General features: G+C 59.2%; 52 protein-coding genes (1 of these 52 running past the window's edge). 20 read left to right on the plus strand and 32 right to left on the minus strand.

What is annotated here, in order from left to right:
- Positions 1-202: 202 nt before the first annotated feature.
- From DY251_RS10970 to DY251_RS10980, 3 genes are all read right to left on the minus strand, one after another.
- On the minus strand, positions 203-517 hold the full coding sequence (locus DY251_RS10970; protein ID WP_116623944.1) for an accessory factor UbiK family protein: 315 nt from the start codon (positions 515-517) through the stop codon (positions 203-205).
- 165 nt (positions 518-682) lie between these two features.
- The gene (locus DY251_RS10975) at positions 683-895 is read right to left on the minus strand and encodes a cold-shock protein (protein ID WP_116623945.1); all 213 of its coding nucleotides are present in this window, start codon (positions 893-895) and stop codon (positions 683-685) included.
- A gap of 356 nt (positions 896-1,251) precedes the next feature.
- Complete coding sequence (locus DY251_RS10980) at positions 1,252-1,464, minus strand: cold-shock protein (protein WP_116623946.1); 213 nt, start codon at positions 1,462-1,464, stop codon at positions 1,252-1,254.
- A gap of 400 nt (positions 1,465-1,864) precedes the next feature.
- Between DY251_RS10980 and DY251_RS10990 the strand changes: the two genes are divergently transcribed.
- Positions 1,865-2,293, plus strand: coding sequence for a Kazal-type serine protease inhibitor domain-containing protein (locus DY251_RS10990; protein WP_116623948.1), 429 nt, complete (start codon positions 1,865-1,867; stop codon positions 2,291-2,293).
- Positions 2,294-2,616: 323 nt separating this feature from the next.
- Here the strand turns inward: DY251_RS10990 and DY251_RS21280 are convergent, their stop codons facing one another.
- Positions 2,617-3,012, minus strand: coding sequence for a hypothetical protein (locus tag DY251_RS21280; protein ID WP_137113558.1), 396 nt, complete (start codon positions 3,010-3,012; stop codon positions 2,617-2,619).
- A gap of 198 nt (positions 3,013-3,210) precedes the next feature.
- On the opposite strand from DY251_RS21280, the gene DY251_RS11000 reads away from it, so the two are divergent.
- Positions 3,211-3,591: a hypothetical protein gene (locus tag DY251_RS11000; protein ID WP_137113559.1), complete on the plus strand. Its 381-nt coding sequence runs from the start codon at positions 3,211-3,213 to the stop codon at positions 3,589-3,591.
- 133 nt (positions 3,592-3,724) lie between these two features.
- Here DY251_RS11000 and uvrB read toward each other — a convergent pair whose 3' ends face one another.
- From uvrB to DY251_RS11025, 5 genes are all read right to left on the minus strand, one after another.
- The gene (uvrB, locus tag DY251_RS11005) at positions 3,725-6,628 is read right to left on the minus strand and encodes an excinuclease ABC subunit UvrB (protein WP_116623951.1); all 2,904 of its coding nucleotides are present in this window, start codon (positions 6,626-6,628) and stop codon (positions 3,725-3,727) included.
- A 97-nt stretch (positions 6,629-6,725) separates the two neighbouring features.
- Positions 6,726-6,983 (minus strand): SemiSWEET family sugar transporter, encoded by a 258-nt coding sequence (locus DY251_RS11010; protein WP_116623952.1) that lies wholly within the window; start codon positions 6,981-6,983, stop codon positions 6,726-6,728.
- 242 nt (positions 6,984-7,225) lie between these two features.
- Complete coding sequence (locus DY251_RS11015; protein ID WP_116623953.1) at positions 7,226-10,816, minus strand: BspA family leucine-rich repeat surface protein; 3,591 nt, start codon at positions 10,814-10,816, stop codon at positions 7,226-7,228.
- A gap of 92 nt (positions 10,817-10,908) precedes the next feature.
- On the minus strand, positions 10,909-11,400 hold the full coding sequence (locus DY251_RS11020) for a hypothetical protein (protein WP_137113560.1): 492 nt from the start codon (positions 11,398-11,400) through the stop codon (positions 10,909-10,911).
- 218 nt (positions 11,401-11,618) lie between these two features.
- A complete protein-coding gene (locus tag DY251_RS11025; RefSeq protein ID WP_116623955.1) occupies positions 11,619-12,938 on the minus strand; it encodes a coiled-coil domain-containing protein in 1,320 nt (439 codons plus the stop codon).
- Positions 12,939-13,145: 207 nt separating this feature from the next.
- Between DY251_RS11025 and DY251_RS11030 the strand changes: the two genes are divergently transcribed.
- Together DY251_RS11030 and DY251_RS11035 are read left to right on the plus strand one after the other, a co-directional pair.
- Positions 13,146-14,762, plus strand: a complete 1,617-nt coding sequence (locus tag DY251_RS11030; protein WP_245415923.1) for an FAD-binding oxidoreductase — start codon at positions 13,146-13,148, stop codon at positions 14,760-14,762.
- On the plus strand, positions 14,759-15,382 hold the full coding sequence (locus tag DY251_RS11035; protein ID WP_116623957.1) for a hypothetical protein: 624 nt from the start codon (positions 14,759-14,761) through the stop codon (positions 15,380-15,382). The genes DY251_RS11030 and DY251_RS11035 overlap by 4 nt, the downstream gene beginning before the upstream one ends.
- Positions 15,383-15,433: 51 nt before the next feature.
- Here DY251_RS11035 and DY251_RS11040 read toward each other — a convergent pair whose 3' ends face one another.
- The 3 genes from DY251_RS11040 to DY251_RS11050 all read right to left on the minus strand — a co-directional run bounded on the left by DY251_RS11040 (position 15,434) and on the right by DY251_RS11050 (position 17,313).
- The gene (locus DY251_RS11040; RefSeq protein ID WP_116623958.1) at positions 15,434-15,658 is read right to left on the minus strand and encodes a helix-turn-helix domain-containing protein; all 225 of its coding nucleotides are present in this window, start codon (positions 15,656-15,658) and stop codon (positions 15,434-15,436) included.
- Positions 15,659-15,747: 89 nt separating this feature from the next.
- Complete coding sequence (locus DY251_RS11045; RefSeq protein WP_116623959.1) at positions 15,748-16,881, minus strand: hypothetical protein; 1,134 nt, start codon at positions 16,879-16,881, stop codon at positions 15,748-15,750.
- Between the two features lie 3 nt (positions 16,882-16,884).
- Positions 16,885-17,313 carry a DUF4383 domain-containing protein gene (locus DY251_RS11050; protein ID WP_116623960.1) on the minus strand — a complete coding sequence of 143 codons (429 nt, stop codon included), beginning with the start codon at positions 17,311-17,313 and terminating at the stop codon, positions 16,885-16,887.
- Positions 17,314-18,037: 724 nt separating this feature from the next.
- Here DY251_RS11050 and DY251_RS11055 point away from each other — a divergent pair.
- Entirely contained in the window at positions 18,038-18,970 is a 933-nt protein-coding gene (locus tag DY251_RS11055) for a diacylglycerol/lipid kinase family protein (protein WP_116623961.1), read from the plus strand.
- 51 nt (positions 18,971-19,021) lie between these two features.
- Here DY251_RS11055 and DY251_RS11060 read toward each other — a convergent pair whose 3' ends face one another.
- Entirely contained in the window at positions 19,022-20,233 is a 1,212-nt protein-coding gene (locus DY251_RS11060; protein ID WP_116623962.1) for a mandelate racemase/muconate lactonizing enzyme family protein, read from the minus strand.
- A complete protein-coding gene (locus DY251_RS11065; RefSeq protein ID WP_116623963.1) occupies positions 20,230-21,846 on the minus strand; it encodes a GMC family oxidoreductase in 1,617 nt (538 codons plus the stop codon). The genes DY251_RS11060 and DY251_RS11065 overlap by 4 nt, the downstream gene beginning before the upstream one ends.
- A gap of 173 nt (positions 21,847-22,019) precedes the next feature.
- Between DY251_RS11065 and DY251_RS11070 the strand changes: the two genes are divergently transcribed.
- A complete protein-coding gene (locus tag DY251_RS11070) occupies positions 22,020-22,415 on the plus strand; it encodes a cupin domain-containing protein (protein WP_116623964.1) in 396 nt (131 codons plus the stop codon).
- Here DY251_RS11070 and DY251_RS11075 read toward each other — a convergent pair.
- On the minus strand, positions 22,391-23,719 hold the full coding sequence (locus DY251_RS11075) for a TCR/Tet family MFS transporter (RefSeq protein ID WP_342633564.1): 1,329 nt from the start codon (positions 23,717-23,719) through the stop codon (positions 22,391-22,393). The two genes, DY251_RS11070 and DY251_RS11075, sit on opposite strands and share 25 nt — an antisense overlap.
- A gap of 87 nt (positions 23,720-23,806) precedes the next feature.
- Between DY251_RS11075 and DY251_RS11080 the strand changes: the two genes are divergently transcribed.
- Positions 23,807-24,196, plus strand: coding sequence for an acyl-CoA thioesterase (locus DY251_RS11080; protein WP_116623965.1), 390 nt, complete (start codon positions 23,807-23,809; stop codon positions 24,194-24,196).
- Between the two features lie 10 nt (positions 24,197-24,206).
- On the opposite strand, the gene DY251_RS11085 is transcribed toward DY251_RS11080, so the two are convergent.
- From DY251_RS11085 to DY251_RS11105, 5 genes are all read right to left on the minus strand, one after another.
- Complete coding sequence (locus tag DY251_RS11085) at positions 24,207-25,505, minus strand: hemolysin family protein (protein WP_116623966.1); 1,299 nt, start codon at positions 25,503-25,505, stop codon at positions 24,207-24,209.
- 199 nt (positions 25,506-25,704) lie between these two features.
- On the minus strand, positions 25,705-26,415 hold the full coding sequence (locus DY251_RS11090) for an LssY C-terminal domain-containing protein (RefSeq protein WP_116623967.1): 711 nt from the start codon (positions 26,413-26,415) through the stop codon (positions 25,705-25,707).
- A 44-nt stretch (positions 26,416-26,459) separates the two neighbouring features.
- A complete protein-coding gene (locus tag DY251_RS21960; RefSeq protein WP_425373293.1) occupies positions 26,460-27,620 on the minus strand; it encodes an extensin-like domain-containing protein in 1,161 nt (386 codons plus the stop codon).
- Positions 27,621-27,725: 105 nt separating this feature from the next.
- Entirely contained in the window at positions 27,726-28,613 is an 888-nt protein-coding gene (locus tag DY251_RS11100; RefSeq protein WP_116623968.1) for an extensin-like domain-containing protein, read from the minus strand.
- Positions 28,610-29,035: a DUF3775 domain-containing protein gene (locus DY251_RS11105; RefSeq protein WP_116624056.1), complete on the minus strand. Its 426-nt coding sequence runs from the start codon at positions 29,033-29,035 to the stop codon at positions 28,610-28,612. Before DY251_RS11105 ends, DY251_RS11100 begins: the two co-directional genes overlap by 4 nt.
- Positions 29,036-29,172: 137 nt before the next feature.
- Between DY251_RS11105 and DY251_RS11110 the strand changes: the two genes are divergently transcribed.
- Positions 29,173-29,523, plus strand: a complete 351-nt coding sequence (locus DY251_RS11110) for a DMT family protein (protein ID WP_170971340.1) — start codon at positions 29,173-29,175, stop codon at positions 29,521-29,523.
- Here DY251_RS11110 and DY251_RS11115 read toward each other — a convergent pair.
- The gene (locus tag DY251_RS11115; protein ID WP_116623969.1) at positions 29,513-30,406 is read right to left on the minus strand and encodes a DMT family transporter; all 894 of its coding nucleotides are present in this window, start codon (positions 30,404-30,406) and stop codon (positions 29,513-29,515) included. The genes DY251_RS11110 and DY251_RS11115 overlap by 11 nt on opposite strands.
- 241 nt (positions 30,407-30,647) lie before the next feature.
- Here DY251_RS11115 and DY251_RS11120 point away from each other — a divergent pair, with 241 nt between their 5' ends.
- Positions 30,648-31,196 (plus strand): tetratricopeptide repeat protein, encoded by a 549-nt coding sequence (locus DY251_RS11120; protein ID WP_116624058.1) that lies wholly within the window; start codon positions 30,648-30,650, stop codon positions 31,194-31,196.
- Here the strand turns inward: DY251_RS11120 and DY251_RS11125 are convergent, their stop codons facing one another.
- The gene (locus DY251_RS11125) at positions 31,197-32,330 is read right to left on the minus strand and encodes a PQQ-dependent sugar dehydrogenase (RefSeq protein ID WP_245415924.1); all 1,134 of its coding nucleotides are present in this window, start codon (positions 32,328-32,330) and stop codon (positions 31,197-31,199) included.
- A gap of 248 nt (positions 32,331-32,578) precedes the next feature.
- On the opposite strand from DY251_RS11125, the gene greA reads away from it, so the two are divergent.
- Positions 32,579-33,052 (plus strand): transcription elongation factor GreA, encoded by a 474-nt coding sequence (gene greA, locus DY251_RS11130; RefSeq protein WP_116623971.1) that lies wholly within the window; start codon positions 32,579-32,581, stop codon positions 33,050-33,052.
- Positions 33,053-33,055: 3 nt separating this feature from the next.
- Positions 33,056-34,147, plus strand: a complete 1,092-nt coding sequence (locus tag DY251_RS11135; RefSeq protein ID WP_116623972.1) for a glycosyltransferase family 4 protein — start codon at positions 33,056-33,058, stop codon at positions 34,145-34,147.
- 206 nt (positions 34,148-34,353) lie between these two features.
- Here DY251_RS11135 and DY251_RS11140 read toward each other — a convergent pair whose 3' ends face one another.
- Positions 34,354-34,848, minus strand: a complete 495-nt coding sequence (locus tag DY251_RS11140) for an Lrp/AsnC family transcriptional regulator (RefSeq protein ID WP_116623973.1) — start codon at positions 34,846-34,848, stop codon at positions 34,354-34,356.
- 203 nt (positions 34,849-35,051) lie between these two features.
- On the opposite strand from DY251_RS11140, the gene trxB reads away from it, so the two are divergent.
- Together trxB and DY251_RS11150 are read left to right on the plus strand one after the other, a co-directional pair.
- Positions 35,052-36,026 carry a thioredoxin-disulfide reductase gene (gene trxB, locus DY251_RS11145; RefSeq protein WP_116623974.1) on the plus strand — a complete coding sequence of 325 codons (975 nt, stop codon included), beginning with the start codon at positions 35,052-35,054 and terminating at the stop codon, positions 36,024-36,026.
- Between the two features lie 106 nt (positions 36,027-36,132).
- Positions 36,133-37,029, plus strand: coding sequence for a LysR family transcriptional regulator (locus DY251_RS11150; protein WP_116623975.1), 897 nt, complete (start codon positions 36,133-36,135; stop codon positions 37,027-37,029).
- 353 nt (positions 37,030-37,382) lie between these two features.
- On the opposite strand, the gene msrP is transcribed toward DY251_RS11150, so the two are convergent.
- The 3 genes from msrP to DY251_RS11165 all read right to left on the minus strand — a co-directional run bounded on the left by msrP (position 37,383) and on the right by DY251_RS11165 (position 42,148).
- Positions 37,383-38,342: a protein-methionine-sulfoxide reductase catalytic subunit MsrP gene (gene msrP / locus DY251_RS11155; protein WP_116623976.1), complete on the minus strand. Its 960-nt coding sequence runs from the start codon at positions 38,340-38,342 to the stop codon at positions 37,383-37,385.
- Between the two features lie 175 nt (positions 38,343-38,517).
- Positions 38,518-40,569 (minus strand): elongation factor G, encoded by a 2,052-nt coding sequence (locus tag DY251_RS11160; protein ID WP_116623977.1) that lies wholly within the window; start codon positions 40,567-40,569, stop codon positions 38,518-38,520.
- A gap of 376 nt (positions 40,570-40,945) precedes the next feature.
- Positions 40,946-42,148 (minus strand): pyridoxal phosphate-dependent aminotransferase, encoded by a 1,203-nt coding sequence (locus DY251_RS11165; RefSeq protein ID WP_116623978.1) that lies wholly within the window; start codon positions 42,146-42,148, stop codon positions 40,946-40,948.
- Positions 42,149-42,320: 172 nt separating this feature from the next.
- On the opposite strand from DY251_RS11165, the gene DY251_RS11170 reads away from it, so the two are divergent.
- From DY251_RS11170 to DY251_RS11180, 3 genes are all read left to right on the plus strand, one after another.
- Positions 42,321-43,223, plus strand: coding sequence for an EAL domain-containing protein (locus DY251_RS11170; protein ID WP_116623979.1), 903 nt, complete (start codon positions 42,321-42,323; stop codon positions 43,221-43,223).
- A 15-nt stretch (positions 43,224-43,238) separates the two neighbouring features.
- Positions 43,239-44,036 (plus strand): EAL domain-containing protein, encoded by a 798-nt coding sequence (locus DY251_RS11175; protein WP_116623980.1) that lies wholly within the window; start codon positions 43,239-43,241, stop codon positions 44,034-44,036.
- 81 nt (positions 44,037-44,117) lie between these two features.
- Positions 44,118-44,444, plus strand: coding sequence for a hypothetical protein (locus tag DY251_RS11180; RefSeq protein WP_245415925.1), 327 nt, complete (start codon positions 44,118-44,120; stop codon positions 44,442-44,444).
- 152 nt (positions 44,445-44,596) lie between these two features.
- Here DY251_RS11180 and DY251_RS11185 read toward each other — a convergent pair whose 3' ends face one another.
- The gene (locus DY251_RS11185) at positions 44,597-45,142 is read right to left on the minus strand and encodes a methylated-DNA--[protein]-cysteine S-methyltransferase (protein ID WP_116624060.1); all 546 of its coding nucleotides are present in this window, start codon (positions 45,140-45,142) and stop codon (positions 44,597-44,599) included.
- 183 nt (positions 45,143-45,325) lie between these two features.
- Here DY251_RS11185 and DY251_RS21925 point away from each other — a divergent pair, with 183 nt between their 5' ends.
- Positions 45,326-46,168, plus strand: a complete 843-nt coding sequence (locus tag DY251_RS21925) for a transglycosylase SLT domain-containing protein (RefSeq protein ID WP_342633565.1) — start codon at positions 45,326-45,328, stop codon at positions 46,166-46,168.
- A 567-nt stretch (positions 46,169-46,735) separates the two neighbouring features.
- Here DY251_RS21925 and carB read toward each other — a convergent pair.
- From carB to DY251_RS11205, 3 genes are all read right to left on the minus strand, one after another.
- Positions 46,736-50,215: a carbamoyl-phosphate synthase large subunit gene (gene carB, locus DY251_RS11195; RefSeq protein ID WP_116623981.1), complete on the minus strand. Its 3,480-nt coding sequence runs from the start codon at positions 50,213-50,215 to the stop codon at positions 46,736-46,738.
- Between the two features lie 159 nt (positions 50,216-50,374).
- Complete coding sequence (locus tag DY251_RS11200; RefSeq protein ID WP_116623982.1) at positions 50,375-50,740, minus strand: SH3 domain-containing protein; 366 nt, start codon at positions 50,738-50,740, stop codon at positions 50,375-50,377.
- A 71-nt stretch (positions 50,741-50,811) separates the two neighbouring features.
- Complete coding sequence (locus DY251_RS11205; protein WP_116623983.1) at positions 50,812-52,161, minus strand: Nramp family divalent metal transporter; 1,350 nt, start codon at positions 52,159-52,161, stop codon at positions 50,812-50,814.
- A gap of 139 nt (positions 52,162-52,300) precedes the next feature.
- On the opposite strand from DY251_RS11205, the gene DY251_RS21760 reads away from it, so the two are divergent.
- Entirely contained in the window at positions 52,301-52,489 is a 189-nt protein-coding gene (locus DY251_RS21760; protein ID WP_116623984.1) for a hypothetical protein, read from the plus strand.
- A gap of 145 nt (positions 52,490-52,634) precedes the next feature.
- The gene (gene ypfJ, locus DY251_RS11215) at positions 52,635-53,546 is read left to right on the plus strand and encodes a KPN_02809 family neutral zinc metallopeptidase (protein WP_116623985.1); all 912 of its coding nucleotides are present in this window, start codon (positions 52,635-52,637) and stop codon (positions 53,544-53,546) included.
- A 180-nt stretch (positions 53,547-53,726) separates the two neighbouring features.
- Here the strand turns inward: ypfJ and carA are convergent, their stop codons facing one another.
- Positions 53,727-54,923 (minus strand): glutamine-hydrolyzing carbamoyl-phosphate synthase small subunit, encoded by a 1,197-nt coding sequence (gene carA / locus DY251_RS11220; RefSeq protein ID WP_425373294.1) that lies wholly within the window; start codon positions 54,921-54,923, stop codon positions 53,727-53,729.
- A gap of 280 nt (positions 54,924-55,203) precedes the next feature.
- Between carA and DY251_RS11225 the strand changes: the two genes are divergently transcribed.
- Entirely contained in the window at positions 55,204-55,653 is a 450-nt protein-coding gene (locus tag DY251_RS11225; protein WP_116624062.1) for a GatB/YqeY domain-containing protein, read from the plus strand.
- A gap of 408 nt (positions 55,654-56,061) precedes the next feature.
- On the opposite strand, the gene DY251_RS11230 is transcribed toward DY251_RS11225, so the two are convergent.
- Positions 56,062-57,465: the 3' portion of a Na/Pi cotransporter family protein gene (locus DY251_RS11230; RefSeq protein ID WP_116623987.1), read on the minus strand. The gene runs 258 nt beyond the window's last position; only the last 1,404 of its 1,662 coding nucleotides appear in the window; its start codon lies off the right edge, out of view; its stop codon occupies positions 56,062-56,064.

Genomic DNA, 57,465 nt, shown 5'->3' on the forward strand with positions numbered 1-57,465 from the left:
TACACTGGGCCGTACTCCAACCCGCGACAATTGGCTGCCACGAATCATTGAATAAATTCAGTGTATTGATGCGCTGACTCAGCGCCAGCCCCAATTAGCTATCGGATGTGGAAAGCCGCTGCGAAATTGATTCAGACTTAAGGGCTAAGCGATTCAGCCAATAGGCTTTTTTGCAGCCGGGCGCTGTGGACAAAATTTTAAATTATTTTTTTGCAGTGCGGCCTGAAGCCGGCTTCGCGGGCTTGTCGGCGGCGGACGGCGCATCTGCGACACCCAATTTTGCCTCAAGTGCTTTGATACGGGCGGCGAGTTTGAGGTTTTCTTCGCGGGCTTTGCGAGCCATGTCGCTGACCGCATCGAACTCTTCGCGCTGCACGACATCCATATTGTTGAGCAGGCGCTCGGCCTGAGCTCGAAACGCAGTTTCAACCTCGCGGCGTACACCCTGCGCAGCGCCAGCGGCGTCTGTCATCAGCTTTGCGAGATCGTCGAGCAGTCGATTTGGGCCGGTTGACATAAACTTATCCTCACCACTTGTAAGGCAATTAGTGGCCGACGCTTCCGAATACAAGGCCCGTGTGCGGCGGTCTGATTGACGCAGCACATTGTATGTATGAAGCAAACGCGTTCGTAGTGTCGGGCGGCGGATTACGTGTATCCGCCGCGCCTCGCAGCAAAAAAATCAGCCGACGGTGAGGTTGACCGCTTTCGGTCCCTTACCGCGCTTGTCCGGCTCGGTTTCGAACGTCACTTTCTGCCCGTCTTCGAGCCCCGGCAAACCTGATGCCTGTACGGCAGAAATGTGGACGAATACGTCCTTGCCGCCATCGTCAGGCGTAATAAAGCCAAAACCTTTGGCATGATTGAAAAATTTAACAGTGCCGGATTGCGGCATCGTAGACTCCTCTAGTCCCAAGTCTGAATGTCGCGCGGCCCATTCTCCGCACGATCAGGCAGTATACTGGAGGAGAAGCAATAGCACTGCATCGCATTGGGCCCTTTGCCTTGGACCTCTTTTTGCGACCGTCTCCCTGTGCCTAAAAGCGGCAAGAGGGACGCACCAATCCCATCTCCGGGCCCGCAACTTCCCGAAGAGCAAATTTGTCCAATATTTTGAGGAGTTCGGCAAGCGAATCTTTTGCTTGCCTATCACGTGCGCGAAGAAAGAAAATGCGTGAATAAAGAAAGCGCGACCGCTTTGTGCCGCGCCTTCCGAAACGAGTGAAGCCGGGCGAATTACCCGGAAGGGGCCTATTCAGCGCGCAGGTTGACCGCCTTCGGGCCTTTGCCCATACGGTCCGGCTCTACGTCGAACGAGACCTTCTGGCCGTCAACCAGCGTGCGAAGGCCCGACTTCTCGATTGCAGAGATGTGGACGAATACGTCCTTTGCGCCGCCATCTGGCGTGATGAAGCCGAAGCCTTTGGTGGCGTTGAAGAATTTTACGGTTCCGGTCTGGGACATTGGGGGAAAACTCCTTCACCCGTTTCAATCATGGATCTCGCGATCCGTTTATTCCTGGCGGTCATGCATCGCGCACGATCGGACCCCCACCAGCAGGGTCTGTCAGATATCTACGATGTCGGGGAAAGGGTCGTCCAAAACGTTCCAGTCTCCGGGTTGCAAATGCCCGAACACAAAATCTATCGCATGGAAATATTATCGTTGCAAGCCAAAGAGATGAAGGTTTTTTACGAGGCAAATAACGCAAAGTATTAATTTAGAATACTATAATATATGATACTTTCAATACTTCACGCCTGATGGGGTTGCAGGAAGGCGGATTTCGACGTTGCAATGACGCTCAAATCGCGCTCCCATGCATGTGTGCGCAGTCAGGCTCTGAGCCTTTTGGGAGGAGACGATGACCAATCCATTCAAGACGAATGTGGGGCGCTGGGCTGTGCTGATTTTGAGCGGCCTGATGCTGGCATCATGCGTGGTTGAGACAGTGCCGCGGCCGGGGCCGCCACGACCTATGCCGCCTGCCGGGCCTGTGATGTGCACGAGGGAATATGCGCCGGTTTGCGGTCGCCGTGGCGGCGATTTCCGCACGTTTGGCAATAGCTGCATGGCGCGCGCCGATGGCTATCGCGTTGTGGATCGCGGCCCTTGCCGCACCGCCCCGCCGCCGATGAGGCCGCCGCGCCCACGCCCAGAACCCGCGCCGGCAATGTGCCCCATGATCTATGCGCCGGTCTGCGCCGGTCGTGGCGGAATGGCCCGGACGTTCGGCAATGAATGCCAGGCGCGGGCGCAAGGATTCCGGGTGCTGCAAGCCGGACCGTGCTGAGGAGGCAGCGGGGCGAGCGCTCGGCGTTGGCGTCGTTGAGCAGTTAAATTCGCTCGTAACGTCTTTCATTTTAGTATTTCATGAAATACTGATCATGAAGGGAATTGGCGATTTGGCTGATTCCCGGGGTGTACAAACCCCTTGCAAAGCGGTCGGCGCCGACCGAAAACGGCAATCCACGCGCCTTATGGCCGGGGAGGCTGAGGCCATGTCCAGAGCTTCGGCTTAAAAGCCGCAGCAGCCGTCTTTGCGCGGTTTTGTACCTCCCCGGTCACCAGAGGGGCGCTTGGGGCAAATATAGCCCCCTCGGTGACCATCGTTTTTCAATGGGGAGACGTGATGGAGCCGTATAATTTCTGGCAGGATTTCTTCGCGACGTTTCGTTCGTCGCCTGACGTAATCAAAGCTTTGTGGTTCATCGCTCCAACCATATTTGCCGCAGTCATCGCGCGTATCGTATCGAAATCGCCGAGTTGGACGGCAGGAGGTGCTGGTTTTTGTGGATGGTCGTTTGCTCGACAGGTTCGATATTCCGGAAAAATCCCATAACGACGCAAAGCGTTTGGCAAGAAACGCAAATCAGGCGGCGACAGCAGACTATGGGCGGCACCTTTAAGGTTGAGAGCGCTTGGTATTTGCGTCGTTGAGCAGTTAAATTCGCTCGTGACGCCTTTCATTTTAGTATTTCGTGAAATACTGATCATCATGGGAATTGGCATTTTGCTGATTCCCGGGGGCCTACAAGCCTCTTGCAAAGCGGTCGGCGCCGACCGAAAACGGCAATCCACGCGCCTTATGGCCGGGGAGGCTGCGGCCATGTCCAGAGCTTCGGCTTAAAAGCCGCAGCGGCCGTCTTTGCGCGGTCTTGTAGCTCCCCGGTCACCAGAGGGGCGCTTGGGGCAAATATAGCCCCCTCGGTGACCATCGTTTTTCAATGGGGAGACGTGATGGAGCCGTATAATTTCTGGCAGGATTTCTTCGCGACGTTTCGTTCGTCGCCTGACGCAATCAAAGCTTTGTGGCTCATCGCTCCAACCATATTTGCCGCAGCCATCGCGCGTATCGTATCGAAATCGCCGAGTTGGACGGCAGGAGGAAGGTCGATATCCAAGATCAGCCCGGACCCGTCAGATACTGGGCACACCGATCAAAATCGAAAAGGTGAGGAGGTTCTGGTTTTTGTGGATGGTCGTTTGCTCGACAGGTTCGATATTCCGGAAAAATCCCATAACGACGCAAAGCGTTTGGCAAGAAACGCAAATCAGGCGGCGACAGCAGACTATGGGCGGCACCGTTAAGGTCGGCTTTTTTAGCGCGTTTCGATCAATGCCCGTCCTTCGGTATTTGCGTCATACTGCCTATTGCGCCCATCGTCAGAGGGGCAAGCAGGGGCAGTGGCCCCGCCAACGCAGGTGTTCCGGACGAAAAGCCCTAGTGCCCCGGGCGGCCGGTTTTGCGCGACCTGCGCCCTTGAGCGCGCTCGTCGGCGGGGTCTTCATATGAGCCAGCGCCGATCTTTTCCCGTTTGACGGGCTTTGCGCCTTCAACCGGCTTTTCCGTGCGGCGGACGGTCATTTCGTCCAGCGTGTTCTTGCGGAACAGCGACTTGCCGTCATCCGGCGTGCCGTAATCGGAGCCGTGAGCCTCGCGCGCCGATTGCTTCCTGAACAGTGAGTTGCCAGCCGGTGTGGCGTGGTCGCCGGATGTGCCCATCGCATCTAGGTCCGGTTTGGCGAACAGCGACTTGCGCGGCGATTCATCAACCGCGCGGTGACGAGCTACGCCCTTGTTGTGCTTTCCCTTTTCCCGACCGCTGACCGGGCTTTGAGCTTCGACATCGCGGGCCATTGGATCGTCGGAAATGGCAAGCTCCATCTCGCGCAGGCGCTTGACCTCGTCGCGCAGGCGGGCGGCGCGCTCGAAGTCGAGATCGGCGGCGGCATCGCGCATCTGCTTGGTAAGCGCTTCGAGATGAGCCTTGAGATTGTTGCCCATGAGCGCGCCCTCGCTGCCGGCGAGAGCACCAATATCGGCGCGGACGTGATCCTTTTCGTAGACGGAGTCCAAAATGTCGGCGATGCGCGATTTCACGCTTTCCGGCGTGATCCCGTGCTCGGTGTTGTAGGCGAGCTGCTTGTCGCGGCGACGGTTGGTTTCCGCCATTGCGCGGTCCATCGAGCCGGTGATGTTGTCGGCGTAAAGGATGACCTTGCCATCGACGTTGCGCGCGGCGCGCCCGATTGTCTGGATGAGCGAGGTTTCAGAGCGCAGGAAGCCTTCCTTGTCGGCATCAAGAATGGCGACAAAGCCGCATTCGGGAATGTCCAGACCTTCGCGCAGCAGGTTGATGCCGACCAGCACGTCGAACGCGCCAAGGCGCAGATCGCGGATGATCTCGATGCGCTCCAACGTGTCGATGTCCGAGTGCATGTAGCGCACGCGAATGCCCTGCTCGTGCAGGTATTCGGTGAGGTCTTCGGCCATGCGCTTGGTCAGCACCGTGACCAGCGTACGGTAACCTTTCGCGCTGGTTTCGCGGATTTCGCCCAGCACATCATCGACCTGCGTCTTGGCAGGCCGCACCTCGACCGGCGGGTCGATGAGGCCGGTCGGACGGATGACCTGTTCGGCAAACACACCGCCGGACTCTTCCATTTCCCAGCCGCCGGGGGTTGCAGAAACAGCGACGGTGAGCGGGCGCATGGCGTCCCATTCCTCAAAGCGGAGCGGGCGATTGTCCATGCAGGAGGGGAGGCGGAAACCATACTCGGCAAGCGTTGCCTTGCGCCGGAAGTCGCCGCGATACATGCCTCCGATCTGTGGGACGGTGACGTGGCTTTCGTCGATGAAAATCAGCGCGTTGTCGGGCACATATTCGAACAAAGTGGGTGGCGGATCGCCGGGCATGCGGCCTGTGAGATAGCGCGAATAGTTTTCGATGCCAGCGCAGGAGCCGGTGGCTTCCAGCATCTCCAGATCGAAACGGGTGCGCTGTTCAAGGCGCTGAGCCTCCAGCAAACGCCCAGCCTTTTCAAGCTCCTGCAAGCGCTGCTGAAGCTCTTCCTTGATGGACTTAATAGCTTGATTCAACGTGGGGCGCGGCGTGACGTAGTGCGAGTTCGCGTAAATCTTGACGCTCGTGAGGTCCATCGTCTTGTGGCCGGTGAGCGGGTCGAACTCGGTGATGGACTCGATTTCGTCGCCAAACATGGAGATGCGCCAGGCGCGATCCTCAAGGTGGGCCGGGAAGATTTCGATGGTGTCGCCGCGCACGCGGAAGGAGCCGCGCACGAAGTTGATGTCCTGCCGCTTGTATTGCTGCGCGACAAGATCGGCAAGAAGCTGGCGCTGGTCGAGCCGGTCGCCGACCTGCATCTGGAAGGTCATGGCCGTGTAGGTTTCGACGGAGCCGATACCGTAAATGCAAGAGACGGACGCGACGATGATGACGTCATCGCGCTCCAGCAGCGAGCGGGTGGCCGAGTGGCGCATCCGGTCGATCTGCTCGTTGATGGAGGATTCCTTCTCGATATAGGTGTCAGTGCGCGGGACGTAGGCTTCCGGCTGGTAGTAGTCGTAATAGGAGACGAAATACTCGACCGCGTTTTCCGGGAAGAAGTTCTTGAACTCGCCGTAAAGCTGCGCGGCCAGTGTCTTGTTAGGCGCGAGAATGAGGGCAGGGCGCTGCGTTCTCTGGATGACCTGCGCCATCGTGAACGTCTTGCCGGAACCGGTCACGCCAAGCAGAACCTGCGAGCGCTCATTGGCATTCACACCCTCGACCAGATCGCGGATGGCCGTGGGCTGGTCGCCCGCCGGTTCATATTCCGAAACCATCTTGATCTCGATGCCACCTTCCGACTTGTCGGGTCGGGCAGGGCGGTGCGGGGTCCAGATCTTGCCGTTTTTATGCAGCGGATTGCCGGACTCGATGAGCTGGGACAGCGCAGCGACGGTGGCCGTGACGCCGCTGTTCGAGATGGATTCGGCGTCTTCGAGTGCGATGTCCAGACCCGGTACGGGATTGAGGCCCGCAGCGGCGCGCTCACGCGCTGAGGCCGCGCCGCCCATCGACGTGCCGCGACCCGTGCGGGTGGGGGCTGACGAGCGTTCGGGGATTTTCTTCGGCTTCTTGAGCGATTTGCCCTCGGCTTCGGCCTCGCGCTCGATCTGCTCGGCCCAACCGGAAACGGGGCCTTTCAACGGCGTACCGGTCAGTTCAGATTGTGGTGCCTCGCCAAAGCCATACAGCGGCTCGGATGCGTCGCTGTAGTCGGTGAGCGGGCTGCCACGCTTGCGAGGGGCCGCAGCGTTTTTGTCGGGAGATTTTGCCATGGGGGAAATATGGGCAGAGTCCGGCCAAATGGAAAGGGCTGGCTTGTGCTTCGGTGCCTGGGCGGACGGCCTCCTGACAGCAGGTTGTCAGGAAGTGTCAGCCGTAGCGGAGTTTCAGGCCGAGGATCGTGAGGATGAACAGCAGCGTTATCCCGTTCGCGCCGATGACCGGCCACGAGCCGATGAAAAGGCCGTAGACCAGCCAGAGGAAAACGCCCGTCGCCAGCGCGGCATTGGTGCCGAGCGAGATGTCGTGCGTGCGGCGCTCGCGCAGGATTTTTATGATCTGCGGGAGCCACGCAAGCGTCGTGATGAGCGCTGCAAGCGAACCGATGAGTTCAACAGAAGCTGACAAGGACAGAACTTTCCGAGAGGAATTGTGCTGTGCAGCATATGCCGGAATCTCTCGCGGTTTGAAAGTGAATTTGCTTGGCGGGGTTAAATAGAGCGTGATCGATTTGGGGGCGTTCTGGGGGGTGTCGCGAACGTGGCAAGGTTGGTGCTGTCCATCACCCTTATCCTCTCCTCGCACGCGGGAGGAGGATGCCGGCAGGCAGGTGAGGGGCAGCGGTGAGGTAGTAAGGTCAGCGCGGGTAGTTACACCAGCACGAGGTTGCCGTCGTTGATGAGGTCCAGCAGGCTGGTGGCGGAACTGATGCCGTTCAGCGTGACGTGAACCGTCTCCTGCGACGGAGTCGATGATCCCTGACCCTTGTAGAAGATGTTCAGTTCCAGATCGCCGCCATTGTCACTGGCGGTTACGAAATCCGACAGAGTGGAGGTTTGTGCATCATAGCCGATCAGCAGGTCGCGAATGTTGATAGCGTCTCCACTCTCGCCGACAGTGAAATCGGTGATCATGTCTGACCCGGCATTTTCGAAACCGAAGTGAAACGTATCCTGTCCGCCATTGCCAGTCAGCGTATCGTCGCCCACACCGCCGACGATCCAGTCATTCCCCGACCCGCCGATAAGCGTATCGTTGCCAACAAGACCGTGAATGATCTCATTTGTGGCGGACGTGTGGTAATCCAATGTGCTGCCGGTAAGCGTCGAATCCCAGCGGACATTCGGATTCATATCGCCCGAGATAATCCAATGATACTTTTCCTGAAGATATTCGAAGGCGGTGATGTCCGTGTAATTGGTCAGATATATTTTTACGTTCATCTGGATTGCGGTTTCACCGGCCGAGGTGTCCAGCTTCGCCCAACCGCGCAAAGTTGCGTCCATGTTGGCGCTGGACATGCCGCTGTTCAAAAACATGCCGTCAGCGTCGGTAAGGGAGGATATGTCCCAACCGCCAAGATCTTGATCGAAGGATGAATCATCGCGGAACATGTTCTTCATCGAAGTGAAGTTAGACGTATCCCAGTCGCTGATGTCCTGATTGAACGCCGATGCACCGTAGAACATGCCCTGGACGTTGGTGACGCTGCCTGTATCCCAGCCGCCAAGATCCTGATTGAAGGCAGAAGCACCGGCGAACATTTGCGACATGTTGGTGACGTTGGTGGTGTTCCAATCGCCAATGTCCTGATTGAAGGATGTGGCGCCATTGAACATGGCTTGCAGGCTGACGGCATTTTCCATGTCCCAACTGCCTATCGCGCCGCTAAACGCGGTCGCACCATCAAACATGCCGTCAAAATTCTGGATGTTCGTAACATTCCAACTGTTCAGGCTGCTGTTGAACGAGGTTGCATGAGAGAACATGTAGCTGACCTCGGTGAGATTGGACGTGTCCCAATTGTTGAGGTTTTGACTGAAGGATTCGGCATATTCGAACATGTTGCTCATGTCCGTGACGTTGATTGTATCCCACCCGCTGATGTCGCTGTTGAACGCCGTTGCATGGGAGAACATCTGCTGCATGTTCGAGACTATGCCCGTGTTCCAATCGGCAATACTGCCGTTGAACGCCGTCGCGTCGGCGAACATGCGGATCATGCTTTCGACGTTTGATGTGTTCCATCCGTCAAGGTCTTGGTTGAACGCGGTCGCGCCATCGAACGCGCCATCCATGACGGTGACGTTGCCCGTGTTCCAGCCGCCAATCGCCTGATTGAATGCGACCGCGCCGTTGAACATATTGGTTATTGTCTGAACGCTGCGCGTGTTCCAACTGCCAATGTCCTGATTGAATATCTCGGTCAAACCGAACATGTCTTCCATGGTGGCGACGTTTGAAACGTCCCACGCGCCGATGTCCTGGTTGAACATGTCATTGTCATAGAAGGTGCCGTAGGCGGAGGTGGCGTGAGAGGTGTCCCATCCGGTGACATCGCCGCTCGGCGCGGACGGGTCCATGAACAGCATTTCAAGCGTGGTTTCGTTGCGGCCTTCCGCGAAATAGACGCCCGTGCTGGTCAAGACCGAACTGGGGGCCAGTGTTACCGCGACGTTGGTGTGACCTTCGATGAGGTCGGGCACAACCATTATCTGCCACAGTGAGTGATTGACCTTGGTTAGCGAAGAAGCAACGAGCGTGCCGTTGGAGACGATGATATCGCTTTCGGAAAGGCTTGTTTCATCAACACCCGCGCTGAACGCAATATCGATAGTCACCGAACCAACCCCGCCATTGCCGGTGATGGTTACGCCTGGGGCTTCAACGGAAACCGCGAAACCGTCAGAAGATTGCGAGACGTTGCCGGCGATGTCGGTCGCGATTGCCGTGGCGATGTACTGGCCATTTGGCAGCGTCGTGCCGGTGTGGTCAAAGCTCCAATCGCCATTCGCGTCGGCTGTTGTCGTGCCGATGGACTGGCTGTCGAGAAACAGTTCTACGGTCGAATTGGGCTCGGCCGTGCCGACGAAAATGAGCGTGTTGTCTTCCGTAACGCCGTCGCCCGCAAGTGTAAGCGTGTCATCCTGAATTCCGGTAATCTGAGGCGCGGCGATGGAGGTATCGACGGTGAGGGCAAAGTCAGCTGAGGCATTCGACGTATTGCCCGCGGCATCTGTGGCCATTGTGGTCAGCGTGTAGGTGCCTTCGGCAAGATCAGTGCCGGTATAGTCAAAGCTCCACGAGCCATTGTCTCCGGTGGCTGTGCTGCCGATGGACGTGCCGTTGATGAAGAGTTCAACGGTCGCAAATGGTTCCACGCCGCCGGAAAAGCCAAGCGATGTGTCATAGGTGACGCCATCATCGGCAAGGCCCGTGTCCGACATAACTTTCAATATGGTCGGAGCGTCTGGCGAGGAGGTGTCGATGGTGATCGGTAGTGGCTGCGAAAATTCGGAGATATTGCCGGTGGCGTCTATGGCTTTGGCCAATACGATGTAATCCGCGTCTTGAAGCGCAGTTGTCGTATGCAGCGTCCATGTGCCGTTGCTGCCGGTCTTGGTCGTGCCGAGCAAAGTTTCGCCGAGGTATATTTCGACGGTCGCATTGGCTTCCGCGGTGCCGGTGAAAGTGGGTGTGCTATCTGAGGTGAGGCTATCCGCCGGGGTGCCGCTGTCGGTCGAGAATGACAGGATGACCGGCGCATCGGGCGCGACAGTGTCTACCGTGACGTGCAGGGGAATTGAGGTTGGGGAGGTGTTGCCGTCGGCGTTGCTGGCTATTGCGGTGACGGTGTAGCTGCCGTCCTCGACAATCGTTTCGCTGTAGTCAAAAGACCAGACGCCGTTGCTGTTTGCCGTCGCTGTGCCGATTGATCGGTTATTGAGAAAAATCTCTACGGTCGCGTTCGGGTCCGCCGTGCCGGAGAAGGCGAGTGTGTTGTCTGCGGTCAGGCCGTTGGTGACGGCAGCATCGGTGGCGAAATGCAGGCTGGGCGCGCTGAGTGTTGGTGATGACCCGCCAAGGAAAGCGATCGGGCTCGCGCCAAGGATTCCGAGCAGCGCTGCCGTCGACAGACCCGCGCCGATGCTGTGGGCCGCGACAACGGCTTCGATGATGCCATCGCCCGTGGCGGTGAGCGCCTTCGAGAAATCCACCATTGTAAGCTTGTCGTGATCTGCGAAGACCAGATGGTTGTGATCAAAGCCATGCTCGGCAAAATTCTTGATGGTGTGAACGCGGCCATTCTTCATTCGCACAACGAGATCGTTGCCCTTGCGCGCGTAATTGAGAACGTCGCTCGGATTTCCCTGAATGACAAAGTCCCGCGCCGCGCCAGAAGCGTTCGCGTTTCCTGAAACACGAACGACTTCGCGACCAAGAATATTGGCTATTGCCATGAAATCCCTCACAAGCGCGATGCAATATGTTGGATTTCACTAAATTAGATATGTGTAAAATTTATTGATCTGTTGGCAGGCATTTTGCCTATTCAGGCATCCTTCTTCCGCAACTCGAAGAAGAACAGGAAGATGGACAGCGCGACCGCCATATAGAGGAACGTTTCCTTGAGGAAAGAGCGCCAACGCTCGTAATGGTCGTTGAGGGCGGAGAGCGCGTTGATACGCGCCTGATTGTTCGTGACACGCGAGAGCGCTTCCGCGACGAGATCGTTTTCGAAGTCCTGCAATTTGCTGACGGCCTCGGGCGTGTCGTAGCCAGCGTGGACCGCGTCTTCGTAAGGCTTCATCGTATCGTTCCAGCGGGAGGGGTGGAGGATGGCAGCCGCGCGACGAAGCGAACCCATCGAGGCGGATTGAGAGCGGTAAAGCTGGTCGCCGACATAGCGCAGCCGCATATCGGCGGAAAGCGCGGCCAGCGTGAGGTTGAGCGTGGCGCGCGACAGTTCGTTCGCCTGGAACATGGTCACAAATCTGGTGAGGTCGTCGTTCTGGCCCTCAAGCTCGGTGATCTCGGTGCGCACCGGCTGCTGCCAGCCATCCAGCACACGATAAACGACATTGCCGCTGATCCACGACCCAATGGACGGCAGCGCCAGAATGATCGAAACGAGAAAGGCAGAACGGTTCAGGATATTGCCCCCACGCTGACTTCACCGCCGCACTATTATGTTGTCGCCGGATATGCACGAAAGGACAAGGGGCGGATGAGGGTAGTTCGCGTGTTGCGACCCCGCGCGCCTCATGCGGCGCTGCGGGTATCCGGCTTGCGGCGTTTGGTGGTTTTGGTCGTTTTCGCCTTCATCTCGGCAGCGCGTTCAAGGCTCTGCTTCAGAATTTTCATCTGCTTGGCCTGGCCGTCCGCAGCCTCCTTCAAGGAAGGCGCGGTGTGCGAGGGAAGGCGGGCAGCTTCTGGAGCCTCGGCAGTCGGATGCGATAGCTTGTGCTCCAGAATGCGGCGCTCTGCTTCCACTTCGTTCAGGCGGGTTTCCAGAAGGTTCAACTGGCTCTGCTTGTCGGCCTGATCGGCCTTGGAGGTCTGCAGGCGAGCGCTGAGTTGCGCTGTTTCAGAACGCAGGCACTGAAGCTCGGTGTTGTAGCGACGGTCGCGGTCGGCAATGTCCTGCTCTGCGATGTGAAGCGATGAGAGCGTTTCCGTGAGCCGCGAATCCAGCGCATCGCTCTGCTTTTGCAGGCGCAACAATTCGGATTCGCCTATGCCAAGGCGCGTGGAAGCATCGGAGGCGCGCGCGGATTCGACAGACAGCAAGGTCTGCGTTTCGTCCAGCTTGCGGCGATATTCGGTGCTCTTCTGCTGCGACACATCCAGATCCAGCCGCAGGACGACGTTTTTCTCGCGCAGCGATTCAACCTCGCGGTTCAGACGCTCGATGTCGACGGTCTGCGCCGTGATCTGCAACTGCATCTCGCTGCGAAGGCTTTCGAGCGAGGCAAGCTGGCTCTTGGTTTCAACGGCTTCGAGACGCGCGTCGTTCAGCGCCGTGCGCAGAAGTTCGAACTCCTGCGCTATGCGGGCCTCGCGGGTTTTGTGAGACTCGATGACGGCTTCCTGCCGCTCGCGCAGGCGTTCCAGCTTGTCGAGACGCTCTTCAAAACGGCGATTGTCGGACGCGAATTTCGCGTTGGTCGTTTCCAGATCCGACAGGCGCGCAATATCTGCCGCGCAATCGTCAAGGAAGGAGCGGCCATGCGTGTGGCTGGCGATTACCGCCGCGAAAGCCTGACCGATCTTGAAAAGCTCGTCGCGCGCTGCGCGGTGGGACTCGTCGAAAGCCTGAAAGGCAGCCATGCGAGCCTGCGCGTGAAGCGAAAGGTCGCTATCCGGCGCGGTGGTCGCCGGGGTCAATGGCTCCAGAGCGGTTTCGCCTGTCTCATCGATCTCGATGGCATCAACCGTGGCGGACGCATCACGCTGTGGTTGTGCCTCGCCCTCCTCATGGGAAATGATTTCATTGAAGGCGTTTTCCATTTCGTCATCAAGATTGACGAGAGCTTTTTCAAGCGGATCCTTCCGAGAGAACAAATCCCCAAGATTTATCATGACGCGGCCGTTTTCTCTTGCACTCTGTTGACTACAAATTTAACTAACTGCAGAGCAATATTTTGCCCTTCAATTGACGCTGCTGGACTCCTGTCAGGCTGTCCATATCACGTTATTTCCATTCTGCATCATCTTTGCGTTGTAACCTTTGGTCAACCAGATAGCTACAAGCTATCCGTTTGGCGGTTCCCAAAGGCAAAAATGACAATGAACTCCCGCAAAAGTTGGATAGGTCGTCGCGCGCTTCTCGGCGCGGCCTTGGTGGGAGGTGGTGCGCTGTGGGCGGGAACGACCGTGGCGCGGCTGGCGCGCGGACCGAACGGAACCAAGGATTTAGGGCGCATTGCCGATGCCGATGGAGTGGTGCTGCCGGACGAAATGCAGGGCGTTGCGCCGGCCTACGATCCGGGTCTGCCATGGAAGATGCAGGGCGGGGTTCTGAACGACGCAAGCGCGCTGTCGCGCACTCCGGTTTATGGCGTTGTGCAGGTTGCTTCCGAGAACGATGTGGCGCGAGCGCTGGCTTTTGCGCGCGACAATGGATTGCGGGTGTCGATGGCAGCCGTGCGGCACTCCATGGGCGGGCAAGCGTTCGACGACAATGCGCTCGTGCTTGACATGATGAAGTTCAACAGCATTGCGCTGGATGAGGCGCAGCGCAGCATGACGGTGCAGCCCGGCGCGACATGGCACGACATCCAGAATGTGCTGCATCCGCGATTTGCCGTGAAGGCAATGCAATCGACCGATATTTTCTCCGTGGGCGGATCGCTTTCGGTGAATGCACACGGCATGGATCATCAGGTGGGGTCCATTGCCGGGACGGTGAAGCAATTGCGAATGATGCTGGCGGATGGCTCGGTGGTGACGTGTTCGCGGACGGAAAATGCGGATTTGTTTCGGCACATCATCGGTGGATATGGGCTGTTCGGCGTGATCCTGTCCGCCGAACTCGAGATCACCGACAATGCGGTTTATCGGACGTCGCGCGAGATTATCCGGTCCCTGGATTTTCCGGCCTTCTTCGCGGAAAAGCTGGAGCACGATGAGAATGTCGGGCTGTTTTACGGGCATCTTTCGACCGCGCCCGGCAATTTTATGCAGGACATGATCGTCTATCGCTACGACAAGGTGGCCGAAGAAGCGCCGCCGGATATGCCGGAACTGGGCGCGCCGGGCGCAGTGGGCGTCAAGCGCGTGCTTATGAACCTGGCAAAATGGGGCGGGCCGTTTCAGGAGCTGAAATGGTTCAGCGAAAGGGCGCTGGAGCCACGTTTCGAAAGCTGCACCGTGTCGCGCACCGCTGCGATGGGCGAGGGGGAGGCGTGCCTCGTTTCGCGCAACAACCCGATGCACGATTCAGTGCCGTATCTGTTCAACGATCTCCCGGCTGAGACGGATATTCTGCACGAATATTTCGTGCCGCGCGGGGCGTATAATGAATTCATCGAGGGCGCGCGCGAAATTTTGATGGCGCAGGATTTGCCGGTCCTGAACGCTTCTATCCGGATCGTGCACCAGGAAGATATTGCGCTGAACTACGCGCCCGTGCCGGCATTTTCACTGGTGCTTTACGTGAACCAGCCGACGACAGAGGAGGGCAATCGGCAGATGCGGGATTTGACGCGCAAGCTGATCGATTTGACCTTGCAGCATGGCGGGCGGTTTTTCCTGCCTTACCAACTGCATTTCACGGGCAAGGAGTTGCTTGCCTCCTATCCCGAAATGCCCGAATTTCTCGCTGCAAAGCTCCGTTACGATCCCGGCGAATTGTTCACATCGACATTTTATCGCGCCATCAAGGCGCTCGCAGGTATGGCATGAAAACAATAGCATTGATCGCGCTCCTGTTCGGGACGGGCGGGTTGGCTTTGTCTTCCACGAGCGCAGTCACAACGAAAGCGTTTCGGCTGAAGCTGGGCGAGCAGTCGATTGATATTGATGTGGGCGAGCGCGCGGAAATCACCCTGCCGGATGGCTCGAAGGTGCGGGTGGAACTTACGCGAAACGAATTTGCGACCTATTCGGGCGAGGGCTTTACCTTTGTGCATCCAAGCGATGTGTCGGTGACGCGCTCCGACCTCGGCGACGGTGTTGTGCAGCACCTTATGACGACAGCGCTGGGAACGATGGTGATTGTGCAAACCTATGACGGGCTCGATCCATCCACCCTCAACGAAATGATGCTGAAGGAACTGACTGGCGATGCCGTGGCTGCAGGCGCAAAGCTGGAACGCAAGGACGCGAAGCGTGATGTATCGGGCAAGACGCTCTCCGGTATTGTGGCGACCGAGACGCTAAGGCGCGACACGGTTGATTATGAGATTGAATCCTACGGCAAGGACGATGCGGGCGTGATTGTGATCACGCGCATGGATCGGGAAAACGCCGCGCAGGACAGCGCGAAGATCGCCAAGTTCTGGGAGACGTTCCGGTTACAGTAGGGGGCTTTTCATCCGCTTCGCGGACCACTCCTCGCCCCACAAGGGGAATGCCTAAGAGACGAGAGTCTTTTTGACAGCCCTTCCGCGATCGAAGTTCAGGATTTCGGCAAGGTTCAGAAACTCGACAACATCGATCCTTCGTTCGCCACTCTCCAGGCGAGCGACAAAGGATTGATACTCTCCCAATCGCGCGGCCAGTTCGCTCTGGGTTAGACCTGCTGCCTCCCGCTTCGCAATCAGCAATTCGACAGGGGCGGTGTGCCGCTCCGTTCCCAGCGTTTTTACACAGCAAAACCCACAATTTTCAGGAAGTAGATATCGGAAATATAGGTATTTTTAATGCATGGGCGAGGTGGAAACGGTTGTCAATAATCGTAGACATGTTCCAGATGCGCGCCGGATTTTTCGAGCATGGGTATGATCGTGTGCAACTGCTGCACTGCGACCGCCAAGCCGATCCGGCGATGACGAGGGTCGGCGGGAAGGCGATAGTCGAACAACAGGCGCGCATTTTGCGGCAGGATGATTGCGCCGTTTGAAATAGCGGTGATGAGAATTTCGCGGTTGCCACCGATTTCCACGAACCGGAGGCCGCGACCGATCAGGCGCGGAACCATATCCGTAAATGCCTGATAGCGCTTCGTGACGAAGATCGCGCCATCGATGCCCATGTCTTTTTCGAGCTTCGTGTCGGGTTCGTCGGCAATGGCCAGCGCGACCGGTCCCTTCGCCCAGACGTGAATGTCGAGCAGGGCGGGCGCAGCGGTTGCATCGAGCCCGGATTTGATCAGGTTGGCATAGGTCTGCTTGATGGAATAAGCGAGGCCGAACGCGCCCTTGCGCTCGGTCGTGCGAGTGGGGTCATCGCCCTCCTCAGGGACAAGCGACAGAAGCCCTTCGCGTTTTTGCGCGTATGGAAATTGATACCACGGCACCTGATCGAGAAAGGCAGCGTAGTCTTTTGCGACGCGCGCGAGGTAACGATCGGCAGCGACCGGGTGGCTGGACGCCCACTCCGTGAAGCGCCCGATCGTGCTTTCATAAAGCGACTGGATGGCGTGTTCGATGGTGTGGCTGGTGCCGATGACAGCCAGCATCTGATGATTTGCAAAGTTGAACGGACGGTTAGAACTGGCGCGGATCACCATCGCGTAATCCTGCCAGAAACGCCCGATGTAAGACCAATACGGAAAGGCGCTCTCGCGCTTTCCAGACTCCAGAAAGCCGGAATATTCGCGCGCGGCGTAAACAATCGCCCATTCCGGATAGGTGAGGTAGGTGGATTCCTCCGTCCGCTGATAGCCAGGGATTTCCGCGCGGATCTCTGCGGCGAGCGCGGGCGGTGTCGGGATTTCATTGAGGCCGGACAGGGGCGTTTTGTCGAGCGGCGTGGTGGTGGCGAAGCCGTAAGCCAGCCCGGCCAGGGGGATGGCCAGCACAAGCAGGACAATGACCAGTGCGGCTTTGATGAGCCGCCAGAAAAGCCTCAGCAGAAACAAGGGTCAGGCCATCGAATAATGGTCGCGAACGCGGCGCGCCAGCCAATAACCGACAAACACCGCGAAGCCGCCAATCGCCAGATGCGGGAGATTTGCGAAGACGCGCGTGGGGAAGTCGATATCGGTGCGGAAACCATTGATGAAGATGCCGCCGTCGAGACAGCCAGAACCTGTGACGAGGCCGAGCACGCCGTCGAACAGATAGACCGCGCCGAAAATCTTGAAATAGAGCACCGCCTGACGGTTAGAGATGAAGGCCGCGATCAATGCCCAGACACCGGAAAACGCGTGCAGAAGGTCATCATACCATTGCAGGCTGAACAGGCCGAACAGATAGCCATTTGCGTCGTTGAAGGCCGGCACATAGCCAATCGCCACCACCAGAAAGAACATGATGCCGTAAAAGACAGCGAGTTTCTGGATAAGAGTCATCGTGTTCCCCGTTTTTTGGCGCAGAATACACGAGCTATCGTTAATGAGAAAACAAGCGCCAAAAACAGAGCAGGCGCCGGGATTTCTCCCAGCGCCTCCCTGTCAAAGTTCCAGCTTTTTTCAGGCAGCAATACCGAAGGTTTCGCGCCATCCATCGCCTTCTTTTTGACGGTTCGCCACATCCGGGTCCGAAGACTTCAGTCGCTTTGAACCTCGCCCGACGCTCCCTTGCGGGTTTGCCTGACGTCCATCGAAGACTAACCGGCCTTCATGGCAGCATCGGTCCGCCGATAACGCTTGCACGCTGTCTGCGGTCCCGGTTCCATCCGTTTCGATATGAGCAAGCCCAATCGCTCCGGTCTTCTCCGGGGCTCAGCCTGACCTCGTTTCATCTTCGCCTTGCGGCTCAGCGATCCGTTGCCGTCTGAGTTGACTAAACCTTAGCGGGAGAAAGTGGGTATGGATACAACCTTGACCCTGTGGATAACGGGGTTATCGGGAATCATTGCAGTGCAGCAAATAGCTTGGTGCGGCGAGTTAAGGAGACGCATTGGTCGCACGTTTGCGCTGCCCCTCATCCTTGCCCGTTCCGGGGCGAGCCACGGGTCTCGTCCGTCCTTCGGACCCCCGTAAAGAAAAGGGCGAGGGGTGTCCGCGTCGAGTGCTTGCCATCAGCGCTTATTCCGGGCTTTGTGGCGCAGGATAAACCCGGAGGAGGAGTCGGGTGAAAGTCGGGGTAATCCTGAATCCGGTGGCCGGTGGCGGTCGCCTGAAACGGCACTGGCCGGAGATCGAGCGTGCGCTGAAACCGCATTGCGCCGAACTCATTATGCGCGAGACGGAAGAGGCGGGCGACGGCGAAAGGCTGGCGCTGGCTTTTGCGGGGCAGGGCTGCGATCTGGTGATCGCGGCGGGTGGCGACGGCACCGCCAGCGAGGCGGCGGACGGCTTGCTGCAGGCGCGCGCGGAAATGGGCCGAACGGTGGCGCTGGGCATTTTGCCGTGCGGGACGGGTACGGATTTCGCGCGCGGGCTGGGTATTCCGCGCGAGCCGGTTGACGCGGTGAAGCGCATTGTCGAGGCCAAGCCGCGCGCAATCGATGCGGGCCGCGTGTGCTTTGTGGATGAGCACGGTGCGCTGGCGAGCCGCCACTTCATCAACATTGCAAGCCTTGGGCTTTCCGGCGCGACGGATCGCGCAGTCAATGCGGACAAGCGCAAGGGGCGTGTTTCGGCCAAGGCGCTGTTTTATTGGCGAACCGTGGTGGAGTTCCTGCGGTTCAAGTTTCAGAACGTGCGGATCATCGTTGATGATGGCGAGCCAATCGAGGCGCGGATTGCATTGGTGTCGGCATGCAATGGACGGTTCTTCGGCGCGGGCATGATGATTGCGCCCGATGCCGAACTGGATGACGGGCAGTTCGATGTAGTGATCGTGCGGGCGTCAGGAAAGCTCGGACTGCTGAAGGATTTGCGCCTGCTCTATGGTGGGCGGCATCGCGACCATCATGCGATTACGATATTGCGTGGGCGCAAGGTGACGGTGGAGCCACTGGACGCAGCCAACGTGCCGCTGGTCGATGTGGATGGCGAGTCACCCGGACGCGCGCCGACTACGTTTGAGATTTTGCCCGGCGCGCTGCTTCTCAGGTGTTGATTCAAGTGCTTTGCGATTTGATTCCGGGGTGTCGGACAAATTACTGATAAATCAGGGAAAAATCGGCGTCGGGTGTGGCTCGAGATGAAGCGGTTTGCCATCATAGGGATTGGCGTCGCAGAAGGCTTCATCAAGTTCAACGCCAAGGCCGGGTTCGGTTGACGGAATCACATAGCCGTCTTGCCATTCGATTTTTTTCTTCAGCAGGCGCGCGTGGAAGCCATCCCAGGTCTTGATGGATTCGAGGATCAGGAAATTCGGCAAAGTGAGCGCGAGCTGGATGTTGGCTGCGCCGACAATCGGCCCGCAATAGCAATGCGGCGCAATCTGAATGTGATACGCCTCCGCCATCGCGGCGATTTTCTTTGTCTCCAGAATGCCGCCTGAACGCCCGAGATCGGGCTGCAGGATGGTTGCGGCGCGTTGTTCGATGACGCGCGCGAACTCCCATTTGGTGGTGAGACGCTCGCCAGTGGCGATGGGGATTTTCGTGCCGCGTGCAACCTGGGCCATGACTTCCGGCATGTCGGGTGGAACCGGTTCCTCGAACCAGAGCGGGTCGTAGGGCTCGATGGCGGCGGCCATGCGCAGCGCGCCGGAGGCGGTGAACTGCCCATGGGTGCCGAACAAAATGTCGGCGCGGGTGCCGACCGCCTCGCGGATGGCTTTCAACATGCGCGCGGACAGGTCAATGTCGATGAGGCGTGGCTGGCGTCCGTCCCATGCCGACCAAGGTCCGGCGGGGTCGAGCTTCACGGCGTTGAAGCCCTGCTCGACATAGAGCGCGGCGCATTCGGCGGCCAGCGCAGGATCGTTGTAGACATTTACGTCGCCAGCTTCGGACGGCACGACGCTGCCCGCGTGCGGGTAGAGGTATGTGTAGGTGCGCAGCTTTTCGTGCACCGCGCCGCCAAGCAGCTTGTGAACGGGCTTGTTCGCCTCCTTGCCGATAATGTCCCAGCAGGCCATTTCGAGCGCAGAGACGCAGCCCATCATGGAAACATCCGGGCGCTGGGAGAAGCCGGAGGCATAGGCGCGACGGAAGAAGACCTCAATGTCGTGCGGGTCGTGGCCGATGAGATAGCGCGCGGCGCAATCCTCGATCATGCGGGCGGTTATGTGCGGGCCGAAGGTGGCGGTGTAGGCCTCGCCATAGCCGACAACGTTGGAGTCTGTCGTGAGCTTGACGAAGATGAAGTAGCGCCCGCCAATGCCCGCATCATCGTTGCCGACCACCCAGGTCTTGATGTCGGTGATCTTCATGCGGTGTCCTCCAGCACCATTGCCGCACCCTTCCAGCCGGTCATGATTGCGGGCGCGTTGGTGTTGCCAGCAATATTGCTTGGAAAGATGGACGCGTCGATAACGCGCAAACCTTCAATGCCGTGAACGCGCAGGCGCGGATCGACAACGGAGGCGGCAGGGTCCGATCCCATGCGGCAGGTGGCGACGGGGTGGTAGACCGTGCCGGAGCGCTTGCGGAAATCCTGAATCAAGTCCTCGTCGGAAGTGATTGATGGGCCAGGCAGGATTTCCTCTTCGATGAATTCGGCCATTGCGGGTTGCGCCGCGATCTTGCGCACGAATTTGACTGCAGAAAGCATTTCCGAAACGTCATGTGGAGTGGAAAGCGCGTTGGGCGTGATCTTCGGATATTCGCGTGGATTGGCCGAACGGATCATGATTTCACCGCGGCTGGTGGGGCGGCAATTGGACAGACCGATGGAGAAGCCCGGCCACGGGTCAGGCGTGAGAATGGGTCGTTCGCCGGACTTGGGAATGACGGTCGAGAATGCCTGAAAGTAAAGCTGCATGTTGGGGCGAGGTTGCGCCGGGTCGGTGCGGAAGAAGCCGCCCGCATTGTTCATGGAAAGCGACAGCGGACCGGAGCGCAGCAGCAAATATTGCATGCCGACGAGAGCCTTGCCCCACCACGGCCGCAGCAATTGGTTGAGCGTCGGGGAGCGGCCTTTGAACGTGTAGTTGATGCCGATGTGGTCTTCGAGATTGCGTCCGATATGCTCGTTGGCGTGGATTGTCGTGATGCCGAGCGAGGCGAGGTGAGCGGCGGGGCCGATGCCCGACAATTGCAGGAGTTGCGGCGAGTTGATCGAGCCGCCACTGATGATGATTTCCCGGCCGGCGCGGACCTGATGGCGCTGGCCGTTCTGCTCATATTCGATGCCGGTTGCGCGCTTGCCGTCGAACAGGATGCGAGTGGCCAGCGCATTGGTTTCAACGCGGACGTTCGAGCGACGCATGGCGGGACGCAGGAACGCGCGCGCGGCTGACATGCGGCGACCGTTCTTGGTGGAGATCTGGTAGACGCCGACGCCATCTTGGCGCGCGCCATTGAAATCCGGATTGAGCGGGAGCCCGGCCTGCTGCGCGGCCTTGAGATAGCGATGTGTGAGGGGGTGGACCTCAGCGGAGCAATCCGTGACGTGGAGCGGACCGCCTGTGCCGCGCCATTCATCCGCGCCAGCGGTGTTGTCCTCGATGGCCTTGAAGTCGGGGAGAACGTCGCGCCAGCTCCAGCCGGTGTTGCCGGATGCAGCCCAGCCATCATAATCGGCAGGATTGCCGCGTATCCATACCATCGCGTTGATTGAGCTTGAGCCGCCGAGGATTTTGCCACGTGGCCAGTGATCGGCATTGCCCGCGAGGCCGGGGTCCGGCTCGGTCTTGTAATTCCAGTTTACCGCAGGATCGAAGAAGCATTTGCCATAGCCAAGCGGCATCTGGACGAAGAAGCGGCGATCTGTGCCGCCCGCTTCCAGAACGAGCACGGAATAGCGCCCGCTGGCGGAAAGCCGCTCCGCCACCACCGAACCCGCCGAGCCGGAACCGACAATCACAAAATCATAGGTTTGCATGATGGCGGTTCGGCTACCCTCTGTTTCCGTGGAAAAAGCTATTCTTCTTCCAATGTCGTTTTGTTGCGACCGGACGGCAAGGGCTGTGAAAAATGCGACTGCGGGCTGTCGCAAGGAAAGCGGCGTTGCGGCCAATGATCGGATTGCATGGCACGACAATCGGAGGAACTTGAATGGCCGACAAACCCTTGGTGACGAGCGCACGTGAGCGGGAGCGCGACGGCTGGGACAATCCTGAGCGCGGGACCGTGTCCTGGTACACGCTGGTGAGCGGTGATATTACGCCGACCAGCGCACTGAGCTGCGGGATTGCCGAGTTTGAACCGCGCAAGGGGATTTTGAAGCCGCATCGACACGACCCGGCGGAGCTTTATCACATACTCGAAGGGCAGGGCATTTTGACGCTTGAGGGCCAGGAGCGGACCGTGACCGCTGGCGATACGGTGTTCATTCCCGGCAATGCAGAGCACGGCATTCGCAATGAAGGCGATGCCGTGCTGCGGTTGTTTTACGTGTTTCCGCAGGATCGGTTTTCGGACGTTGTCTACCGGTTTCCAGACGCAGGCTGAGCGGCGTCGAGATTGGCTTCGGCACGGACGGCATTGCGCGCGACATACCAGCCGACCAGAGCGCCCGCGAGCAGGATGGCGGCTGCGATGTAGTATGACAGGCCAGCGTAGGGCAGGGATGAACCCGGCTTTACCGTGAAGGCATAGACCGCGCCGAAAAACAGCGGCGAAACGATGCCAGCGATGGAGCCGACGCTCATATTCGCGCCCTGCAACTGGCCCTGTTCGGACTCCGATACGAGGCGTGTCATTAGCGATTGCAGCGTGGGCATGGCGAGGCCCCAAAGTGCGTTTGGCAGCAGGGCGAACAGATACCAGAAGCTGGTGGGCGCCGCGCCCATGATGGCGATGCCGAGCGCGCCACACGCAAGGCCCATGACCATCGTTTTACGGTCGCCAAGGCGCGCAACGATCGGGCCGACCAGAACGCCCTGCACAAGCATATCCAGCGCGCCGACAGCGGAGAGCGCCAGACCCGCCTGCAGCGGGGTCCAGCCGAAAATATGGTAGGAGTAGAGCACCCAGATCGCCGAAAAGACGTGATGGGCGAAGTGCAACAGGAAGATGACCACCGCCAGACCCGACAATTCCGGGTGGCGGCTGAGCAGGGTCATGGCGCCGATGGGATTGGCGCGCTTCCATGAGAACGCCATGCGTTTTTCAGGCGCGAGCGATTCCGGCAGTACGAACAGGCCGTAGAGAAAGGCAATGCCGCTCATGGCGGCGGCTGCCCAGAATGGTGCGCGCGGCGAGATTTCACCAAGGAATCCGCCTATGACCGGACCGGCGACGAAGCCCGCGCTGAACGCCGCGCCGATGAGGCCGTAAGCCTTGGCACGCTGCTCGGGCGGGGTGATGTCGGCCATGTAGGCGAATGCCGTGGTGAAGGCGGACGAGGTAACGCCTGCAATGATGCGCCCAAGCGCGAGCCACCAAAGGTTTGGCGCGACGGCCATCAACACGTAGTCGGCAGCGAGGCCAGCGGCGGAAATCAGGATGACCGGACGTCGGCCATATTTGTCGGACAGAGAGCCGATGACCGGGGAGCAGAGAAACTGCATGCCCGCCCACAGCGCAACGAACAGGCCGTTCAGCCAGCCAGCCTGCGAGTCGTTTCCGGCGAACTGGCGGATCAACTCCGGCAGCACGGGAATGACAATGCCCATTGCCACGATGTCCAGCACCGCGGTTACAAGAATGAATGCAATGGCGGCCTTGCGGCCTCGGATAGCTGTACCGAACATCAATTTGCACGCGTGAATCGAGAGGCGCGGCTTATAGCCCTCATCGCTCGTCGATGCCATTGGTCCAAGTCATCTCTGCTGACAAACCTTTGGCAGTTGACCGGCCCGTGTGGTGCGGCTACCGAAAGGAAAAATCGGGGAAATGAAATGCCGGGAAATAACGGACCTCAAACAGGCGAGCTGACTTTGCGCACCTTCGCCATGCCGAGCGATGCAAATGCCGCTGGCGATATTTTCGGCGGCTGGGTGATGTCGCAGATGGATATGGCCGCAGGAATGCGCGCCGCCGAACGCGCGCGCGGACGTGTCGCGACGGTGGCAGTGAAGGAAATGGCATTCGCCAAGCCGGTGAAAGTGGGCGACACTCTGTGCGTTTATACCGAAGTGGTGAAGGTCGGTCGCACGTCGATAACGCTGAAAGTGGATGCCTGGGCGCGACGCTATCTCACGGATATTATCGAGAAAGTGACCTATGCGGATTTCGTGATGGTCGCGCTGGACGGCGAGGGACGGCCAACACCAATTCCAGAAGAGTGAGGGGCTGCACCTACTGCGGCAGTTTGGCAGCCATGACCTTGTCGATGCGGCGGCCGTCGAGATCGACGACCTCAAACCGCCAACCCTGCGCCTCAAACTGCTCGCCCGTGTTCGGGATGTGATTGAGGTGTGACAGCACGTAACCGGCGACAGTCTCGTAATCGCGGTTTTCAGGCAGCGGAATGTTGAGAAGTTCGGCCATTTCATCGGCCTGCATATAGCCTTCCAAGAGCCACGATCCGTCTTCGCGCTTGACGGCGCTTTGCTCGGCGTCGCCGATGTCGAGATCCGAGCGGAAAACGCCGGTGATGGCTTCGAGAATGTCGGCAGGCGACACGATACCTTCGAAATGACCGTATTCATCGTGCACGAGTGCCATCGGCACGTCAGATGCCTTGAGCGTGGTCAAGACGTCGAGCGCGTCGGCCTGATCGTGAACGATGGGGGCGTGGCGCACATGCTTGCGAACGTCGAATGACTTGCCCGCCAGCATGGCAGCGAGAATATCGCGCGTCTGCACAACGCCGATCATGGAATCCACGGTGCCCTCACCGGCGGGCAGGCGCGAATGCGGCGTGTCCATCACCAGTTTGCGGATTACAGCGTCGTCGGCTTCGAGGTTGATCCAATCCACCTCGGTACGCGGGGTCATGACAGCGCGGACGGCACGGTCGCCAAGGCGCATGACGCCTGCGATCATGCGGCGCTCGTCGGACTCGATGGTGCCGTGATGCTCGGCCTCGGCGACCAGCATCTTGATTTCCTCGTCCGTGACGCGGTCTTCGCTCTCGCCGCTCTGACCAAGCAGCCAGAGAACAGCGCGGCCGGAAATATCGAGCAGCCAGACCAGAGGGGCGGCGATGGTTGCGATGACGCCCATTGTGGGCGCAACGCGCGTGGCGATTGCCTCCGGATCACGCAGCGCGATCTGCTTGGGCACGAGTTCGCCGACGATCAGCGATGCATAGGTGATGAAGGCGACGACAATACCGACGCCAAGCGCGTCTGACAGGTTTGCCGAGACGCCCATTGAAAGCAGAGTCTCAGACAGGCGCTGACCAAGAGTCGCACCGGAGAATGCGCCCGATAGCACGCCGACAAGCGTGATTCCGATCTGAACGGACGAAAGGAAGCGGCCCGGATTGGCGGCAAGCTCCAGCGCACGCGCCGCGCCTTTGCCGTTTTCACCGCGCTCGATCATGCCTTTCAGGCGGGCTGGCCGGGAGGAAACTATCGCCAGTTCAGACATGGCCAGCAGGCCGTTGACGACGATAAGGACGGCAACGATGCCTAGTTCGAAATATAACATAATCCGCTCATATCATTGCCGCAGGCGGTAAGAAAAGCGGCAATATCATTATTGTGCGGTGGATTTGCCCCTCACCTTTACCCCCTTTCCGCAAAGAGCAGGGAGAGGGGGACGCGAGCGTTTAACCAGCCCGCCGACACTGGCGTTTTGATGAAGCGATGAAACAGCGCGCCTCGCCCCGTTTGCGGGGACAGGTAAGTCAGTTGGCAGGCTTCAGTACGGCGATTTTTGCAAAGCCGTCGGTGAAATAGCGGTCGCCACCGCCGTTGCGACCATCCTGCGTTGCACCGCGACCCGGCATCTCGAACACGCGCGCGACAGCGCCGGTGCCCTGAAGATCAGCAATGACCAGATCGCGCTCAGCGTCGATGTCGGGGCCGATGTGGTGCGTGATCTGGCCGGTGTCGTGACTCAGGCCTGCGCCGGTATCGAGGCTGGCAGAGCCGAGCCACAATTCGTTGCTGTCGACGATCTGCGAGGTGAACCAGAAACGCACATGATTGCGGCGGTCGGGGCTGTCGCCGATAGGCTTTTCAAAGGCGAGATCCTGCGGACGGCCTTCGAAGACCAGCGTGCTGACGGGTGCGTCGGCGTAGGGGCGATCGAACAGCACGGCGAGGCCGATTTCCGCAGCCGTTCGCAGGGTGAGTGCGTCGGCGGTGTCCCAACCGGCCTTGGCGAACGCCGCGATGATTTGCGCCTTATCTGCGGCAATTCCGATGTTGATTGGATCGCCGGGGATGCCCGCAGTTGTGTGCGTGACCATGCCGCCGGGCTGGCTGAGCAAGTAGTGTTCTGCAACGCGCCAAAGCTCGGGAATGACGATGTAAGCAGCCGCCGTATAAACCGCGACAAGATAGGTGATGCCGCGCAATTTGCGGCGACGTTTTTTGGGTAACGGCTCGCTCATGCGCGCAATTTAGCCAAAGCGGATAGCGCGGCAAGCGGCCTTGTTCAGTGGCAGGCGTGGCGACCGTTTTTTCGCTGCATGAGATCGAAATGGAAGTGGTTGCGATGGTCCCAATTGTAACCGGGGCCGAGAACGGTGGTGAAATATTCGCAACCGTCAGAGCGCACATTGTTCAGCAGGCCGCGCGCGCGGAAGGAAAACAGGCCCTGCTTCTTGACGTCGATCTTTTTGCCGTTGTTCAGGGTCAGTGCCATGACGTCCAGCGCGTTGCCCTGCGAGTGGGCAGACATGGTGCGCGAGCGCGCGATGCGGCGGCAGGAATAGGCCGAGCCTTGATGAATGGTCTGGACGCCCGAGAAATAGCGCAGGCGCGAGGATGGCACGAGTTCGTTACGGGTCCACGCAGCGAAGCTTGCGGCCATTGCACAGGTGAGCGTTGCGGCGGGTCGCATCTCCACGCTGCCGATAGCCTGCAACTTGATCGGGTGCGCAATCTGGCAGGACGGACTGTCGTAGATAGGTTTCAAATCGACATAACGAACGCCGAGCTTCCTGAGCCGCTGGCGGCATTCGACTTCGTCGGAAGACAAAGGCATTGCGCGAGGACGCAGCGGGACGGCTTCCGGTTCGGCAGGTACCGGCGAGGGAATGCGCGGATAGGCGACCATCGCCTGACGTGGCGCGGGCTGCGGCTCGATGGCAGGCGCTTCTTCCGGCTCCGCGGTCATAGGTGCGTCAGGCTCCTGTTCAAACTCAGGATCCGGCTCGGTCATCTGCTCGGTGGACATGTCCGGCTCAGCGTCGGAAAGCGAGCGCGCAGGATTTTCGACGGGCGGGAAGGCTTGAGCGAGTTGACGCTCCGGCGCGCCGCGAATGATCGGCTCGCCGCCGGTTTCTGCAGCAGGCATGGACATTTGCGGCGCGGATTGCGCCATTTCGTCATCGACTGAAGGAAGCGGCTCGCTGACGGCCGTGTAGGCCGGTTCGGCGGGTGCGACCATTTCCTGCTCGACGCGTGCGATGGGCGTCGAAGGCCGTGAGGCGACCGGCTGAGATGGCGCGATGGATGCCGTTTGTGATCCGACATCGGCGGGCGGTCGCAAATCTCCAAGCCCGTCACTTGAACAGGCGGCAAGCGCAATCATGCCGATGCCGAGCCACCAACCATTTCGTTTGGTGGGAGCGGCAAAGAATTTCCCCGTCATCCGTATCCCTTTCGGGGCGGTTCATGTCCCTATGGCGCGAATCTAGCGGCCAAACGTAAAGGAAAGCTCAGCGCGCGGGTTTACGGGTGCGGCGGGATTGCGGCGCTACTCGCAGAAGGTGCCGCCATTGCGGCGATGGGCGAGATCCAGGTGGAAATGCAGCGAATGGTCTGCGTCGCTGCCGGGGCCGAGTACCGTCTTGAACGGGCCGCAGGCGTCGTTTCGGACTTCGCGCAGGAATTTCTCGTTTTCAGGTGGCGGCGCGGGCTCGACCGCGATTGTTTTCTTGTCGGCCAGTGTGAAAGCGGCGATGTCGATTGCGTTGCCGAAGGCGTGTTCGGACAGCTTGTTCGTGCCGTTGCGCGGGCGGCAGACATAGCCCGACGCCTGCGAGATGGATTTGATGCGCGAGCCCAAGATCTTTTCGGCAGCGGGTGACATTACACTCTCGGAGAATTTCGCCGCTGCCAGGGCAGTAGCGCAATTGACCGTGATCTCCGGTGCGATGTCGATTTCGGTAGTGAGCTGTGTGACGACGAGCGGGTGCGGCATGGAGCAGCCCGCAGGCTCTTGAACCGGCGGCAACTCCTTGAATTTTGCGCCAAGCGCTGAGAGTTCCGCGCGGCAGGCTTGTTCGTCGGCGGGCATTGCGGTTTCGGCCTTGGGGCCGCCAAGGTCCGGCGGCGGTTGACGCAGAAGATCAGCGGGATCGACGGGGTTTTCCGATGCTGGCGGTGTCGGGCGCGGTTCGGGAAGGGGCGCATTCGCCTCGGCTGGCTTTTCAGCGGGAACGGGCGCGATTTCTGGCGCTGGCTGCGTTTCAGTGGACGGCGGCTCCGGCGAAGGCGTAGGAAGCGGCGGCTTTTCAGGGGCAGGCGCTTCGACTGGCGGACGCTCCGGCGGCTTCGCTACCTTGTTGGGCAGATCGACCGCCAGGGCAGGGCCAGCGGCAGCAATGAGGGCCAGAAGCGCCAGCGGCGCGCCGGCTTTCATGCGCCCAGTGCCTCAAGCCCCTCTTCCAGATAATCCCCTAACATTGGCATTCCCATGAGATAGCGAGCGGTGCTGCGCGCATTCCGCTGCCGCGCGGCGGTGAGCGCATCTGCCCACTCCGAGGCGTCGTAATCGCCGCGGCCAAGCCATACCAGCGCGACCAACTCGGCGGCTTCATCGACGTTGAGATCTTGGATAAGCGCTCGCAACTCGCGTGCCCTGAGGTCTTCTTCTTCCTCTTCGGCAAGGCCGTCGTGACGGTGAATGTCGTGACCTTCGCCGTCAAATTCGACTTCGTGCTCGCTGCCGTCCGCGTAGTCGTCATTGACCTCGGCGCTGATTGCCTTCGCCTTGAGGATCAACAGCCGAACGGTATCCGGCCCGACGGTGAGTTCCCATTCCTTTTCGGGGGTGCGCTTCAATTCGCTCGCCCTTTCGCTGCGTTCGGCATGGCCAACAATATTTGTGATCAACGCTTCCATGAATGCAACTCCCGAATGCAGACAGAATCAGCATAGTGGAACGGCATAACGTCTCATCGCCCAAAGGGTTCAACTTCATGGCCATACTTCTGTCGCCGAAGGTTCTGCCGATCCTGATGCTGATTGCGTCGAATGTGTTCATGACGTTCGCGTGGTACGGTCATTTGAAACACACCAGCGCGCCGCTTTGGGCAGCTGTGATCGTGAGCTGGTTTATCGCTTTTTTCGAGTATTGGCTGGCCGTGCCCGCCAACCGCATCGGCAGTCAGGTTTATTCAGCGGCAGAGCTGAAGACCATGCAAGAGGTCATTACGCTGACCGTTTTTGCAGTTTTTTCAGTGCTTTACCTGAAGGAATCTCTGACTTTGAATCATGTCATCGGATTCGCGATGATTGCAGGCGGCGCGGCCTTTATTTTCAAGGGGTAAGCGCGGCGGGCTTGCGCTTCAACGCGGGTATCATTTCCGCGACGAGGATAGCGACAAGGATGAAGCCGCAGCCGAGCCAACCGATGGGCGGCAGGCGTTCGCCAAGCAGCCACGCGCCAAAGAGGGCGGCAAATACGGCTTCCGATGACAGGAAAATCGCCGCCTGCGCGGAGGTGGTGTAGCGCTGGCCGATAGCCTGCAACGTGAAAGCGAGGCCGCCGGAGAATATGCCCGCATATAGGATTTGCGGCGCTGCGTTCTGGATTGCGGCGAGGCTGATGGGCTCGAGCGCGATGGCGAGCGACAGGCCAAGCACGGCGCAGACGGCAAATTCGGTTACGGCGAGCGTGACCGGACGGCCCGTTTTGCGAGCGTGCCGGCCAATAAGTGCAAGCTGAAATCCGCAGAACAGTGCGCCCAGGATGGACAGCCAATCGCCCTTTGTGAGCGTGGAGAGCTGCCCGCCAGCGAGGAGCCAGATACCCGCGAGGGCGATGAGCGCTGCGGTCCAGACTGCAATATGCGGCCATTCGCGGAATAGCAGCACGCCGCAAATCGGCGTGAGCACCACGTATAGCCCGGTGAGGAAGCCGGAATTGGTTACGGTCGTGCTCATGATGCCCAATTGCTGGAACGAGATGGCAGCAAACAGGTTTGCACCGATGACGGCGAATGCGCGCCAGTTTTGGGGAGTGAGCCTTTCGGTCGAGCGTGCGGATTCAATGAGCGCGAATGGGAGCATCGCGACGGTGGCGGCGACAAAGCGCAAACCAATGAAGAGGAACGGGCCGACAAACGCCATCGCGGTCGATTGGGCGACGAAGCCCATGCCCCACACAGCACCGGCAAGCAATAGCAACAGATTAGCCTGGATGCGGCTCATGAGATTCCTCAATATTCGCGCCGCGCTTTAGCATTGTCGGATAAGACAGGGAATGGATGCGTTATGTGCCAGCGCGTTTGTATCTCTGAAAACTATCGCTCAAAAATACCTCTCATCCGCCTGCCGTGTGGTGCCGGCAGGCGGATGAGGGGTGCGTCTCAAATAAGAAATCAGAAGGTCCGGGATGATATGCGCGGCTGGCGTCGTTCGTTTCACAGGACCGAGCAATGGAGGACCAGAAATGAAGGCGAGCGGTTACTTGCCGACATTTTTATGTGCGGCGGCGCTGGCATTTGCTGCTTCGGCGGCAATGGCAGCCGGAGAAGGTGGCGGTGAAGGCGGGGGCCAAACCGTTGCCCAATGCAAGAAGGGCGAAGTGTGGGATAAAAAGAAGCAGAAATGCGTGAAGGCACAGCGCGGTGCGGTGGATGACGAAAGCATCTACGAAGCCGGTCGCGACCTTGCCAATGCGGAGCGCTATGACGAGGCGATTGCCGTGCTGGAACTGGCGGCCAACAAAAACGATCCGCGCGTTTTGAACTACCTCGGATATTCGAACCGCAAGCTGGGCCGTGTCGAGCTTGGCCTGAAATATTACAAGGCAGCGCTGGCCGAAAAGCCGGATTACACGCTGGTTCGCGAATATCTGGGCGAGGCGCATTTGCAGATGGGCAATTTGCCCGCCGCAAAGGAGCAGCTTGCCGAAATCGAACGGCTATGCGGCGGAACGACCTGCGAAGAATATCGCGATCTCTCGGAAGAAATCGCGGAGTTCGAGCAGAAGGGTTGATTAATCGGCGCGCGAGATTCTGATCAGCGCGCCGTCAACCTCGTCGGTGAGCAGCCAGATCGAACCATCCGGCGCGAGATTCACGTCGCGGATACGCCCGAACTTATTGTTCAACATGCGCTCTTCGCCGACGATCTTGCCCGTTTCATCCCGATCGAGCCGAACCAGCTCGCCGAACTTGAGCGAGCCGACAAGCAGGTCGCCGTTCCATTCCGGGAACATGTTGCCCTGATAGCTGACAAGGCCGGAAGGGGCGATGGAAGGATCCAAATAATATTGGGGTTGCTCATAGCCAGGCGCTTCGGTGCCGACGCCGAGCTTTTTGCCCGAATAGTCAACGCCATAAGAGATGACAGGCCAGCCGTAGTTTTTGCCAGCTTCGGGATGGTTCAACTCGTCGCCACCCTTGGCGCCGTGTTCAACAGTGAGAAGGCTCTTGGTAAGCGGGTCAAAGGTCGCGCCCTGAATGTTGCGATGGCCCTTCGACCAGATGGCTGGCGCGCCGTTCTTGCCATCCGCGAAGGGATTTGCGGCGGGAATGGTGCCATCCGCATTGACGTGCACCACAGCGCCCGACTCATCGAACATGTCCTGCGCGCGCTCGCCCTGACCACGGTCGCCGGTGGTGAAAAAGATGGTGCCATCCGGCGCGATGACGATGCGCGAGCCAAAATGCCGGTTGGTCGTGCCGGGCTTGCTCATGCGCAACAGGACTTGCTTTTCGGCGAGCGAGTAATGGCCTTTTTCTTCGACCAGTTTCGCTGTGGAAAGCACAGTGCCCCACTGCCGTTTTCTCGGCTCGACATAGGTGAGGTAGATCATTTTCGAATCAGCGAAATCGGGCGCGACGGCCACATCGAGCAATCCGCCCTGACCGCGCACGAACACCTTCGGCACAGCCGCGATTGCGTGGCTCTTGCCAGCCTTGTCGATGATCCGCATGGCGCCCCCACGTTCAGTGACGATGACCGAACCATCCGGCAGGAAATCCATGCCCCAGGGATTTGCGAGGCCGTCAGCAATGATGTCGGCATTGATCTTCACTTTTTCAGTGCCGATCTCGCTTGCCGCGGCATGAAAGGCGAGGGCGGAAGCAAACAAGGTGGGGAAGGCAAATTTCGCGAATTTCTGCATGTTTGAGGCATATCCTGACATTATGGCCGCATACCAACGAGAATGCCTGTGAGCATGATAACGTTCGCTCAAAATGTGGTGAACACCCCGCAAGTTCATTTTAGAATGGAATTTTAGCAATGGCCTGCTATATTTTGTCGGATGGATATCGACGTGTCCGTCGGCCGAAAGGCCGCCGGGCCGTTTTTATTTTTGTGCTTAGGGCATCGCGCAGGGGCGTGCTGCCCGTCCGAGGAAAGGCTTAGGGAATGAACAAGGTTCCGATGACCCAAACTGGCTTCGAAGCGCTGAAAGAGGAACTGCGCTGGCGCCAGCAAGAGGAGCGGCCGCGCATTATCGAAGCGATTTCGGAAGCGCGCGCTCATGGGGATCTTTCGGAAAATGCCGAGTATCATTCCGCCAAGGAAGCGCAGAGCCACAATGAAGGCCGGGTGCACGAACTCGAAGACCTGATTGCGCGCGCAGAGGTTATCGACGTTTCCAAGCTTACCGGCGGCAAGGTCAAGTTCGGCGCGACTGTCGTTCTGGTTGACGAAGACACGGAAGAAGAAAAGACCTATCAGATCGTTGGCGATCAGGAAGCCGATGTGAAGCTGGGTCGCATTTCGATTTCCTCTCCGATTGCGCGCGCGCTGATTGGCAAGGAAGCAGGCGACACCATCGAGGTGAACGCGCCGGGTGGCGCGCGCGGCTACGAGGTGCTCAACGTTCGTTTCGGCTGATTCATGGCACAGGCGAGCGGCGCTGATGGCAATGGGGCCTCGGCGTCCGTTGATCCGTCGCGGATTGAGGTTATAGCACCGAACTTCAAGCGACGTCTTTCGGGCGTAACCAGTACGATTATCCAGCTTGTGCCGTTGCAGGCAAAAAGCATCGGCATTGCCGTGCTTGGGCCAGGCTTGCCCGCACATTTGCCGCGCTTGCGCTGGCCGCAACTGCCCGCGCTGTGGCGCAAGCCTGAATCGCGACGCGCGCGCATCTGGCACGCACGGCGGAACGTGGAAATGCTCGGCGGGTTGGTGCTGCGAGGGCTCGGTGCGCCGCTGAAGCTCGTTTTTACGTCCGCGTCTCAACGGCAGCACAAGGGCTGGACAAAATTTCTGATCCGGCAGATGGACGCGGTGATTGCGACCAGCGCGCAAACGGCGAGTTATCTCGACGTGCCAAACACCGTGATTATGCACGGGATCGATGTGGCGCGTTTTGCACCTGCGCCGAATGGGGCGAAGGCGATTGAAGCGCTGGGACTGGACAGCGGGCAGCACTATGCCGGTTGCTTCGGGCGGGTGCGCCACCAGAAGGGCACGGACCTGTTTGTTGATGCGATGATTGCGCTGTTGCCGTCGCGTCCGGGTTGGTCGGCGATTATTGCGGGCCGCGCGACGGCGGAGCACAAGACATTCGAGCAAGCGCTGAAAGAAAAGGTCGAGGCGGCGGGGCTGGCGCAGCGCATCCTGTTCGTGGGCGAGCATACGAATATATCGGACTGGTATCGGGGACTTTCGCTGTTTGTCGCGCCGCAACGGTGGGAAGGGTTCGGCCTGACGCCGCTGGAGGCGATGGCAACCGGCGTGACCGTGGTTGCGACCGATGTCGGAGCTTTTCCAGAACTGGTGGTGGATGGTGTGACCGGCATGCTGATCCCGCGCGACGATCTGGCCGCGATGGTGGCCGCAACCGGCGCGCTGATGGATGATGATGCCGCGCGCGAAGCTGCGGGCCGCGCCGCGGTCGATCACGTGCGGGGGAAGTTTCCGCTGGAGAGCGAAGCCGCACGGATCAATGCGGTGTATGAGGGGTTGTGGGTGAAGGGGTGATGTGTTGCGCGTCACCCAACCCGGCCCGGAACCATAGCGGATGGCGGGGTGGTGCCGGCAGGCGGATGAGGGTGCTGAAAGTCACAATCGCAGCAGATCCTCGGGACAAGCCCGAGGATGACGGAGCGGATTGCTGCGATTGTTCAGTGCTACGATTGTGCATTACTGCGATTGTGCAGTGGTGCATTGCCACATTGCTGCGGGCTCTAAGGCGTGCGCGTTGCCTGTTCGTCAATGGCGACGAGCCCCTCGTTCTTCACCTGACGGATCGTCAACGCCGTGCGCACCGTATCGACGTTTGGCGCAGAGGTTAGCTTTTCAATCACGAAGGTCTGGAACGTCGTCAGATCGGTCGCGACGCAATGCAACATGAAATCGGAATCGCCGGACACCATCCATGCATCTCGCACGATCGGCCATGAGCGCGTCAGTTCCGCGAAGGATTTCAGGGCGGTTTCCGATTGATTGAGCAGCCCGACGAGGCAAAAGGCCACAACATCGGCGCCAAGCATTTGCGCGTTCAATAGCGCGCGGTAGCCCTGAATGACGCCAGTGTCTTCAAGTCGCTTGACCCGACGCAGGCAGGGCGGGGCCGAAATGCCAACGCGGCGCGACAACTCCACATTGGTCATGCGGCCATCATCTTGCAATTCGCGAAGGATTTTCCAGTCGGTGGCGTCCAACTCCGCTGTTAGCGGCATATTTCAAATCTCCGACCATTCGCGCAAGAATCTTTCGTGACGCTGTAGACCAGTTCTGTCGTCAAGAAAACAGGTTCGGCAAAAGCTTTCAGGGGATGTTGGCGGCTAAGCCTTGCATGTGACGCATGGCTGCACCTATCTTATAAGCTCGCCTTCGCATTATTTGGCCGAAGCCGGCGCGTCCGGTCCTTTGAAAGATTTCCATGTCTACCAAGCACGCACCCGTTCTTATTATCGGATCAGGGCCGGCTGGCTACACCGCCGCGATTTATGCAGCCCGTGCAATGCTCAAGCCCATGCTGGTGGCAGGCTTGCAGCAGGGCGGGCAGCTTACCATCACCACCGATGTCGAAAACTATCCCGGTTTTGCGGACCCGATCCAGGGACCGTGGCTGATGGGCGAAATGCACAAGCAGGCCGAACATGTGGGCACGGAAATCGTCAACGACGTGATTACCAACGTCGATCTCGATGTGCGGCCTTTCCGTCTGACGGGCGATTCCGGCACGATATATACCTGCGATGCGCTGATTATCGCGACGGGCGCGCAGGCCAAATGGCTGGGCATTCCCAGCGAGCAGGTATTCCAGGGATTTGGTGTATCTGCGTGCGCGACATGCGACGGCTTTTTCTATCGCGGCAAGGATGTTGTTGTGGTCGGCGGCGGCAACTCCGCTGTCGAGGAGGCGCTATATCTATCCAATCTGGCGAAATCCGTCACGGTTGTGCATCGCCGCCGGGAGTTCCGTTCCGAGCGCATTTTGCGCGAGCGGCTTTTCGCCAAGGAAAATATCAGTGTGATCTGGGACAGCGTCGTGGACGAAATTACCGGAACCCCCGGCAAGCCTCCACTGCCTGCCTATGTGACGGGCGTGAAGCTCAAGAATGTCGTGACGGGCGCCGTGACGGAAATGCCGACCGATGGCGTGTTCGTGGCAATCGGCCACGCGCCTGCGGTTGAACTTTTCGTTGGCAAGCTGAAGCAGAAGGCAAACGGCTATTTGTGGACCGCGCCGGATTCCACGCGCACAGATGTGCCGGGTGTATTTGCGGCAGGCGATGTGACGGACGATGTGTATCGGCAGGCAGTGACTGCAGCAGGCATGGGCTGCATGGCTGCACTTGAGGCCGAGAAATATCTGGCAGGCGTTGAGGTACATCGTGAGGCGGCCGAGTAGCTCAGAGTTTTCTGAACTACGGGCCTATCTTTGGTCAAACTATAGTGCTTTCTAATAGATGATTGTTTGAAAGGCCCGCCAAGAGGCCGATCAACGAGGGGACGATATGGCACTGGATTGGGACAAGCTACGCGTGTTTCACGCCGCAGCAGAAGCCGGGTCGTTCACCCATGCGGCTGAGACGCTAAAGCTCTCACAATCTGCAATTTCGCGGCAGGTGAGCGCGCTTGAGCACGATGTCGGCGTGCCGCTTTTCAACCGGCACGCGCGCGGCCTGGTGCTGACTGAGCAGGGCGAACTGCTGTTCCGCACGGCGCATGACGTGCTGATGAAGCTCGAAAGCATCAAATCGCGGTTGAGCGAAACGAAGGATCGCCCGTCTGGCCTGCTGAAAGTGACGACAACGGTGGGCCTCGGCGCCGGCTGGCTGACCGAGCGGATGCCCGAATTCCTTGATATGTATCCAGAAATTCAGGTGCAGCTCATCCTCGCAAATGAGGAGCTGGACCTGACAATGCGGCAGGCCGATTGCGCAATCCGCCTGCGCCAGCCCCAACAGCCGGACCTGATCCAGCGGCGGCTGTTCACTGTTCACTTCCATCTCTATGCCGCGGCGACCTATGTGAACCAGCATGGAAAGCCGGAGAGCATCGACGATCTCAAGAACCATCGAATTGTGACTTTCGGCGTGCCTGTGCCTGCGCATTTGTCTGAATTGAACTGGCTGGAAACGGTCGGCGATTTTGAAAGCGGACAGCGCACGGCGACGCTGCAAATCAACGATGTCATCTCAATCAAAAGAGCTGTGCAGGCCGGGGCGGGCATCGCGATGCTGCCTGACTATGTGGCGAGCAAGGAAGCTGGGCTCGTGCAGCTTCTGCCGCAGACTGAAGTGCCGTCGTTTGACACTTATTTCGCCTATCCCGAAGCCATGAAAAATCAGGCAAAACTGCACGCTTTCAGGGATTTTGTGATCAATAAGGCCCGCAACTGGTCGTATTGACGGTTGTTTAGGAAGACCTTGGGTCAGCAGAGATGTTGCGCTGCACAAATTATATGCATATTTTGTTGCAGCGCAAAAATTAAGCTGGAATCGATAGCCCAAATGGACTGGTACTAAAGGGTTGGCCGTTCATTGTGCCACAGCCAAGCGGTTTTTGCATAAAAGCGATGCAAAATCATTGCTTGATAAAGATGCATTACCCGCTCATATATCAATCATCTCCTGAGCGCGTTCCTCCTCCCATTAGCGCTCGGTGAGTGTTCCCCTCTGGAGGTTGGCCCTAACAGGCACTTCCAACAAACTCAGCCGGATCAACTGATCCGGCTTTTTTGTTTTTTGGGGTTGGGGTGGGCTCACATATAGAGCGTCGCGGGGTCCATGCCCTTATAGAGATGTGCGACGTGTTCGCCGTAGCCGTTGAACAATTGCGTAGGGATCAGGTCGCCGGTTTGCAGCACGCGCTCCTGAGCCTGACTCCAGCGCGGGTGCGGAACCTCCGGGTTCACATTCGCCCAGAAGCCATATTCGCTCGGCTGGATGGCCTCCCAAAGCCCGATCGGGCGCTCCTCGACAAAGGTAATCTTGCGGATCGACTTGATCGACTTGAAGCCGTATTTCCACGGAAGTGCCAGCCGCAATGGCGCGCCGAACTGCTTGGCGAGCGGCTTGTCGTAAGCGCCTGTGACGAGGAACGGCAGGTCGTTCATCGCCTCCTCAATGGTTACGCCTTCGATATATGGCCACGGATAAAGGAAATTGTTCTGGCCGGGAGCCATTTCCGGATCAAGGAAAGTTTCGAAGCGGACGAACTTGGCGGAGGATTGCGGCTCGACCGCCTGAACCAGCGATTTAAGCGGAAAACCCGCCCACGGGATGGTCATGGACCATGCTTCCACGCAGCGGTGCCGGTAAAGGCGCGTTTCCAGCGGGAACTTACGGACGAAATCATCAAAATCGACAGTCATGGGTTTTGCGACGAGGCCGCTGACTTCAACTTGCCACGGTCGCGTCTTGAGTTGCTGTGCCTCGGCGGCGATTTCCTTGTACGTGCCGTATTCGTAGAAATTATTGTAGTTGGCGTTGATCTCTTCCGGCGTGATCGAGCGGTCAATTTTGTAAGCCGTGTTCGGCTTGGCCGGATAAAGATCAGCGGTGGGATCGGATTCCGCGCGCGCCGGTTTTGTCGGGAGTAGGGCGGAAGCCAAGCCAAGCCCCATGCCTGCGAGAATCGCGCGGCGATTGAGGAATATGGACTCAGGCGTGGCGAGCCTTTCAGGAATTGCCCACGACGGACGGCGATGGATGGCAGCCATGACGGATACTCCTTTGCCCGTGTTTCGCGACGGCTATGCGTATTGTTACATCGCTGCGGCGATTTTTGCGATGTATTGCGTCACACCATCCGGTGATAGGTCACCCCGCCCGGTCCTGCGGGCCACCCTCCCCATCGAGGGGAGGGAGGGGTGAGCGTGCGAGATTTGCGTGCCTTCAAGCCGCCTTTCCTGCTGCGTTCATGACTTCGTCGGCCAGTCGCCCGGTTAGCTCGGCCATGTGGTCGAATGTGGCGCGATAGCTGGCGACGCCCGCCGTGGCCGAGCGAAGCTCGATGATGAGATCGCTGATTTCCGACTGCGGCATGGTTGCTTCGACAACATCCCAGCCGGGCCAACCCTCGCGGCCATCATAGCCCAAAATCTGGCCGCGACGTTGCGGGACAAGCGCGGTGATCTTGGCAGTGGCATCGGATGGGGTGAAGATTTCGACCTTCATGATCGGTTCCAGCAAGACCGGATTGCACATCGCCATGCCCTCCTTCATGGCGAGTTTCGCCGCCATCTGGAACGCCATATCCGACGAATCCACTGTGTGATACGAGCCGTCCTGAAGATTGACCGCTACATCCACGACGGGAAAGCCAAGTGGGCCGGATTTCAGATAGTCGCGCACTCCAGTTTCCACCGAGGGAATGTACTGGCGCGGCACGACCCCGCCGGTGATGCTTTCCGTAAATTCGAACCCGCTGCCCCGCGGCAAAGGCTTGATGTCGATCACGACATCGCCGAACTGGCCGTGGCCGCCCGACTGCTTTCTGTGGCGACCGCGCTGCGTCACTGATTTGCGGATCGTTTCGCGATAAGGAATTGAAGGTTCGCTGCTTTCGATGGGGATCTGATTGCGTCCTTCCAGCCGCTCACGCACGACGCGCAGATGCATCTCGCCGTGACCGGAGAGGATCGTTTCGCCCGTATCCTGATTGTGTTCGAGCGTAAGGGAGGGGTCTTCGTCGGCGAGGCGGTGGATCGCGGCCGACATCTTGACCTCGTCCTTGCGCTCTTTCGGACGCAGCGCAAACGCAAAAACCGGCTGCGGGGCGGCAAGCTCTGCCAGCGGCTGTATGCCGGATTTGGCAGAGGTGAGCGTTTGGCCGGTGGCGGCCTCGTCCAGCTTGCCGAGGGCTACGGTTTCGCCAATCGCGGCGGAGCCGGTCTTGGTTTGCGCCGTGCCGAGCAGCGTGTAGATGCCTGAGATTTTGACCGAATTGCCGCCGGGCAGGTAAAGCTCCGTGCCATCCGAAACACTGCCGGACAAGACACGCGAGACAGACAGCTTGCCACCATGCGGCGTGTGGATGGTCTTCATGATTTGCACGACTGTGCCTGCTTTTTCCGGCACGCCGAGGCGCTTGGCAGTTGCCGTGACATCGGGCGCGTCATGCCGGATGGATTTGAGCAGGCGCAGCACACCATTGCCCTTTTCGGCGGTGCCGATGAACACAGGCGTGACGGCGCCATCGCGAAGGTCTGCCGAAAGATCGTCAAACACCTCGTCGCGCGGTGGCTCCTTGTCTTCCAGCAGTTGCTCCATGAGCAGGTCGTCGTGATCGGCCAGCGTTTCCAGCATATGGAAGCGCGCTTCGATCTCGCGCGCTTTTTCATCGCCGGGGATTTCGGTGATTTCGCTTTCGGCAAATTCGCGCCAGACATAGGCGCGTTCCAAAGCGAGGTCGATGGAGCCAATGACGTTGCCATCCTTGCGCAGCGGGATTTGACGCAGCAACAGCGGGCGCGAACTGGCGGGTTGCAGGAGTTTCAGCACGTCGCGGACACCGCCCGCCGTGCGATCGATCTTGTTCAGGAACAGGATGCGCGGCACGCCAAGATCGTCCAGCTTGCGCATGACAAGTTGCAGGGCCGGGATTTTCTTTTCGTCAGCTTCCGCGACGACAACCGCCACATCACAGGCGGCGAGAACCGGCTCGGCCTCATAGGCAAATTCGATGGAGCCGGGGCAATCAATGAATGTCAGGCTTTCGCCCATGAAGGTGGTGGTGGCGACGGTGGCCTCGACGCTCATGGCGTGAGCCTTCGCCTCCGCGCTGTGATCCGCGACAGTGTTGCCCGACCCAATCGCGTTTTGTCGCGGAATGGCTCCGGTGCGAGCTAGAATTGCCTCGAGCAGGGTGGACTTACCGCTTGCAAAGGGACCGACAATGGCAACGCATTTCGGCCCCGTTCGCCTTCCTCCGGCGCGATTTCCCATGACTGACCTCCACTCAATCGGGTTGGTGAGCGGCGGCCTGTCACAACCACTGGCCATTCCGGCCGTCGCATGGCGGAAGCCTTCTCCGGCAACAGCCATAAGGCATCGTACAACTGTGACAGCGAAGGGCAAGAGGGAAGGGGCAGCGCGAATTTACCAAACCAAGGCTCCGCCCCTTATCCCGCTGCTAGATGAAACCTGACGAGAAACCCCTCATCCGCCCGCAGGCACCTTCTCCCACAAAGGGAGAAGGCAGAAGCGTCAACGCTGGCTTCAATCGCAAGCGCTTCGAAAGGAGCGAGGCATCGCAATTGCCCCCTTCTCCCTTTGTGGGAGAAGGTGCCGGCAGGCGGATGAGGGGCGCTCTTGCGACCTCCTAAACCAGCGATCCAGCAAATCTCTGGATGCGGGTGCAGGCTTCTTCCAGAAGCTTCTCGGACGTTGCGTATGAAATGCGAAAGTTCGGCCCAAGGCCAAAGGCTGTGCCAAATACCACCGCAACGCCCTCTGTCTCCAGAAGCTCGGAGCAGAAGGTTTCGTCGCCGTCGATGACCTTGCCGCCCGGCGTTTTCTTGCCGATCAGCTTTGCGCAGGAAGGATACACATAAAATGCGCCCTCGGGCGACGGGCACTCAATGCCGCGTGCCTGATTCAGCATGGATACGACAAGATCGCGCCGGTTCTGGAATATCGCCTTGTTTTTCCTGACGAAATCCTGTGGCCCGTTCAGTGCTTCCACTGCCGCCCACTGCGCGATGGTGCATGCGCCGGAGGTCTGCTGACCCTGAATCATGTCCATCGCCTTGATGAGTTCAATCGGCCCGGCGGCATAGCCGATGCGCCAGCCAGTCATGGCGTAAGCCTTCGATACGCCATTCATGGTGAGCGTGCGCTCGTAAAGCTTCGGCTCCACTTCCGCGATGGTGCGGAAAACGAAATCGCCATAGGTGAGATGCTCGTACATGTCATCCGTCAATACCCACACCTGCGGGTGCTTGAGCAGCACATCTGCCAGCGCACGAAGCTCGGCTTCGGTGTAGGCCGCGCCGGACGGGTTCGAAGGGGAGTTCAGCATCAGCCACTTGGTGCGCGGCGTGATCGCCTTTTCCAGCGCTTCGGCGCTGAGCTTGAAGCCGTTGTCGATGGTAGTGGGCGCAAACACCGACGTGCCGCCGCAAATGGCGACCATTTCCGGGTAGCTGACCCAATAGGGCGAGGGGATGACGACTTCGTCGCCCGGATTGATTGTCGCCATCAGGGCGTTGAACAGTATCTGCTTGCCGCCGGTGCCGACAATGGTCTGCGCTGGCTTGTAATCCAGATTGTTTTCGCGCTTGAACTTGGCGGCAATCGCCTCACGCAGCGGCACAATGCCGGACACGGGCGGATACTTCGTCTCGCCACGGCGGATCGCGTCGATGGCCGCGCTCTTGATATTGTCGGGCGTATCGAAATCCGGCTCACCCGCGCCAAGGCCGATCACATCACGTCCCGCATTTTTCAACTCACGCGCTTTCTGGGTGACCGCGATGGTTGCGGAAGGCTTCACGCGAGAAAGGGCGTCTGCAAGAAATGCCATGTGTCTGGGCTCCGATTAATGCCGGGTGCTTCTATTGTCCCGTGGGCAGCGCATTGCAAGCACATTGCTGGCAACCAAATAAGACAAAGCAAAGAATCTGATGACCCAAATTAACGCCCGGTCAAACCCTGTGGCTGTAGTGTGGACGCGAGTAACGGTTTCGGGGTCTTAATTGGCGCGCAGTTTGGCTCTTTCCCATCTGGTTCGAGCGGACGATCGCACCTGGTTCGGCGTGTGGGGGCTGTATCAGCTTCGCAGCGCGTTCCAGCCGATCTTCACATTCGCAAATGGCAGGTTGACGCCCTATGCATTTGAAGGGCTGATCCGACCCACGCGCGATGGCGAGCAGCTTTCACCGCCCGCGTTTTTCAGCACGTTCACAGCGCTGGAGCGCTATCACGTTGAAACGCTGACCCGCAATTTGCACCTGCTGAACGCCGCGCAATGCCTGAACGAAAATTGCTCATTGTTCGTGAATTTCGATCCGGGTGTTTTTGTAGAGCCCTCGCTGGCCGACAGCGCGCTGCGCGACATGCGCCTTGTGTTGCATGAGGCGCAAATCGACCCGCAGCGGATCGTGTGTGAGGTGACGGAAAACCAGGTTGCCTCTGACGAAACATTTGTAGGACTGGTGAAGGCGCTGCGCGAACATGGATTTCGCATTGCCGTCGATGATTATGGCGCTGACGATTCCGACATGAGCCGGATCCAGGAATTGTCGCCGGATATTGTGAAGTTCGACGGGTTCTGGATTTCGCGGCTGATGGAAACGAGCGCGGGCATCGCGCTGCTGAAAGCGATGGTGGGCGAGTTCGAGTCGCGTGGCATCAGCACACTGTTCGAGGGGCTTGAAGAACCGTGGCAGGTGGAAGTGTCCGAAACATGCGGCGTCTCGATGGTGCAAGGCTATGCGCTGGGACGACCGCAAACGGTTCCGGCCAATTTTGAATCGTTCGAAATTTCGGATGGCCCCGCTCTACGCGAGATCCTTGAGGACGATGTGGCAAGCGAAGTGGTGGCGGAAAGCGGTGGACGTCGCCGTGTGTTTGGGCGCCGCGTGCGCAGGCAAAGATAAAGAGAAGCGCTGCCGGTGGAAACCATTCTCAGCGATGAAGTAGGTATTGAATTTGCGTTGCTTGGCAAATTCCGGGCTAGAGCGCGCTATCGGCCGGTCTATGCCCGCATGGACGAAAGGCTATTTCCGGTGGCCGCTCAGGGCATCGCAGCCATATCGCTTGAGGGCAGGGACGTTTCGGCCGAAGCGGTGCTGGGCAATACGCCATCAGCCGCCGCCCGGCAGGCGCTTGAACTGCTGGCGCTGACGCTGGCAATTCGCAACCACGCGCGCAGCGATGCCGACGCGCTCGACCTTTTCGTGGATTTTCCCAGCGCTTCGGGGACAGGGCTGCGACTGGCGGTTGATATGCTTCAGGATCTGGCCAACGAACGACACCAGCAAATCAGCGTATTCGTGAGCAGCGCAGACACCGATTCTGTCGAGCATCTGCGCCATTGCGGAATCCGCATCGGGCTGGTGGCGCGGCTGGATGATCCTATGCTTTCCGAAACAATTGGAGCGGTGAAGCCGGATACGATCCGCATGGAGGGCGACTGGCTGGAACGCGCGGCAAAAAGCGATGCGCTGGCGGCTTTGCTGGGGCGGTTCGTGACCTCCTGTCACGAGGTGGGCGCGCAGGTGATGGTTGCCGATGTTGACGGGCGCGCGAAAACCCTGGCGGCGCTCGGGATCGAGGCCGACTATCTGGCTGGCGATGCGCTGGGCGTTGCACTGCCCGCCGGCGCGGTGATGGATCTTTCACCGCTTGCCGTATCGGGATTGACCGTGCCGAATGTCGTGCCGTTTGCACGGCGCTCGCGTCTGGGCTAGCGCGCACTGCTCGCAGGGAACGGACAGAGCTTCGCCGCATTTCTAGCTGATAGATTAGTGCGAAAGGGCGGAGGTTTCGCCATGATGAAGCTGCTTATAGCCACAACACTGATGGTGCTGACCATCGGCCAAGCGAATGCGATTTCGCGCTATCAAACCATGCGCATGAGCTGCGCGCAGGTGCAGGCGACAGTTAACCGCGAAGGTGCGGTGATTTTGCGCTGGCAATCGCGCAATACGCCTGGCCTGCCGTTATATGGGCGCTATGTCAGTGACCGGCGGTTCTGCAAGCTGGGCGAGGTGACCAGCTTCGAATCCGTGCCGACGGCGGACAATCCGAGTTGCACCGTCAAGCAATGTGTGCAGCCGGATTATGACAATATGCGCTTCTGGCTGCATGATCGCTAGGATTCAGTGGGATTCAGATGAGGCCGGTCTGCAAATGTCGTTTTTCTGCGCTTCCGGTGCTCATGTACGAAAAGTACACTCCGCTCCGGTTCTTGAAAATCACCATTTTCACCGCAGCCTGATCTGAATCCGGGCTGGCGCTGATGGTGGCGCTAAAAAACAAAAGCCGATTGTGCGGGCGGCGGCGGGCCGACCTGCACACCTTCAAGCGACAGCAACATTTCCTTCGTGCGCGAGCCGCCCGGAGCGGAAAAGCCGCCGATCTTGCCGCCAGCGGCGAGAATGCGGTGGCAAGGCACGATGATAGGCACCGGGTTCTGGCCGAGTGCCTGTCCGGTTTGCTGCGCCATTCCCGGATGACCGGCGGCAGTGGCCAGACCGCCATAGGTGGTGGTTTCGCCAAAGCCGAGCTTGCGCGCTGCGTCGTAAATGGCGAGCCGGAAGGCATCCACATCGCCCAGATCGACCGCGACGGCGGAGAAATCCACGGTTTCGCCCGCCGCATAACGCTTAAGCAGGTCAATCGCGCTGGCGATGGACGGCGGGATGGCGTCGGAATCAGCCGGTGAGCCGTGGCGCGACAGCCGTGTTTCTATCGCGGCCTTGCTGCTCTGCGGCGTGCAAAGGCGCGTGATCGCTTCTGCTCGCCACACGATTCCCATCCAGCCCAGCGCCGATTCAAATATATGGTGAGGCATGAGCAAATCCTTCAAACACAAGATTAGCACAGGTTCGACCAAGTACAAAGCATGAACAATTGTAGTTGATTCGAGCGGTTTTGGTAGGCCCGCTGCGACATTTGCGCCACCCGTTTCCTGCAAATGGTTGCCGCAGCCCATCACCTCATGTAAGGGACCGTTAAACATTGGAGATGGGCCCGCTTGCAGCGACTGCGGATTTTCATAGTGCCGGCGTTGCTTGCCGCATGCAGCGGCCTCGCTGGTTGCGCGACGAGCGGCACCAGCACGCCCAATCTGGCCGACGCTGCACCGGCGGTTTTGCCGGACGATCCGGCGTTGCCGGAGGTCGTGGCGTCGCTACCCGAATCCAATCCTGCATTCGCCGGTCTTGACCTCGGACAGCGCAGCCTCGCTGCCGATGTCGAGCAAAGCGCCGCATTGCCGACCGCCTATGCGGGCGGGACGATTAGCAATCCCGACGCGGCGGCAGCCTTGCCGCAACCCGCAACGCCACAGCCGGCCTTGGCGCAGGCAGGTACACCGCCCGTTGTGCTGGCCTCTGCGGATGATGGGTTGGACCCCGGGGGACTGGCGCTGCGGATGCGCCCGATGGCCGTGGAAGCGCCGGACGGAAAGCTTGGGCCGGACGGCACCGTCGCCGCGCGCAGCCCGGAACTCGACAGTCTCATCAAGAGCTACGCCCAGCACTATGAAGTGCCGGAATCGCTGGTGCGCCGCGTGGCAAAGCGCGAAAGCACGCTCAACCCGAAGGCGCGCAACGGCCAGTATTGGGGGCTGATGCAGATCAGCCACGCGACCGCGAAGGGCATGGGCTATGTCGGTACGGCTGCCGGTCTGCTCGATCCTGAGACGAATTTGAAATATGCCGTGCGCTATCTGCGCGGGGCTTACATGGTGGCCAAGGGCAACGAAGACGTTGCCGACCGCCTCTACCAGCGCGGCTATTATTATGACGCCAAGCGCATGGGCCTGCTCGACGAAACCGGGCTAGGCAACGACCGCGGCAAACGCAGCCGGTTTTGAGGCTGGGCTGAGGCAGGGCTGAGAGAAGTTCCGGCATGTCACTTGTTGTGCCGGTATTGCACAGCGCCGCCAGCTGAGGTGCTCGTTTGGTTGAACTGTCGGTCAATCCCACACAAGATGTGGTTTTTAAGGCAAACCCAAAAGCACTATGCTTGAAAGTGGGTGATTAAGAGCCGCATTGTTTGATCTGGGATGAGGCTTCGTGAACGTGATCACTACGCCACCGCCTCAATTGAAATTACTAAGTCATTGATAAAATTTTTGACTAAATCCACGTCGCCGCGAGCGATAGGCCAAGGAGTTCGCGGAACAGTTTGTTGCAAGTCTCCCTCATGAACTATTTTGTGCCTTCTCCCCACGATCAACGATAACTGTGCACGCATATTCTTTGCACGGGACACTTTCGTAGCCTCCGATGCGCCTTGATGTTTAGCAACGTCGTTCCACAATTCGCAGTTTGAGATGATTCTAATTCCTTGAGCGATATCGTCCGGAGCTTGGAATGTAACGCGTTCAAGCCGCGTACGTACCTCTAAGTCAAATGCGCTCGCGGCAAATCAAGGCGTCTTAAAAATACTCCTGCAACCGCCTGACTTCCAAGCTTCCCGCTTTGAGTGCGGCGATTGCCTCTGCTGCGGCGGCGGCGCCGGCGAGTGTCGTGTAGTATGGAACCCTCTGCATCAGCGTTGCGCGGCGCAGTGACTTCGAGTCCGAGACAGCCTTCTGGCCGTCCGTGGTATTGAACACCAGATGCACCTGACGGTTGCGGATGGCGTCTTCAATGTGCGGACGGCCTTCCAGAACCTTGTTGACCTTTTCAGCCGCGACGCCGTGCTCGGCGAGGTAACGCTGCGTGCCACTGGTGGCGAGCACGCGGAAGCCGAGATCTGCAAGACGCTTGATGGCGGGCAATATACCGTTCTTGTCTTCATCGCGCACGGACACAAACACCGTGCCGGAGCGGGGCAGGTCGATGCCGGCGCCTAGCTGGCTCTTTGCGAAGGCCAGCGCGAAATCGGTGTCGAGACCCATGACCTCGCCGGTCGATTTCATTTCTGGCCCGAGCAGAGTGTCCACGCCGGGGAAGCGCGCGAAGGGGAATACGGCTTCCTTTACGGCGATGTGCTTGAGCGCGGTCGCGTCTACCTTCTTGCCGTAATGCGCGAAGGCGGCGTCGAGCGTTTCGCCAGCCATGATGCGGGCGGCGATCTTGGCAATGGGGCGGCCTATGGCCTTGGCAACGAACGGCACCGTGCGGCTGGCGCGCGGGTTCACTTCGAGAACGTAAATCTGGCCGTCCTTGATGGCGAACTGCACGTTCATCAAGCCGCCGACCTTGAGTGCCAATGCCATCGCCTTGGCCTGCCTTTCGAGTTCGGCAACCATTTCGTTGTCGAGCGTATAGGCGGGTAGCGAGCAGGCAGAGTCGCCGGAATGTATGCCCGCTTCTTCAATGTGCTGCATGACGCCCGCGACATAATTCGCGGTGCCATCGGACAGGCAGTCCACGTCAACCTCGATTGCGCCCGACAGATAGGAGTCAAACAGCAGCGGGTTCTTGCCGAGCAAGGTGTTGATCTGGCCGGTCTTGTCATTCGGGTATTTCTGCTTGATGTCTTCAGGCACGAGACCGGGCACGGTGTCCAGCAGATAGGACTGCAACTGGCTTTCGTCGTGTATGATCTGCATGGCGCGGCCACCAAGAACGTAGGACGGGCGCACGACGAGCGGGAAGCCCAGCTCGCTCGCGACGGTGCGCGCCTGCTCAACGGAATAGGCGATGCCGTTCTTCGGCTGGCTGAGGCCGAGCTTGTTGAGCAGCTTCTGGAAGCGGTCGCGGTCTTCCGCCAGGTCGATGGCGTCGGGCGAGGTGCCAAGGATTGGAATGCCCGCCTTTTCAAGCGCGTCTGCGAGCTTGAGCGGGGTCTGGCCGCCAAACTGCACGATGACGCCATGCAGCGTGCCTTTCGCCTGTTCTGCGCGCAGGATTTCCAGCACGTCTTCGGCCGTCAGCGGCTCGAAATACAGGCGGTCCGACGTGTCGTAATCGGTCGATACGGTTTCCGGGTTGCAGTTGATCATGATGGCTTCATAGTCCGCCTCGCGCAGCGCGAAGGCCGCGTGACAGCAGCAATAGTCGAACTCGATGCCCTGACCGATACGGTTCGGACCGCCGCCGAGGATCACGACTTTCTTGCGGTCACTGACTTGTGCCTCGTCGGCCAGTTCGCCCGCGAAGGGAACTTCGTAGGTTGAATACATATAGGCGGTCGGGGAGGCGAATTCGGCGGCGCAGGTGTCTATGCGCTTGTAGACCGGATGCACGTCGAGCTTCTGGCGAACGGCACGCACGGTGTCGGCATCGCTGCCCGTGAGCGAGCCGAGGCGGGCGTCGGAGAAGCCCATCGCTTTCAACATGCGCAGATTGGCGGCATCCTGCGGCAGTCCGTGCTCGCGTATGCGTGCTTCCATCGCGACGATGCCGGAGATCTGTTCGAGGAACCACGGATCTATGCGGCACATCTGGTGCACATCTTCCAGCGAAGTGCCCATGCGTATGGCCTGCGCAACCATGCGCAGGCGGTCGGGCGTGGGCGTGCCGAGCGCGGCGCGTATGGCGTTCTTATCCTCACCTTGGCCGAGGCCGGGGATTTCGATTTCGTCCAGCCCGGTGAGGCCGGTTTCAAGACCGCGAAGGGCCTTTTGCAACGATTCCTGGAAGGTACGGCCAATGGCCATGACTTCGCCCACCGACTTCATGGCAGTGGTAAGCACGGGCTCTGCGCCGGGGAATTTCTCGAAGGCAAAGCGCGGGATCTTGGTGACGACATAGTCGATGGACGGCTCGAAGCTGGCGGGGGTCGCGCCGCCAGTGATGTCGTTTTCCAGTTCGTCCAGCGTGTAGCCGACAGCCAGCTTTGCCGCGATCTTGGCGATGGGGAAGCCGGTGGCCTTGGAAGCGAGCGCGGAGGAACGCGACACGCGCGGGTTCATTTCGATGACGACGAGGCGGCCGTCGGCGGGATTAACCGCGAACTGCACGTTTGAACCGCCCGTTTCGACGCCGATCTCACGCAACACCGCAATCGAGGCGTTGCGCATGACCTGATATTCCTTGTCGGTCAGCGTGAGGGCAGGGGCGACGGTGATCGAATCGCCCGTGTGTACGCCCATCGGATCAATGTTTTCGATGGAGCAGACTATGATGCAATTGTCTGCGGTGTCGCGGACGACCTCCATCTCATATTCTTTCCAGCCGAGAACGCTCTCCTCAATCAGCACTTCGGTGGTTGGTGAGGCGTCCAGACCGGATTGAACGATGTCGAAAAACTCGGCGCGGTTATAGGCGATGCCGCCGCCCGTGCCGCCCAGCGTGAAGGACGGTCGGATAATGGCGGGCAGACCGACATGGTCCAGCGCTTGCGCGGCGACGGCCATCGCGTGCGCCATATAGCGCTGCTTGCGATCTGTCTCGCCAAGGTTCCAGCGGGTTTCGAGCGCGTCCAGCTCGGCGTCGAGATCGGCCGGGCTCGCGGCCTTGAGCTTGGCGCGCTCGGCCTCGTGCATCTTGCGATCGGCGTCCTTTACCTCGGTCGCGTTGGCGAGCATGGAGCGCGGCGTTTCCAGCCCGATCTTGGCCATAGCCTCGCGGAACAGGGCGCGGTCTTCGGCCTTGTCGATAGCGTCAGCGTCTGCGCCGATCATCTCGACATTGTAGCGTTCAAGCACGCCCATGCGGCGCAGGGAGAGCGCTGTATTCAGCGCGGTCTGGCCGCCCATTGTGGGCAGCAGTGCATCAGGGCGTTCGCGCGCGATGATCTTGGCGACAACTTCCGGCGTGATCGGCTCGATATAGGTGGCGTCCGCAAGCTCCGGGTCGGTCATGATGGTGGCCGGATTGGAGTTGACCAGAATGACGCGGTAGCCTTCCTCGCGCAGCGCCTTGCACGCCTGTGTGCCTGAATAATCGAACTCACACGCCTGACCGATGACAATAGGCCCCGCGCCGATGATCAGAATGGACTTGATGTCGGTGCGCTTTGGCATGCAGGTATCCGTCTTGTGAGCTTGCGCGGAAACACGGCGCGGGGAAGGACCGGCCGGCTCGCACGCAACAATATATTGTCAGGCTAGGCGCGCCTTATAGGGTAGGAGTCGCAGCGTGGGAAGGCCGCAAATGCGGTTTTCCATGAATGGTTTGTCGCGCTATTGCGCAGGTTCTTCCGGAATATCTTCCATCGGCGCGTCCTGTATGCCCGCAGTGGCAGGATCCAGCAGATAACGCGCGGGCGCCCAGCCTTGCAGCTTGGGGTCGTCGACATACTGAACCTTGCACCAGTTTATGCCGTTCACATCGGCACAGCCCAGATTGTTCAACATCGCGCCGTTTTCAAAGCGGGCGATGATGAGGCCGCCCGCTGATGCGGTCGCACGCAGGTTTAGCAGGTCATTCGGCGCAACGCCGGTGACTTCAACGACCGGGACGTCAGACACGCTCGCAGCATCCTGCGCGCCCGCCGGGAAAGGCAGGAAAGCCAGGATCAGAAAAGAAAGAGCGCGAAGATTTGTCATGGTGAATCGAGATGCTCAGGATTGCACGCATGATGCGCATAGTGCCAGACCGTTTTTTGGTGGAGGGGTGCCTATTGCATAAAGAAATCGAACAGCAGTTTGATGTTTAGCGCCGCGATGACGAACGCGATGAACATTGCAATCGCTGTGAGCCAGAGCGGGGCGACGAGCGCGCCCATCTTCGACTTTGAGGCGGTGAAGAACACCAGCGGGAACACCGCGAACGATAGCTGGAGCGACAGTACGACCTGCGTGAGGATCAACAGGTGTGCGGTGCCATCGTCGCCGTACCAGATGGTGACGCCTGCCGCCGGGATGATCGCGATGGCGCGCGTGATGAGACGGCGCAGCCACGGCGCGAGGCGGATGTTGAGGAAGCCTTCCATCACGATTTGCCCCGCCAGCGTGGCGGTCACGGTCGAGTTCAACCCGCAGCATAAGAGTGCGATGCCGAACAGGGCAGGGGCGATAGCCGCGCCGAGCAATGGAGACAGCAGCGCGTGAGCCTCGCCGAGTTCAACGATTTGCGTGTTGCCCGTGTTGTGGAACGCGGCGGCGGCAAGGATCAGAATCGATGAGTTGACTAGCAGCGCGAACATGAGCGCGACTGTTGAATCGATGGTGGCGAATTTGAGCGCCTCGCGCTTTTCCTCGACGGAATGGCCGTAAGCGCGGGTCTGCACAATGCCGGAATGCAGGTAGAGATTGTGCGGCATGACGGTAGCGCCAAGAATGCCGAGCGCGAGATAAAGCATCTGCGGATTGGTGACGATCTCGGTGGTGGGCGCGAAGCCGCGAATGACATCACCCCAGTTCGGATCGGCAAGCGCTATCTGGACCGCAAAACATATGGCGATGACGCCAAGCAGGGTGATGATGAAGGCCTCGACCCAGCGGAAGCCGAGCTTCTGCAGATAAAGAATGAGGAACACGTCAAGCGCGGTGATAATGACGCCAATTTCCAGCGGCAGACCGAACAACAGGTTCAGACCGATTGCCGTGCCGATGACTTCGGCAATATCAGTGGCGACTATGGCGATTTCCGCAAGCAACCAGAGCATGAGCGATACGGGAAGCGGATAGGCATCGCGGCAGGCTTGCGCCAGATCGCGGCCCGAACCGATGGCGAGGCGCGCGCACAGAGCCTGCAGGATGATGGCCATGATGTTGGACACCAGAGCGACGACCAGCAGGATATATCCAAACTGGGCACCGCCCGCGATGGAGGTCGCCCAATTGCCGGGGTCCATATAGCCGACCGCCACCAGATAGCCCGGGCCAAAGAAGGCAAGCGCGCGTTTCCAGCTTGGACCTTGTCGCGAGACGGCGACTGTGCCGTGGACATCTGACAACGAGGCGTCGCCGCGCGGCTTTATCCAGCCTCGCAGATCGTCATTCGGCGGACCAACCCCGGCATCCATTATGTGAACCTAAAACCGCAATTGCAAATCATTCGCAACTATATCCAATTGCGAACCGTTTGCAAGAGACGCGGAACTGGATCGCGCCAATTTCGTTAGTTCGGGCCGCAGATGGTTTGCGGCGGGCAGGAGACACGCAATGAAAAGCGCCAGCAAGACACAAACCGCAGCAGGCAAGGCATCTGCTTCCGGGCTGAAACGCAGCACGCAAAAAGAAGAACGCAAGGTGGAGGCCGAGACAGGCAAACCACTGAAAAAAGGCGAAAAGCGCTTTGAAGAGAGGTCGAAAAGCTCTGACGGAAAAAGCGCGGGTGCGAAGCAAAAATAGCGAATTCTTGAACCGTTGATTGCTTTCCAATTCGCCCATCGCGGGATCAGAAAGGTTGTGACTTCAATCAACGATTGCGATAACAATTCTGGCTGAAGGGCTTGCGCGGCCTCCATTGAGCGCCGCAGTGAATGAGGGATTTCATATGGAATGGAGAGGTCGACGCCAGAGCGATAATGTCGAAGACGTTCGCGGGCAGGGCGGCGGATTTGGAATGCCGGGCGGCGGCGGTCGCTTTAGAATTCCGATAGGCGGCGGTGCTGGCGGCGGAGGTCTGTCAGGCATCATTATTCTTGTCGTGCTGTTCTTTGCGCTGCGCGCTTGCGGCATCGATCCGATTCAGGTGCTGACGGGTGGCGGCGGCTCTTTCGCGCCCGGCCAGATGACCGAGGAAACAAATGGCAATCAGCCTGCGGCGTCTGATGAGATGAAGCAGTTTGTTTCGACCGTTCTGGCCGAAACGGAAGACACATGGAGCGGCATCTTCAAGGCCGAGGGCGAGACATATACGGACCCGAAGCTGGTTCTGTTCAGCGGTCAGGTTCGTTCAGCTTGCGGATTTGCGTCGGCGGCGTCCGGGCCGTTCTACTGCCCGAACGATCAGAAGGTCTATCTAGATACAGCATTTTTCGATCAGCTTTCGCGGCAGTTCGGAGCGTCGGGCGATTTTGCGCAAGCCTATGTGATTGCGCATGAGATCGGCCACCACGTGCAGAATCTCACCGGCGTGTTGCCGAAGTTCAACGAGATGCGGCAGAGCATGAGCGAGGCGGAAGCCAATCAGATGTCCGTCCGCGTGGAGTTGCAGGCAGATTGCTTCGCAGGCGTCTGGGGTCACTACACCGCGCAGAAGGGCATTCTGGAAAAGGGTGATCCGGAAGAGGCGCTGAACGCCGCGCAGCAGATCGGTGACGATACGTTGCAGAAGCGGATGCAGGGCTATGTCGTGCCGGAAAGCTTCAATCACGGCACCTCGCAACAGCGCCAGACATGGTTCGCTCGCGGGTTCAACAGCGGCAAACTTTCGGATTGCGATACGTTTAATAATCCAGTGTGAGGTTGGTGCTGCCTTCCGACGCTAATCACGATTGGTCGTAGATCCTAGGGACAAGCCCTTGGATGACGGGATTAATGGTCGCGTGATATGCCGGTTAGCGTGGTATATGAACGCAGCAAGGCTGGCCCCGCCTCTCATCCGACCCTTCGACGTAAACGGGGCGAAGGAAGAATGGTTGGCTTAGCGCTCGGCGAGTGCAGGTTCGCCCCGGCGCGCGCGGATGAGGTTAGCGAAGCGGCGGAAGAGATAGTGCGAATCCTGCGGTCCCGGCGAAGCTTCCGGGTGGTGCTGGACGGAGAAGACCGGCTTGCCGGTGATTGCCAGTCCGCAGTTTGAACCGTCGAACAGCGAAATATGAGTCTCTTCAATGCCTTCCGGCAGAGACTTCGAATCTACCGCGAAGCCGTGGTTCATCGAGACGATCTCGACCTTGCCGGTCGTGTGATCTTTTACAGGATGGTTTGCGCCATGATGGCCCTGATGCATCTTTTCGGTTTTGCCGCCCACGGCCAGCGCCAGCATCTGATGCCCAAGACAAATGCCGAAGATGGGCAGGTCGGTCTTGAGCAGGTTCTGGATGACCGGCACGGCATATTCGCCGGTAGCCTCCGGGTCGCCCGGACCGTTTGACAGGAATACGCCATCCGGCTGCATCGCAAGAATGTCGTCGGCGCTGGTGGTTGCCGGCACGACTGTGACCTTTGCGCCAAGACCCGCGAGCAGGCGTAGAATGTTGCGCTTTACACCATAGTCCACCGCAACGACATGCATGGTGGGAGCGTCCTGTTCGCCATAACCCTCGTTCCATGCCCACGGCGTTTCGTTCCAGCTCGATGTCTGGCCGGACGTGACTTCCTTGGCAAGATCGAGCCCGACCAGGCCCGACCAGGCAGCGGCCTGACGCTTCAAATCCTCGACGTCGAACTTGCCATCAGGCGAATAGGCGATTGCCGCGTTTGGCGCACCGTTGCGACGGATAGCGGCGGTGAGTGCGCGGGTATCGACGCCACTGATGGCGATGATGCCGCGACGCTTGAGCCACTGGTCGAAATGCGCGTGTGCGCGATAATTCGACGGATCGGTGATTGCAGCCTTGAACACCGCACCGACAGCGCCCGCGCGTGCGGCCGGGTTCAGATCTTCAATGTCTTCCTCATTCGTGCCGACATTGCCGATGTGCGGGAAGGTGAAGGTGACAATCTGGCCCGCATAGGACGGGTCGGTCATAATTTCCTGATAGCCGGTCAGCGACGTGTTGAAGCAAACTTCGGCAACCGTGCTGCCTGTCGCGCCGAGGCCGCGCCCCTCAATCACGGTGCCATCTGCGAGCACCAATAGCGCGGTCGGCTTTTCGGTTGTCCAGGGAGCGGTGGCCATCGTCGTCATTCCTGTTCCGGCGCGGAGTTTCACTTGCAAGTGGAAGTGCGAAGCGCCATATCACGCAGCGAAACGCGGGCGACACCCGATGGCGCGCCTGCAAAAGCTGCTTTAATCCTGCAAGGCGCGGAAAATAGGTCAAGGACTGGTGCGGGTCAATCGGCTGACATCAGTTTCCCTGATTTATTTTCTCCAATGAAAACAATCGTTTGTAAGAACGGGACATTGCCTTGAGGTTTGCGCGCGGCTATCGTTGGAAAAGATGACAGGAGTTTTTATCATGCGCGACCAGATCGCCCAGGCGCTCAAGGCCGCCCTCAAATCGCAGGATAAGCGCCGCACCGGCACATTGCGGCTCATTCAGGCTGCCATTCAAGATCGAGATATTGCACATCGCGGCGCGGGCAAAGACCCGGTGGCCGATGAGGAGATTCTGCAAATCCTGAGCAAGATGATGAAGCAGCGCGAGGAATCCGCGAAAGCCTTCGAGGACGGTGGACGCACCGAACTCGCGGCGCAGGAGCGCGACGAAATCGCTATCATCAGGGATTTTCTGCCCAAGCAGCTTGGCGATGAAGCCGTGCATCAGGCGTGCCGTCAGGCGATTGCCGAGACCGGCGCCGATGGACTGCGCGACATGGGCCGCTGCATGGCCGTGCTCAAGGAGAAGTATCCGGGGCAGATGGATTTTAGCAAAGCCAGCGGTCTTGTGAAAGATATGCTGAAGTAAGGCGACGGGCGGTGGTTACGGCTGCCGCCCGATCGTCATTCTCGGGCTTGTCCCGAGAATCTAGTGTCGTCTGCAAGTGTATGATTTCAGGCGTTAATCGCGATGGTCGCAGATCCTAGGGACAAGCCCTAGGATGACGGGAGCTATTGGGCCAAGCCGTGGGATGGCGGGAGCTATTCGTCATTCTCGGGCTTGTCCCGAGAATCTAGTGTCGTCTGCAGGTGTATGATTTCAGGCGTTAATCGCGATGGTCGCAGATCCTAGGGACAAGCCCTAGGATGACGGGAACTATTGGGACAAGCCGTTGGATGGCGGGAGCTATTGGGACAAGCCGTGAGATGGCGGGAGCTATTGGGACAAGCCGTGGGATGACGGGAGCTATTGGGACAAGCCCTAGTGAGGGAAAGCTCAACTAGCTTTCAATCGCGAGCCGCCGAGCATTCCAAGCTCTTCCAACACCGGATAGGCCATCGAGGCCAGCAGGGAATTAATCTGCTTGAGGTCGAGGATGGTATCGAGATGGATCGTGCTTGTCTCGACGCTCTTAGCTGTGCCTTCGCGCAGGCGATTGAAATGGCTGGTGTTGGCGCGCTTTTCGAGGTCGCGAAGACGGTCCTTCTCATGCACAAGTTGGCGCGCGGACTCGCCATCGCGCGAGACGAGAATGTTGAAGGCGAGGCGCGCATTCGCAAGCACAGATGCGTGAAAATCGCGTAGTTCTTTCCAGCCTTCCGGCGTGAACTCCAATCCGCGTTCGGCTTTCTTGCGAACGTGGACCAGCAGGTTGCGCACGATGATGTCGCCTACCTGCTCAAGCTTGACGCAAGCGCCGAGCAATTCCTGACAGCGCAGCATTTCGTCTTGCGACAGATTGCGCGTGGTGAGCTTGGCCAGATAGAGCTTGATCGCCTGATGTTTGCGGTCGACGCGGTCGTCGAGTGCTGCCAGGGCCTTTATGCCATCTTCGTCGGGGTTCTCATAAAGCTCGAAAACCTTTTGCAGCATGATCTCGACCAGTTCGCAGAGCCGGACGACTTCGCGCGTGGCGTTACCCAGGGCCTGCATCGGCGTATCGAGCGCGGCTTCGTTCAGAACGCTCAACTCGATTACTGCCGGATCGTCGGCGCTGGTTTTTACGCCTGACGTCGCGATGCGCTCGGCAATGCGATAGACACCCGAGGCAACGACGATGCCAACAATCGCCAGCCCAATGTTGAAGGCAATGTGCCAGTTGAGCATGGCGGAGGTGGGCGTGGCGCCCAGTTGATCGAATGGCGGCTTGAACAACATGATGACAATGAGCGCGAAGATGGCGCCCGCGCCACGCATGAGGAGATTGCCAATTGGCACGATGCGCGAGCGAGGCGGCGAGGCGCGCGACAGCATGACCGCGATAATCGCGCCGCCGATGTTTGCTCCGAGGACGAGCACTACGCCAAGGTCCAGCGGAATGAGATGGCGCTGCGCCAGCGCGGCAAACAGCAAGATTGCCGCGACGCTGGAGTGAAACAGCCACGTCATGATGGCGGCGACGATGAAGGCCGTGATTGGATCGCCGGCGAGATACTGCACGATGACCGGAAGCAGTGCGCTGTCGCGGAGCGGCTCTGAGGCTTCGCCGATAAGGCGAAGCGAGAGGATCAACAGACCGATGCCGATGAGGATGCGCCCGATTTGGAGCAGATTGCGCTTTTCAGTCGCCATGAAAAGCGCAGTGCCGGCCACGAGGCAGAGCGGCGATAGAAAGCTGAGATTGAAGCTGAGTAGCTTGGCGACGAGCGCTGACCCGACATCCGCGCCAAGTGCGGCCAG

The sequence above is a fragment of the Mesorhizobium denitrificans genome (assembly GCF_003403035.1).
In the GTDB taxonomy this organism is placed as follows: Bacteria; Pseudomonadota; Alphaproteobacteria; order Rhizobiales; family Rhizobiaceae; genus Mesorhizobium_G; species Mesorhizobium_G denitrificans.

Bases quoted from the DNA above. Each gene is read 5' to 3' on its own strand.
- DY251_RS11200 (WP_116623982.1), bottom strand. From the start codon at position 50,740: ATGACAAATCTTCGCGCTCTTTCTTTTCTGATCCTGGCTTTCCTGCCT.
- DY251_RS11125 (WP_245415924.1), bottom strand. From the start codon at position 32,330: ATGCAGAAATTCGCGAAATTTGCCTTCCCCACCTTGTTTGCTTCCGCC.
- uvrB (WP_116623951.1), bottom strand. From the start codon at position 6,628: ATGGCAAAATCTCCCGACAAAAACGCTGCGGCCCCTCGCAAGCGTGGC.
- DY251_RS10975 (WP_116623945.1), bottom strand. From the start codon at position 895: ATGCCGCAATCCGGCACTGTTAAATTTTTCAATCATGCCAAAGGTTTT.
- DY251_RS11140 (WP_116623973.1), bottom strand. From the start codon at position 34,848: ATGCCGCTAACAGCGGAGTTGGACGCCACCGACTGGAAAATCCTTCGC.
- trxB (WP_116623974.1), top strand. From the start codon at position 35,052: ATGTCTACCAAGCACGCACCCGTTCTTATTATCGGATCAGGGCCGGCT.
- DY251_RS11065 (WP_116623963.1), bottom strand. From the start codon at position 21,846: ATGCAAACCTATGATTTTGTGATTGTCGGTTCCGGCTCGGCGGGTTCG.
- DY251_RS11160 (WP_116623977.1), bottom strand. From the start codon at position 40,569: ATGGGAAATCGCGCCGGAGGAAGGCGAACGGGGCCGAAATGCGTTGCC.
- DY251_RS10990 (WP_116623948.1), top strand. From the start codon at position 1,865: ATGACCAATCCATTCAAGACGAATGTGGGGCGCTGGGCTGTGCTGATT.
- DY251_RS11075 (WP_342633564.1), bottom strand. From the start codon at position 23,719: ATGGCATCGACGAGCGATGAGGGCTATAAGCCGCGCCTCTCGATTCAC.
- DY251_RS21760 (WP_116623984.1), top strand. From the start codon at position 52,301: ATGAAAAGCGCCAGCAAGACACAAACCGCAGCAGGCAAGGCATCTGCT.
- DY251_RS11135 (WP_116623972.1), top strand. From the start codon at position 33,056: ATGGCACAGGCGAGCGGCGCTGATGGCAATGGGGCCTCGGCGTCCGTT.
- carB (WP_116623981.1), bottom strand. From the start codon at position 50,215: ATGCCAAAGCGCACCGACATCAAGTCCATTCTGATCATCGGCGCGGGG.
- DY251_RS11080 (WP_116623965.1), top strand. From the start codon at position 23,807: ATGCCGGGAAATAACGGACCTCAAACAGGCGAGCTGACTTTGCGCACC.
- DY251_RS11110 (WP_170971340.1), top strand. From the start codon at position 29,173: ATGGCCATACTTCTGTCGCCGAAGGTTCTGCCGATCCTGATGCTGATT.
- DY251_RS11115 (WP_116623969.1), bottom strand. From the start codon at position 30,406: ATGAGCCGCATCCAGGCTAATCTGTTGCTATTGCTTGCCGGTGCTGTG.
- DY251_RS11025 (WP_116623955.1), bottom strand. From the start codon at position 12,938: ATGATAAATCTTGGGGATTTGTTCTCTCGGAAGGATCCGCTTGAAAAA.
- carA (WP_425373294.1), bottom strand. From the start codon at position 54,923: ATGGCCACCGCTCCCTGGACAACCGAAAAGCCGACCGCGCTATTGGTG.
- DY251_RS10970 (WP_116623944.1), bottom strand. From the start codon at position 517: ATGTCAACCGGCCCAAATCGACTGCTCGACGATCTCGCAAAGCTGATG.
- DY251_RS11090 (WP_116623967.1), bottom strand. From the start codon at position 26,415: ATGAGCGAGCCGTTACCCAAAAAACGTCGCCGCAAATTGCGCGGCATC.
- DY251_RS21960 (WP_425373293.1), bottom strand. From the start codon at position 27,620: ATGACGGGGAAATTCTTTGCCGCTCCCACCAAACGAAATGGTTGGTGG.
- ypfJ (WP_116623985.1), top strand. From the start codon at position 52,635: ATGGAATGGAGAGGTCGACGCCAGAGCGATAATGTCGAAGACGTTCGC.
- DY251_RS11085 (WP_116623966.1), bottom strand. From the start codon at position 25,505: ATGTTATATTTCGAACTAGGCATCGTTGCCGTCCTTATCGTCGTCAAC.
- DY251_RS11165 (WP_116623978.1), bottom strand. From the start codon at position 42,148: ATGGCATTTCTTGCAGACGCCCTTTCTCGCGTGAAGCCTTCCGCAACC.
- DY251_RS11150 (WP_116623975.1), top strand. From the start codon at position 36,133: ATGGCACTGGATTGGGACAAGCTACGCGTGTTTCACGCCGCAGCAGAA.
- DY251_RS11120 (WP_116624058.1), top strand. From the start codon at position 30,648: ATGAAGGCGAGCGGTTACTTGCCGACATTTTTATGTGCGGCGGCGCTG.
- DY251_RS11185 (WP_116624060.1), bottom strand. From the start codon at position 45,142: ATGCCTCACCATATATTTGAATCGGCGCTGGGCTGGATGGGAATCGTG.
- DY251_RS11015 (WP_116623953.1), bottom strand. From the start codon at position 10,816: ATGGCAATAGCCAATATTCTTGGTCGCGAAGTCGTTCGTGTTTCAGGA.
- DY251_RS11030 (WP_245415923.1), top strand. From the start codon at position 13,146: ATGAACTCCCGCAAAAGTTGGATAGGTCGTCGCGCGCTTCTCGGCGCG.
- DY251_RS11205 (WP_116623983.1), bottom strand. From the start codon at position 52,161: ATGGATGCCGGGGTTGGTCCGCCGAATGACGATCTGCGAGGCTGGATA.
- DY251_RS11060 (WP_116623962.1), bottom strand. From the start codon at position 20,233: ATGAAGATCACCGACATCAAGACCTGGGTGGTCGGCAACGATGATGCG.
- DY251_RS11225 (WP_116624062.1), top strand. From the start codon at position 55,204: ATGCGCGACCAGATCGCCCAGGCGCTCAAGGCCGCCCTCAAATCGCAG.
- greA (WP_116623971.1), top strand. From the start codon at position 32,579: ATGAACAAGGTTCCGATGACCCAAACTGGCTTCGAAGCGCTGAAAGAG.
- DY251_RS11100 (WP_116623968.1), bottom strand. From the start codon at position 28,613: ATGAAAGCCGGCGCGCCGCTGGCGCTTCTGGCCCTCATTGCTGCCGCT.
- DY251_RS11180 (WP_245415925.1), top strand. From the start codon at position 44,118: ATGATGAAGCTGCTTATAGCCACAACACTGATGGTGCTGACCATCGGC.
- DY251_RS10980 (WP_116623946.1), bottom strand. From the start codon at position 1,464: ATGTCCCAGACCGGAACCGTAAAATTCTTCAACGCCACCAAAGGCTTC.
- DY251_RS21280 (WP_137113558.1), bottom strand. From the start codon at position 3,012: ATGCCAATTCCCATGATGATCAGTATTTCACGAAATACTAAAATGAAA.
- DY251_RS11035 (WP_116623957.1), top strand. From the start codon at position 14,759: ATGAAAACAATAGCATTGATCGCGCTCCTGTTCGGGACGGGCGGGTTG.
- DY251_RS11070 (WP_116623964.1), top strand. From the start codon at position 22,020: ATGGCCGACAAACCCTTGGTGACGAGCGCACGTGAGCGGGAGCGCGAC.
- msrP (WP_116623976.1), bottom strand. From the start codon at position 38,342: ATGGCTGCCATCCATCGCCGTCCGTCGTGGGCAATTCCTGAAAGGCTC.
- DY251_RS11050 (WP_116623960.1), bottom strand. From the start codon at position 17,313: ATGACTCTTATCCAGAAACTCGCTGTCTTTTACGGCATCATGTTCTTT.